This is a genomic window from Mycolicibacterium arcueilense (assembly GCF_058536225.1).
In genome coordinates this window covers 112,920-168,499 of the sequence record NZ_JBZTYL010000025.1, presented here as the reverse complement: position 1 = coordinate 168,499, position 55,580 = coordinate 112,920, and the positions used below count along the sequence as shown (strand labels likewise).

Below are 55,580 nucleotides of genomic sequence, written 5' to 3'. Positions count from 1 at the left end.
TCAGGCCGCCGAGGGGTGCCCCACCCAGTTCAACGGTTGCCCGTCGCGGGCCACCCGCTAACGCTTGCGGTCGGCGAACTGAGCCAGCGCGTCGACGTTGGCCGCCGCCCCCACCAATTCGACGAACAACGCCTTCTCCCGCTCCACAGCCGCCGAGATCTGGTCGCGGATCGGTGCCACCAAGGCCTGCTTGACGGCCATCAGGCTCGAAATAGGCTTGGCCGCCAGGATTTCGGCGTAGTGCCGAGCCTCGGTCAACAGCGTGTCGGGCTCGCAGACCTTCCACACCAGACCCATCTCAAGGGCCTCGGTGGCGCCCACCCACTCCGAGGACATCAGCAGCCACGCGGCATTCTGCCTGCCGAGAAGTCGCGGCATCAGATACGACGAAGCCGCCTCGGGCGCCACACCCAGGCTGGTGAACGGGCACTTCAGCCGCGCCTCCGACGACATGAACGTGAGGTCGGCGAACCCGAGGATGGTGGCGCCGATACCCACGCCGACCCCGTTGACCGCACAGATCAACGGCTTCGGGAAATCCGCGAGCACTTCGAGCATCCCGTAGAACCCGTGTTCGCCCGGGGTCGATTCCGGGTTGGTGATGCGCTCCTGCATCTCGACGAGGTCGTTGCCCGCACTGAATCCCCGGCCGGCGCCCGTCAACAGCACCACTGCGACGTCCGGATCCTCAGCGGCCGCACGCAGCGCGACGGTCGTCGCGTCGTACAGCGCCTCGTTGAACGCATTGAGCGCGTCGGGACGGTTGAGGGTCAGCGTGCGAACCCGGTTGTTGTCCTCGATCAGCAGGGTCATCTCTGTCTCCTCGCGTTCGCGCCGTGGCCGCTGCAGCCTAACTAGAACACGTTCCACTCTTGTCGGCCGGGTCTACCGGCGGACCGATCCGCGCCACGCGCGGGCGGATGTGCCACCGGCAGCCCGCCACGAGTGAGAATGGTGGGGTGCACACGGGTCGACAGGCAGCCGACGCACTCCGGCTCACTACCCCCGACGCCGGTGCGGTGGCCCGAAGCCTGATCGGCGTCCTGGCGGTGACCGCGGTCGCCCTGGCGTGGGGTTCCGGCGCGACAGCGATGTGGACGCTCGGCGGCGGCGTGATCGCGAGTGCGATCGCGCTGCAGCGCAGCCCAGGCGGCCGGGTCCCGCTGGTGGTGACGGGCTCGGTCGAACTGGCCATCGCGGTGCTGCTGGGCACCCTGGCCGGCGGGTACAGCCCCGTCTTCATCGCCGTGGTTGCGCTGTGGTGCTTCGCCGCGGGCATGCAGTGGTCACTGGGAGCCAACGCCGGACTGGTGGCCTCGGCGGCCAGCGCACTGCTGGTGCTGGCGCCGCCGGTCGCACCGACACTGGGTCAGTCGCTGCTGGCACCTCTTCTGGTCATCGTCGCCGGAGTGATCCAGGCCGCGCTCATCGCGATCTGGCCGCCCCGGCGCTGGCGGGCCCAGCGCGACGGACTCACCCGGGCCTACCAGTCGTTGGCCGGCGACGCCCGCAACGTCGCGACCGACTGCACCGCGACCGTCGACGACGCCCCGCTCACGTGGCTGCGGGAGGTGTTCGCCGACAGCCAGGTGAGTCAGCGGCCACGCGCCTACCACGGCGGTTATCAACTCCCGGAGCGCCTCGCCGGCACCCTGGCCTCGTTGCGTTCCACCGCGGACCGCGACACCGCGACCGACGACGAGAAGCCAGGTGACAGCGGACTCCCCCAGTTGCTGACCGCCGCCGCGGTGCTTCTCGACGCGATCGCCGACCACGGTCACACCGCGCGCCGTGACGCCGAGCACGCGCTGGTCCGTGTCCACACCGCGGCCGCCGCCGTCAGCGGACCAGAAGCGGCGCTGGCACAACGCTTCTGCGAACAGCTGCGCGAGGCCGCGGTGCTTAGATTCGGGCAGCTGCACCGGCCCGACCTGATCGGCTCGCTGGCCTCCGCGCCCGCCGTGGTCCGATCACACCTGACCTGGACCTCGCCGATCCTGCGCCACGCCATCCGGCTGTCGGTCACCACCGCGCTGGCGGTGGCGGCGGCCCGCTACGGCGGGCTCGAGCACGGCTACTGGATGCCGCTGACCGCCGTGGTGGTGCTGCGGCCGGAAACGGCGCACACCTACACCCGGTGCGCCGGGCGCATGGCCGGCCTCGGCGTCGGCATCATCGTCGCCTCGATACTCACGTTCGTGTGGCAACCCGGGCCGATCGGTTCGGCAGTGTGCGCGCTGGTGTTCGTCGGACTGGCCTACGGCGTCGCGCAATTCGGCTATCTCGCGGTCGGCGCGGCCGTGGGCGCGATCGTCATGTTCGCGGTCGGGGTGAGCGCGACCGCGCCGTGGTCGGGCAATATGGACCGACTGTTCGCGGTGATGATCGGCGGAGGCCTGGCCGTGATGGCCCACGTGGCCCTGCCCGACCACGCCCTCATCCGGTTACGCCAGCGCGCCGGGGAACTGTTGATGACCGAGATCGACTACGCCGCACTGGTGATCAAGGCATTCGTGCATGAAATCGACCACCCGGCCGAGATCCTGTCGGCAGCCTGGCAACGGGCCTTCCGCGCCCGTGCAGCGTTCGAGGCCGCCTGGGGTGCGACCAGCCTGGAGCCGCCGGTCCTGCGGCGTTGGCTGCGGTCCTACCGCACCGCACTGAATTCGGTGACCAGCGCCTGCACCACGCTGGAGAACAGCCTGCCGACCCACCCGTCGTCCGCCCTGCACGGTGAGTTCATCGCTGCGGTCGACGATTACGTCGAGGCCCTGCGCGGCGCGCCGCCGAGCCCTGCGGTGCCGTGGAGCCTGGACACCGCCGAGCTGTCCACCGCGCTGCGACGGGTACACAACGTGGCATCGACGCTGTCCGCCGACAACGGTGCGGCGCGCATCCTGATCGGAGAACTGACCACGATCACCCGCAGCCTGCAGGAGATCGCCATCGACCGGGTGGAACCGGCGGGTGAGACGCGCTAGCCGCGCGCCCATTTCGGCAGGATGAACACTCCTTCGGCCTCGGCGGTGATTCCGTCAGCATCGGAAACATGGCCGGAGGCAAAGGCTTTGATCCCATCCGTGCGGGTGATCCGCCCCTCGGCGTGCAGATCACCCAGCGGCGTGGCCCGCAGATAACGGATGGTCAGGGTCCCGGTGAACCGCGGGCGATCGGAGTCGCTGGCGGCCACCTCCCCCAGCACATGATCGAGCACCATCGCCACCATGCCGCCGTGGACGTGGCCGGGCGGACCTTCATAGGGCGCGCCGAGGTGAAAGTCGGTTCGCACCCCGCCGTCGGGATCCTTGACCATCACCAGCGGCGGGGCGATCGGGTTGCGGATGCCGATCGCCGGGTTGCCCCACGGCATCCGGTCACCATCGGACGTGAAGCGCACACCGAAGGGACCGTCGATCTGTTTCGCCTGCAGGCGCGCGGTCGCGTCGTCGATCTGGGCCCGTACCGCGGCGACCTCCTGGGCATCCACCTCCGAGCGGATCGAGGCATCGATGAGCGCACGCACCGAGTCGGCCAGCGGTGACCACACCTCCCGCAGACGCTGCACGTCAGCAGAACTGATACCCTCGACATGCGTGTAACCCGGCATCCCAGCACTAGAACATGTTCGACGCGCCGGTGTCGAGCCACCCGGGTAGCGTCGGCACCGTGACGGACCCCGCCCAGACCGAACCGTATTACCGGCTCGGGACCTATCACCGGCCGACGGACACTCCCTCGCCGCCGGCCCAGGTCTGGTTCGACCGCGGCATGGTCTGGTCCTACGCCTTCAACCACGAAGAAGCGATCCGGTGCTTCGAGCGTGCCCTGCAGCTCGACCCCGAGTTCGCCCTCGCCCGATGGGGTATCGCCTACGCCGTCGGCCCCAACTACAACAAGGCCTGGGACGCTTTCGACCCGGCCGACCTGAGCACATCGCTGAGCCGGGCACGCGCCGAACTCGAGCGCGCTGCGACCGGCCGGGCATCGACGCTGGAACTCCAGCTGATCTCCGCGCTGCAGAAGCGATTTCCGACCGCCGACCCAGATGACGCCGAAGCCCTGACAGCGGGGCACGCCGACTACGCCGATGCGATGGCAGCGCTGGCCGTGGCCCATCCCGGCGACATCGATGTGCAGACGCTGGCCGCCGATGCCCTGCTGAACGTGACCGCGTGGGCACTGTGGGACGGCCGCACCGGTGAGCCCGCCCCGGGATCTCGTGTGGTGGAAGCCAAACGGATCCTCGACGCCGCGCTGGCGACTGCAGCCGGACGGCAACACCCAGGGGTGCTGCACCTCTACATCCACGCGATGGAGATGTCGACGACACCGCAGGCCGCGCTGCCCGCCGCCGATCTGTTGCGCGGGTTGGTGCCCGACGCCGGACACCTGCAACACATGGCCAGCCACATCGACGTGCTGTGCGGCGACTACCGCAGTTCGGTGACCGCCAACCTCGCCGCGGTACACGCCGACCGCAAGTTCGTCGAACGCGAGGGCGCGCTCAACTTTTATTCGCTCTACCGTGCGCACGACCTGCATTTCGTGGTGTATTCGGCCATGTTCGAGGGCAGTTCGCAGATCGCTCTGGATGCGGCCGGGGAACTTGCCGCCCAACTGACTCCCGAGGTGCTCTCGGTCGCCTCGCCGCCGATGGCGGACTGGCTGGAGGCGTTCGTCCCGTTGCGGGTGCACGTGCTGGTGCGGTTCGGCCGGTGGGATGATCTGATCGCCGAACCGTTACCCGCCGATCCCGAGCTGTACTGCACCACTACCGCGACGATCCGCTACGGCCGGGGCGTCGCCTACGCAGCGACGGGGCAATTGGAGCAGGCCCGCGCGGAACGCGACAGCTTCATCGCGGCTTACCGGCGCATTCCCGACACGCGCTACCTTTTCAACAACACCAGCCTGGACATCCTGGCCATCGCCGAGCAGATGCTGGACGGTGAAATCGCCTATCGGGCGGGCGATTACGACACGGCCTTCGGCTACCTGCGCCGGGCCATCGAACTCGACGACGCCCTGCCCTATGACGAACCGTGGGGCTGGATGCAACCGACCCGGCACGCCTACGGCGCACTGCTGCTCGAGCAGGGCCACGTGGAGGAGGCCGCTCACGTCTACGCGGCCGACCTGGGCCTGGATCCGACGCTCAGCCGGCCCAGCCACCATCCGAACAACGTGTGGAGCCTGCACGGCTACCACGAGTGCCTCCGACGGCTCGGCCGCGACGCCGAGGCGGCCATCATCGACCAGCAACTGGAGTTGGCGCGGGCCCGGGCCGACGTTGCGGTGCGCGCCTCCTGTGCCTGCCGCCTCGACGTGGCCGATCCCTGCTGTGGCGGCGCCTGACCTGCCCGATGTCGGCACCGGCGTAAACTCGCCTCGTGGCCATCAGCGAGAACGACCTCGGTCAGCTGCGCAAATGTGTCGAGTTGGCCCGTGAGGCACTAGAGGACGGCGACGAGCCCTTCGGCTCGATTTTGGTCGACGAGGCGGGGACGACGGTGTTCACCGACCGTAACCGCGTCAAGGGCGGGGATGCCACCCAGCATCCCGAATTCGCCATCGCCCGTTGGGCGGTCGAGCATCTGCGGCCCGAGGACCGGGCCCGCGCCACGGTGTACACCTCAGGCGAACACTGCCCGATGTGTTCGGCGGCGCACGCCTGGGTCGGTCTGGGCCGCATCGTCTACGCCACATCGTCGGCTCAGCTGAGCGGCTGGCTCGCCGAATGGGGTGTCCCGGCCGCGCCGGTGGCACCGCTGCCCATCACCACCGTGGCTCCCGGGGTAGACGTGGACGGACCGGCCACCGAGCTGGCCGAAACCATGAAAGACCTGTACGCGGCGAAGTTTCGTGCCTGAGCCCGGGTGGATCGCACATGCCATCTGGTGGCAGATCTATCCACTGGGTTTCGTCGGTGCGTTCCCCGCGGACCAGCCGCCGTCGGCCGATGAGCACCGGTTACGCCGGATCGTCAGCTGGCTGGATCACGCCGTGCAACTCGGCGCTTCCGGCATCGCGCTCGGACCCATCTTCTCGTCGCGCACCCACGGCTACGACACCACCGACCATTTCCGCATCGATCCACGCCTGGGTGACGAGCAGGACTTCGACCATCTGGTGGCCGAGGCCCGAGGGCGCGGGCTGCGCATCCTGCTCGACGGGGTGTTCAACCATGTCGGCACCGAATTCGCCCAGTACCGGCAGGCGCTCGACGGCGGCCCCGACCATCCGGCGTCGCGTTGGTTTCGCCGTCGCGGCAAGGCATCTCGATTCGACACGTTCGAAGGTCATGACGAGCTGATCGCACTCAACCACGACGAGCCCGCGGTGGTGGAGCACACCGCCCGGGTGTTGCGGCACTGGTTGGGCCGAGGCGCCGACGGTTGGCGCCTCGACGCGGCGTACGCGGTACCCGACCGGTTCTGGGCGCAGGTGCTGCCCGCGGTGCGCCGCGAGTTCCCCGACGCCTGGTTCGTCGGTGAGGTGATCCACGGTGACTACGCCGCGACCGTCGGTGCCTCCACCTTCGACTCGGTGACCCAGTACGAACTGTGGAAGGCGATCTGGAGCGGCCTGAACGACGGCAACTTCCACGAACTGGACTGGGCACTCAAGCGGCACAACGACTTTCTCGGCACGTTCGTACCGCTGACCTTCGTGGGCAATCATGACGTGACCCGGATCGCCAGCCAGTTGCAGAATGCCGCGCACCTCGAGCTCGCCCTGGTGTTGCTGATGACGGTCGGTGGAACCCCGAGCATCTATGCCGGCGACGAGTCGGCCTACCGCGGCATCAAGGAGGAGCGGCGCGGCGGCGACGATGCCGTGCGCCCGGAATTCACCACTGCACCAGAGGATTCCGATGCGCTGCGCCTGCATCAGTATCTGATCGGACTGCGGCGGCGGCATCCGTGGCTGCACACCGCGACCACGTCACCGTTGCTGCTGACCAACACCCAGTACGTCTACCGGACCGCCGCCGGCCCCGAATCGCTGATCGTCGCGCTCAACATCGGCGATGCACCGCTGCCCCTGTCGCTGCCCGACCTCGGAGTGGCATCGGGCCGGGTGATCGCGGGGTCGGGAGCACCGCCGCAGGACGACCTCAGCAAGACGGAGGCCCCCCCGCACGGCTGGCTGATCATCCAGCCGCACTGAGCGTTTCGAGAGTCCTCGGATCGCCGAGTCCGTCGTAGAACTTGTCGAGCACGGACTGGAAGTCGGCTCGCTCGGCCGGATCGGCAACGGCGGCGAACAGCGTCATGGACGAGCGGACCTTGAGGCAGTCCGGCCAGCCGAAGATCTGCTCGGCTGTCGACCCGTCCACCTGGGCAGCCAGCCGGGCGCATTCCCGTAGCCTCGGGCCCAGAGTCGGGTGGGCCAGGTACGCACGTGCCTCGTGGGCGGAGGCGATGCCGTAATGGTCGGCGGTCTGGCTCCGGCCGAGCCCGCGCAGCTGCGGGAAGATGAACCAGATCCAGTGACTGCGCTTGCGCCCGTCCCGCAACTCGGTGCAAACGTCGGCATAGACGTCGGCCTGGGCGTCGACGAATCTCTGCAAGTCGAACCGATCAGTCATGACGAAGTTTGTCGCGCAGCCTCACGCAATACATGGTGACAAGCTAATCTTCGGGATTCAATGACTACAACAGCCGCCGCCGAGCGCGTCGCTCCCACCAGGACTGTGCGTCGACGCGTCATGTCCCGGATCAGCATTCAATCAAAGCTGCTGGTGATGCTGCTGGTGACCAGCATTCTGTCTGCCGCCGTGGTCGGCGCCATCGGCTACCAGTCCGGTAGGTCATCGCTCCGCCAGTCGGTGTTCGACCGGTTGACCGAGGTCCGGGAATCGCAAACACGTCAGCTGGAGTCGAAGTTCGCCGACCTCGAGGATTCCCTGATCGTCTACACCCGGGGAACGACGACGGTCGAGGCCGTCGAGGCATTCTCCGGCGCATTCGGTCAGCTCGGCAACTCGACGATCAACCCACAGCAATGGCAGTCGATCGTCGACTACTACAACGACCAGTTCAAGCCGGTGGAAGAGAAGCAGACCGGTGACACCGTGGATGTGGCGCGGCTGCTGCCCACCTCCAACGCACAGAAATACCTGCAGGCGAACTACACCGCACCGGTCGTCGACCCGGAGAAATCGATCCGGGTCGACGACGCCCGTGACGGCAGTGCCTGGTCCGCAGCGAATGCCCGCTTCAACGACTACTTCCGTGAGATCGTCGAACGCTTCCAGTTCGAGGATGCGCTGCTTCTCGACACGGCCGGCAACGTGGTCTACACCGCGTACAAGGGCGTCGACCTGGGCACCAACATCGTCACGGGGCCGTACCGGCAGAGCCTGCTGAAGGACGCCTACGAGGAGACCCTGACGTCCAACGCCGTCGACTATGTCGGGGTGACCGACTTCGGTGACTACCAACCGGCCGATGAGCCCACGGCCTGGATGATGGCGCCGGTGGGCCCGCCCGGTCGGGTCGAGGGTGTGCTGGCCCTGCAATTCCCGATTTCCAAGATCAACCGGCTCATGACGGCCGACAAGCAATGGGAAACCGCCGGAATGGGCACCACCGGCGAGACCTTCGTCGTCGGTCCCGACGGTCTGATGCGGTCGGATTCACGTCTGTTCCTGGAGAATCCGCAGAAGTTCGAACGCGACGTCATCGACGCCGGAACACCCCCGGCGGTGGCACAGAAATCACTCAGTCAGCACGGAACCACGCTGGTGCAGCCGGTCGAGACGGAGGCCACCCGATCGGCCCTGCGGGGTCAGAGCGGCACCGTGATCGAGGACGACTATCTGGGCAACGAGACGCTACAGGCTTACGCACCGGTGACACTGCACGGATTGAACTGGTCGATCATCGCCAAGATCGACACGGCGGAAGCCTTCGCGCCCGTGGCGACATTCACCCGCACCCTGGTGTTGTCGACCGTCGTCATCACCTTCATCGTCTGTCTGGCGGCCATGATGCTGGCTCGGTTGTTCGTCCGGCCACTGCGCAGGCTGGAGGCCGGCGCCCAGCAGATCGGCGCGGGCGACTACGACGTGTCGCTTCCTGTGCAATCCAGGGACGAGTTCGGAGATCTGACAACAGCGTTCAACGACATGAGCCGCAACCTGGCGATCAAGGAAGATCTGCTCGCCGAGCAGCGCCGGGAGAACGACCGGCTGCTGCGCACGCTCATGCCGGAGTCGGTGGTGCAGCGGTACCGGGACGGCGAGGAGACCATCGCGCAGGACCATCACAACGTGACGGTCCTGTTCGCCGACACGATCGGGCTGGATGAGCTGACGTCCGAGATGCCATCGGAGGAAGCGCTGGCTATCGTCAACCGCCTGGTGCACCAATTCGATGCCGCCGCAGATGATCTCGGAGTAGAACGGGTGCGCACCCTGCGCAACGGCTACTGGGCCAGCTCCGGGTTGAGCGTGCCGCGGCTCGACAATGTACGGCGGACCGTCGACTTCGCCCTCGAAATGCAGCGCATCATCGAACGGTTCAACACCGAGGCCGGGACCGAGCTGGAACTGCGTGCAGGCATCGATACCGGCGCGGTGAGCAGCGGCCTGGTCGGACGCTCCAACCTGGCCTATGACATGTGGGGTTCGGCGGTCAACCTCGCCTACCGGGTTCAACGGGGCTCACCGCAGCCGGGCGTGTACGTGACCGAGCGGGTGTTCGAGGTGATGGGCGATACCCGCGATCTCGAGCCGGCGGGCACTGTTCAGGTGGACGGGGCCGACGAGCCGATCTGGCAGCTACGGGACCGACGATGAGCGGCGTGCTCGACGCCCCCTGGTTCTACTGGGCCGTCGGTGTCGCGGTCGGATTTCCGGTCTGCCTGGTTCTGCTCACCGAACTGCAGAACGCATTGCGCCGGCGCGGCAGCTTCCTGGCCGGTCCCGTACACCTGGTCCGCACGTACATCCTGCCGCTGGGCGCACTGCTGATCCTGCTGATCCAGGCGATGCAGATCTCCGGAGAAGCCACGCCGGTGCGGATCGTCTCGACGGTGTTCGGGTTCGTCGTCCTGGTTCTGCTGCTGTCCGGACTCAATGCGACCCTGTTCCAGAGTGCACCGGAAGGCAGCTGGCGCAAACGAATTCCGTCGATCTTCCTCGACGTCGCCCGGTTCGCACTGATCGCTATCGGCATCGGATTGATCTTCGCCTACATCTGGGGCGCCAATATCGGTGGGCTTTTCACCGCGCTCGGCGTGTCCTCGATCGTGCTGGGCCTGGCGCTGCAGAACTCGGTCGGCCAGATCATCTCCGGGCTTCTCGTGCTGTTCGAGCAGCCGTTCCAACTCGGCGACTGGGTCGATGCACCGTCGGCGCGCGGACGCGTCGTCGAGGTCAACTGGCGCGCAACACATATCGACACCGGCAGCGGCCTGCAGGTGATCCCGAACTCCGTGCTCGCCGGAGCGTCGTTCACCAACCTGAGCCGCCCACTCGGTGCGCACACCATCACGGTGATCACGGTGTTCGCCGTCGATGACGCTCCCGACGAGGTCTGCCGGGTACTCAACGAGGTGGCCCGCCGACTCCCCCAGCTACGTACCGACGGCACGGTGTCCACGGTTCCGGCCGGCTCACTGCAGTACAAGACCCAGATCCCGCTGCATTCCCCCGCCGACGATTTCTCCGCCAGGTCCACGTTCCTTCGCTGGACCTGGTACGCCTCGCGGCGGGCCGATCTGCACCTGGACGAGGCCGAGGACGAGTTCGCGACCACCGAACGCGTCGAACAGACGCTGCGTCTCATCGCACCGACATTGCGCCTGACCCCGGAGGACCAGGGCGAGTTACTCCCGCACGCCCGGCTCACCCGTTACGGCAGGGACGAGGTCATCCAGGTCGTCGGGCAGGTTCCCAAGCGCATGACTTTCATCGTCGCCGGCACGGTGCAGTTGGCCGTGGCCGGTGCGGACGACCTCTTCGTCCCGGTGCTGGCCCTGGAACAGGGCGACTTTCTCGGGCAGACGGCTCTGACCAGAGAACCGGTCACCACCACGGCATACGCGCTGACCGAGGTCACCGTTGCGCAATTCGACCGCGACTGCATCGAGGATCTTGTCGCGCGAAAGCCGGTGCTGCTTCAGGACATCGGCCGGGCGATCGAGGAGCGCCGGGCCAACGTCAGACAGGCACTCACCACGGCCGCACGCTGAGCCTCCCGGCAAAGGGTCTCGGCGCCGAGTTCCAACCGTTAGTAAACCGCGATCTGCGCGACCGGTGTTGTTACCCGTGTGACTGATGTGGCACATGTTTCACTACCGGGGACAAGCGGCAAACTGCTTGAGATACGTGCAGAAAGGACGGTTGGTTGCCGTTATGAAGTTCCTCAACAAGATTCGCGGAGCGTGGACGCGTCGACTGGCGGCCGGGGCAATGGCCGCCGCCACCCTGCCCGCGCTGATCGGTATCACAGGAGGTTCGGCGACCGCTGGCGCATTCTCCCGTCCGGGGCTGCCGGTCGAATACCTCGACGTGTTCTCGCCGTCGATGAACCGCGACATCCGGGTCCAGTTCCAGGGTGGCGGACCGCATGCGGTCTACCTGCTCGACGGCCTGCGCGCCCAGGACGACTTCAACGGCTGGGACATCAACACCCCGGCGTTCGAGTGGTACAACGACTCCGGCCTGTCGGTGATCATGCCGGTCGGTGGGCAGTCCAGCTTCTACACCGACTGGTACCAGCCCTCGAAGGGCAACGGTCAGGACTACACCTACAAGTGGGAGACCTTCCTGACACAGGAACTCCCCGCCTGGCTGGCCGCCAACCGCGGCGTGTCGCAGACGGGCAACGCCGTCGTCGGCATCTCGATGGCAGGTAGCGCGGCACTGACCTATGCGATCCATCACCCACAGCAGTTCATCTATGCCGGAACGCTTTCGGGCTTCCTGAACCCGTCCGAGGGCTGGTGGCCGATGCTGATCGGCCTCGCGATGAACGACGCCGGCGGATACAACGCCGAGAGCATGTGGGGCCCGTCGACCGACCCGGCCTGGAAGCGCAATGACCCGATGGTCAACATCAACCAGCTGGTCGCCAACAACACCCGCATCTGGATCTACTGCGGCACCGGTACCCCGTCGGACCTCGACGCCGGGACCAACGGCGGCAACCTGATGGCGGCCCAGTTCCTCGAAGGGCTGACACTGCGGACCAACGTCACCTTCCGGGACAACTACATCGCCGCCGGCGGCACCAACGGGGTGTTCAACTTCCCGGCCAACGGAACCCACGCCTGGGGCTACTGGGGACAGCAGCTGCAGCAGATGAAGCCCGATATCCAGCGGGTGCTCGGCGCACAGTCCGCCACCTAGAGATCCACCCACCCGGGGAGCCTGTCGTCACCCCTAACGGCAGGCTCCCTGCTTCATGTTCGGGGTAAGTTGGTGACGATGGCTCCGTCCTCGTCGTCCCCGTCGGATCCCTCGCCGAACGCGCGGATGCTCGGCGGAGTTGCCGCCGCCGCGGTGGCGCTCGGCATCGCCACGCTGGCCGGCATTCCGTTTGGGGCACCGGCCGATCCACGCAACGCGGTCGGTTCGGCCGTCGTCGACCTGACGCCGGGTCCGGTCAAGGAATGGGTGATTCAGACCCTGGGCAGCCTGGACAAGCTGTTCCTCGCCGTCGTCGTGCTGGCGGTCATCGCCACCATCGCGGCCCTCGCCGCGACGTATGAAACCCGGCACCGTCCGATTGGCAGCGCAATCTTCGTCGTCGCCGGACTGTTCGCCTGCGCGGCCGTCCTCTCCCGGCCGGGCGCGACGCTGCCCGACATCGTGCCCACGTTGGTGGGCACCGCCTGTGGGGTGGCGGCGCTGCGCCTGCTCGTGCGACGGGTCTGGGCCGCCCCCGACGACGATGCCGAACACGTCGACACCTCCAGAAGGACGTGGTTGGCCACCGCCGGAGTACTCGGTTTCGGCGCGGCTACCGGACTTCTCGGTTTCGTCGTGACCCGGGTGACGAGTTCGGTCGCGGCCGAACGCGAAATCTCCGTACTGCCCCGGCCCCGCGTGCCGGCTCCCCCGGTTCCGCCCGACGTCCAACCGAAAAACGTTGCCCTGCCGAGTTTCATCACCGACAGCGCCGACTTCTACCGGGTCGACACCGCACTGAGCGTTCCGCAGCTGAGCCGCGACGCGTGGCGGCTACGCATTCACGGCATGGTCGCCCACGAGGTCACCTACAGTTTCGACGACCTTGCCAGGTTCGAAGCCGTCGAGAAGCCCGTCACCCTCACCTGCGTGTCCAATCCGGTTGGTGGAGACCTGATCTCGAACGGGATGTGGACCGGCTACCGACTCGCCGACCTGCTGCGGGCGGCGGGTGTGGACCCGGCGGCGGACATGTTGCTGTCGACCTCGGTGGACGGATTCACCGTGGGCACCCCGGTGGACGCCCTCAATGACGGCCGGGACGCGTTGTTGGCCGTCGGCCTCAACGGGCAGCCGCTACCCGTCGAGCACGGCTACCCGGCCCGGCTGGTGGTCGCCGGACTCTACGGCTACGTGTCGGCCACCAAATGGGTCACCGACCTGGAGTTGACCCGATTCGACCGCGCCGAGGCCTATTGGACCCGGCAGGGCTGGGCGCCGCGCGGCCCGATCAAGACCGAGTCGCGCATCGACGTGCCGAAGCGGGGTCAGCAGCTGCCGACGGGGCCGACGACATTCGGTGGTGTGGCCTGGGCGCAGAACCGCGGCGTACGTGCCGTCGAGGTCCGAATCGACGACGGCCCATGGCAACCCGCTGAACTGGGCGCCGCCTACTCCAACCAGACGTGGCGGTTGTGGAGCCTGCCCTGGCAGGCGAGCGGCCCGGGCGACCACACCGTCACGGTGCGGGCTACCGACAACACCGGGGCGGTTCAGACGTCAGACCAAGCCCCGACCGTGCCCGACGGCGCCACCGGCTGGCATACGGTGTACTTCACCGTGGCGTGACGCTATTTCGACGAGAGTTTGCGCCAGCTGAACGCCGCGATCACGACGCCGATCACCGCGGTGATCGGACCGATCACCGACCAGGTGACGGTATTGCTCATCGGGCTGCCCTGCAGCACACCGAATCCCTGCAGCGCCCAGATGAGGCCGAACAGCGCCACAAGCACACCGACCGCGAACGTCACGACGTATCCCCTGTTCATGGTTGGATGCTACGCGCGATGCGCTGCCGCACACGTCCGCTACGTGGCGACCCCGTGCAAGAACATGTCGACCAGATAATCGCCGAGTTGCGCGGTCGGCACCTGCGCCGATCGGGACCAGCTGATGGTGGCCCACAACGTGTCACGGATGACCCTGGAGACCACGTCCACCGGAATGTCCGAACGCAGTGAGCCGTCCGCCATACCTTCGTCGAGCACCCGCACCCAGTGCGTGCGCAGCACAGGCAGGTCGGGATCCAGCCCGCCGAGCACACCTCGATCCTGCAGGTACTGATAGTCCTGCCGGAACATCCGCGTCTCGTGCGGGTGCTCGTTGATGATCGTCAGCGTCGTGTGCACCATCGTCCGCAGGCGTTGCAGCGGTGGTTCCGGCAGCGCCGCGATGGCGGCGAAGTGATCGCCGAGATTGCTGACGAACGTGCGCAGCAGCTCGACCGCGATGGCCTCCTTGGACGGGAAGTAGTGGTAGAGACTGCCCGAATGCACGCCGGCGGCGGCGCCGATGTCGCGCACCGTGGTGGACGCCACCCCTTTGGCGGCGAACAACTCTGCGGCGACGGCGAGGATGTCCTCGCGGCGGACCCGGTTCCGCGGCCCACGTGCAGGCAGGGCGACGAGAGGTTCCGCCTGGTCCGTCATGCGTGTCAGCCTGCCATCCGGTGCTGAGCGGACAGTGCCTGACCGGTCCGCCGCGCGGCGCGCACCAACAGCGGCGCCAACTGCTGGAACTCGGCCTGCCTGCGGACGGACAGCGAGATCGCACCGACGGTCCCGGTGGGGCCGGTAATCGGTGCCGCGATGGCGGTGATGCCCAACTGACAGTTGACGGCGGAGTGGTAGGCCAAACCGCGACGGTTCCGGGCCTGTTTGATCGCCAGGTATACCTGATCGGCGCTGCAGGCGGGCGCGAGCACGGGTTGCCGGGTGGGGTTCTTCGCCCGGTTGATCGCGGTATCGGCCTGCTCAGGGTCCAGTGACGCCAGCAGGACGTGTCCGCTGACCGTGTCGGTGGCGGGTATGCGCACACCGATCCGCGACGGAACCGACTGCGCCGCAGCGCCTCCCACCTTGTCGAGGTAGTTCACGTCCAGGCCGTCGAGCACAGCGAGATGCGCGACGCCGTCGGTGGCCAGATGCAACTCGGTGAGCGCAGTACTCGCGGCGACCCGCAGGTCTTCACAATCGGTGGCGCGGGAACGGTAGCGGCGAATCCGCGGCCCCAGTCGGTACCCGTGCTCACCGTGTTCCAGCCAACACAGCTCGACGAGCTGGCGCAGAATCCGGAATGTCGTCGAGCGGGGTATTCCCGACAGCAGGCTGATGTCGTCCAGCCCCATCCACTCGGGGCCGTCCAGGAAAGTGTCGAGCACCGCGGTGGCCCGTTCGATGACGCCACTGCGCGCTGCAGCAGCCGTATTCAGCTTGTCGACCAGCATGAACACTCCTTTATCAAGCGCTTGCTCAAGAACTTATCAAGCGCTTGCTCAACTGTCTCCGAGGGTGGCGTGGGGCCTCATCCCCCGTCCGCGGAAGCGGCGCGGTTCCGTTGGGTGAAACAGCGATGGCATCGACGCCGCGCGTGGCTAGTGTGCGAGCCGTGGAGCTTCGTCGTGTTGCGTTGGTGACGGGAGCGAGCCGCGGAATCGGCCGTGAGATCGCGCTGGAATTCGCCAGGGCCGGTTTCGATGTGGCGATCACGGCGCGCACCGTGCATGAGGGCGAGGGACGTGTGCCCTCCCGAGAGTCGGACGGAGACTCCGGACCCGTACAGGTCCCGGGCAGCCTCGACACCACGGTCGCCGAGATTCGCGCGCTGGGCCGGCGGGCCCTGGCGATCCGGATGGACCTGCTCGACCTCGCCGACGTCCACGCCGTCACCCGGCAGGTCCTCGACGCCATGGGCCGGATCGACGTGCTGGTCAACAACGCCATCGCCCAGATCGACGGAGTCATGGACCGCCTGCTGGACATCCGTCTCGGCGACGCCGAGACGATGTACGTCGGGAACTTCCTGCATCAGGTGGCGCTCATCCAGCAGGTGATCCCGTCGATGCTCGACGCGGGCGGGGGCGTCGTCATCAACCTGATCTCCGGATCGGCCGAGACCAACCCACCGGCTCCGGCCGGCGAAGGCGGGTGGGGACTCGCCTATGCCGCGTCGAAGGCGGCATTTGGCCGTATCGCCGGAATCATCAACGCGGAGTTCGCCTCCCGCGGGGTTCGCGCCTTCAACCTCAACCCCGGCTACGTCATCACCGAGGCCGGCCAGGCCCGCGGCGGCGCCTCGAAGATCGAGACGGCGGGTTACCAGGCCATCCCGGCCACCGTCGCGGCCCAGGCTGCCCGGTGGCTGGCGATATCACCCGACGCCGACCGGCTCCTGGGCAAGTCGGTGTGGTCGCAGCGTCTGGTCGATGATCTCGCCCGCCGATCGAACTCGGATACCTAGAAAGGTCCAACGGTGTATCTAGCCGAAACGCCCGAGCAACAACAACTTCGGGCCGAACTGCGCGCATACTTCGCCGAGATGATGGCCGGGGACGGCCGCCTCGGAGTCGGTGAAGAGGGTGTCGGCGGAGAGCGGTTCCGCGAAGTGGTCAGCACCCTGGGCCGCGACGGATGGCTGGGCATCGGCTGGCCGACCGAGTACGGCGGGCAGGGCCGGTCGCTTGAAGACCAGTTCATCTTCTTCGATGAAGTCCAGCGCGCCGCAGTGCCGTTCCCGTTCGTCACGGTCAACACCGTCGGTCCGACCTTGATGAAGTTCGGCACCGATGAACAACGCCGCACCTTCCTGCCGGGCATCCTCGCCGGCGACATCGTGTTCGCCATCGGCTACACCGAACCGGAGGCCGGCACCGACCTGGCCACGCTGCGGACCCGGGCCGTGCGTGACGGCGACGACTGGATCATCGACGGCACCAAGGTGTTCACGTCCGGGGCCAACACCGCCGACTACATCTGGCTGGCCTGCCGTACCGGCGAGGCACCGCGGCACAAAGGCATCTCGATCATCATCGTGCCGACCGAGTCCGAGGGGTTCAGCTGGTCACCGATCCGCACAGTCGGCGGGCTCACCGTCACCGCCACCTACTACAGCGAGGTTCGGGTCCCGGCCGAGAACCTGGTGGGCGACCTTCACGGCGGCTGGCCGCTGATCACCTCTCAGCTCAACCACGAACGGATCGGGTTGGCCGCCATCGGCGGGCACGCCGAGGCGCTCTGGGAGAAGACCGTGAAGTGGGCGAAGTCCACCGGCGCCATCGAAAAGGACTGGGTCCGCACCGATCTGGCCCGCACCCACGCCAAGCTTGAGGCAATGCGGCTGCTCAACTGGAAGATGACCGCCGCCGTGGCGGCCGGGACGCTGCGCGGAGCCGACGCTGCGGCAGCCAAGGTGTACGGCACCGAACTCCACATCGAGGTGTATCGAACCCTGCTGGGCATCCTGGGTCCGCGGGGCCGCATCCGCTGCGACGCGGATGCGATGGACTTCGCCAGCGAGATCGAACAGATGTCACGGCAAAGCGCGGTCAACACGTTCGGCGGCGGAGTCAACGAGGTACTGCGCGACATGATCGCCACCCAGGGCCTGGGCGCCGTGGCCCCACGCCGGACGAACTGAAAGGCAAGTCTGACAATGGACTTCAGCTTTGACGAGGAACAGCAGGAAATTCAGCGGCTGGCCGACGACCTGCTTGGCCGGATTTCCGGGAGCACCGACATCGGTGCCGTAGAGACCGGCGCCGAGGGTTTCGACCGGGCCCTGTGGTACGAACTGGCTGCCAGTGGTCTACTGGGGGCAGCTCTACCCGCCGAACTCGGCGGTGAGGGTCTGGATCTGGCCGCACTGTGCCTGCTGCTGGAGCAGCAGGGCCGGCGCACGCTACCGGCTCCCATCTGGCCCTCGGTCGTGGCCGCGCTTGCCATCGCCCAATTCGATCCGGACGGGCCGGGCGCCGGGCTGGTCGAATCGGTGTGTCGCGGAGAGGGCGTGCTCACCGTCGCGCTGGAAGAGGCACAGACCCCGCTGACGGCCTCCCCCACTGCGGAAGGCTGGGCGCTCACCGGCCGCAAGGTCGCGGTCCCGGTGGTCGCGGTCGCCGACGCCGTGGTGGCCACCGCCGTCACTCCCGAGGGCACGGGCCTGTTCCTGGTGAGCCTCCCCGACTCCACCCTGACTGCACACCCGCATCGCAGCACTACCCATGAGCCCTGCGCTACAGTGGATTTCGACTCCACGCCGGCTGTCATGCTGGGCGCTCCCGACGGAACCGCCGTCACCTGGACGTGCAACCGGGCCCGCCTGGCAGTGTCGGCGCTCGCCCTCGGAGTAGGCACGGGAGCGGTCGAACACGCAGTGCCCTATCTCAACGAGCGCCGGCAGTTCGGCCGCCCCCTGTCGGGATTCCAGGCGGTGGCGCATCAATTGGCGGACTGCTACATCGACCTCGAGGCGATGCGGACGACCCTGTGGCACGCGGTGTGGCGCACCACCAACGACCTGCCCGCCGATACGGCAACCTCGGTGGCGAAGTGGTGGGCCAGTGACGCCGGACAACGCATCGTGCACCGCATCATCCACGTCCACGGCGGCATGGGTGTCGACGAGGATTACCCGGTTCACCGATATCTGTTGTGGGGAAAGCAACTTGCTTCCACTCTCGGTAGTGCCGGCTCCGAACTCGCAACCATCGGCGCTCAACTGTAAGCCGGGCACCTCATGTCGATCTGCTCATCGGGTGGCCGAGCGGAATTCTGCGACCAGTTCGGCGAGCAGGTCGGTCGCCTGGCTCACGTCCTTGGGCAGCGACAAGGTGAACCGCACATCGGTGACCCCGGCGGCGATCAAGGGCACAGCCGAGGCCGCGCTGGCCGCCAGGTCGACGGACCGGTCCTCGCGCTTGACGGTTCTCCCGTGACCGAGCACCTGGAGGCCGGTCGGGTCGCCGCCCAGGTCCGAGATCTTGTCCTTCATCGCCGTGATCGCTCCGGCCGGGTCGGCGATTGCGGCACCCCACGGAATCCAGCCACGGCCGAACCGGGTCAGCCGCCGCGCCACGGCAACGTTGACGGTTCCGCTGACCCAGATCGGAACACCGCCCGCCTGAACGGGTTTGGGCATCTGATGAATGTCGGTGAAGGACAACTCGGGTGACTGATAGGTGCTGCGCTGCTGCGTCCACAGCTGCTGGCACACTTCAAGGGTGTGATCGAGCAGGCGGCCGCGGCGTTCGAACGGCAGGCCGGCCGCCTCGTATTCCTCGCGCTGCCATCCGACGCCGACACCGAGATCGACGCGACCGCCGGACAACACGTCCAGCGTGGAAACCTGCTTGGCCAGCACCGCCGGGCGGCGCAGCGCGGCCAACAGGATCGCGGTGCCGAGCCGGATCCGGGAAGTGTTGGCGGCCAATGCGGTGAGCACGGTGAGCGGATCGAGCCACTGACCGTCCGGGCCGGTGGGCTGGCGGCCGCCGGCGATACCGCCCAACGCCGGATTGGCATAGGCGGCCGGGTTCTCGCCGAATACGACGTGGTCGGAGACCACCACTCGGTCGATCCCGGCGGCATCCATCGCCCGGCCCAGCGCCAGGGTCGAGCTCCAGTCATGGTCGGGATCGTCGGTGAACGTCTTCAGCTGCAGCGAAATCTGCGGGGTAGTCAAGGCCTTACCTCCAGTCCTGGGCCGGGTCTACAGCCGTACCTGGCGCGCCGGCCGGGTTTCGATGGCATCAATGGTCAACTCACGCTTGGCGATACACCAACCGGCGGTGGTGCGGAGGTACTCATCGGCATAGCGCAGGTACCAGACCAGGTCGGTGATCTTTCCGTCCTTGTCGATCCAGTGGTGCGCGACGCCCACGACGGCGCCGGTCGCGGTGTCCGCGGCAGGCCCGGCGGTGTAGACCTCGCCGACGATCGCATGCAGGGTCCGGGTGACACCGCGCAGCGACTCCATGGCGGTCCGCACCCCGGCGTGCCCCTCGTGACGCACGCACGGGCCCAGGTCATCGGGTGGCTTCGGGAGGGTCAACTGTGCTGTGGGCGTGAATAATTCGACGAGATCATCGAAGTTCCGGGCGTCGACGCAGGCAGCATAGCGGTGTGCCAGATCGGACAGTTCCAGCCGGTCGGCCGCTGACAATGGTGCAGTCATACTTCCCATCCCGTCTGTCGGCGTTGGGTGATTCCTACCCAATCGGCCCGGCCTGCGCTCACCCGATCTCGTTCAACGAAACCGCATTGCCGCTGAACGGACTGCGGAAGAGGTACCGGCTGGTCGGGACGGTGTCGATGTTCTCGTGGGCGCCGAACTTCACACAGCTTTCGATCATCCGCGTCATCCGGTCCTGCAGGTCCGCCTCGTCCCGTGCGCCGTAGAAGACGTTGAGATCGGACACCGCGCCGTCAGGGAACAGCTCTTCGACGATGCCGTCGATCTGCGGCGCGTCCGGGGTGAGCGCACGGACCACGACGTTCTGGGTGTAGCCGAACGTCGCCTGGGTGTCGATCGCCACCTGGGTGTGGTTGTTGTGCCAGCGGTCGAGCCAGGTCGCCTGATCCATGCCCGCCGGCCGGCGCAACAAGGCCACATTGGCCAAAGCGGGTGTGCGCAGGCCTTCACCCGGGTCCGGCGGCGGCATCGGTGACGATTCGGTCACCAGGTAGGCGTCGACCGCATGGGCTTCGGCCGCCAAAAGTTCGATGGCAGAGCGAATCTGCGTGCCGTAGTACTGCTGTGTCCACAGGCTGATCACGGCGGCGCCGGGCGGGTCCAGCGTCGTCAGTGTCATCAGCGAATCACGGACCGGCTCGTCGCGGACGTTCACCACGACCCCGGGCAACCCCAGGTCGAGCAGCGCACTCGCCACCGGGCCACGCATCCGCCTGCACCACTGCTCATCGAAATCCGTAGTCCGGACGATGACCACCACTTTTTCCATGCGCCGAACTTATCTCCGAGTCGGGTCAGGGCCTGCCCGCCGGTTCCACTGACTGGAACCGCGTCGGCCGTCACCAACCTGCGCGCTCACCAACACGTCATGGCCGCAGCACCAATTTCCCCCTGGTGTGCCGCTTCTCGAGCTCGGTGAAGGCTGCCCGGACATCGTCGAGGGCGTACACCCCGGCGATCGGCACGTCTAGCTCACCGCGGGCGGCGAGATCGGCCAACTCGGCAACGATCGCGATGTCAGACCCCTCGGCATTGCCTGCGCTCTGAACACCGAACCGCTCGATGGCACCGAAATCGATGATCGTGTCGACTCGCTGAGGATCGACGGCCAGTTCCTCGACTGCCAGCTGCACATAACCGCCACCGAAGAAATCGAGGAAGGCGTCGACGCGACCCGACGGGGATGCGGCACGAAGCCGGGCGGCCAGGTCGTCGCCGTAGTTGACGGGGACCGTGCCGTGCGTCGTCAGCCAGTCGTCGCCACCAGGCCCGGCGACACCGAGGACAGTCGCCCCCGACCGCCCGGCGAGCTGCACCGCAATGGTGCCGACCCCGCCCGTGGCCCCCGCGACCGCGACCACGTCGCCGGGTCGCAGCCGCACAGCCCGAACTGCCGCGTAAGCGGTGGCGCCCGCGACATACAACCCTCCGGCCACCTCCCACGGCAGGCCAGGCGGCTTGGCGGCCAACTGCGAGGCGGGAACCGTCACGTATTCGGCGTGGCTGGACCGTCGATCGGAGAATCCGAGCACCTCGTCACCGATCTGGAATCCGGTGACTCCTGCCCCGAGCTCGGCCACCACACCGGCCAGGTCGCTGCCCTGACCTGATGGGAAGGAGGCGGGGAAACGGTCATGCAGGGCCCCGCGACGGATCATGGCCTCACCCGGATTGATGCCGGCCGACTTTACTTCGACCAGTACCTCCCCCGGGCCCGGAACGGGCCGCGGCACGTCCCGCACCTGCAGGACGTCCACCCCACCGTATTCATCGAACTGCACCGCTTTGCTCATATGCCCTAGGACGTAACCGGCGACCGAAAACATTCCGGGCAACCGCCTCATACGCCCGACTCCGACAGAACACACAGGCGATTCACAGAGTGCGTCCATATCTTCGCCGTGGTGAGCAGAGACAACTCACTACGCCCAGTCATGCGGGGCATCCTGCTCGATGTCGCGCCTCCCCTACTCGCCTACTACGGGCTCCGCGCCGTCGGCGTTTCGGAGTACATCGCTCTGCTCACCGCGACCATCCTGGCCGGGATCAAGGTCTCCTATGACGCGATCAAGGCCCGCCGACTCGATCCGTTCTCGGGCTACCTGATGCTGAATTTCGGCCTGAGCCTGACGGTCGGCCTCGCCACCTCCGATGCCCGGATGCTAATGGCAGGCAACACTCTTGTCGGCGGCATCGGCGCACTGCTGTTCCTGGGCAGTTGCTTCGTCGGCAAGCCACTGACCCAGATCGTGGCCGAGCGGGTGGGTACCACGCCCGAAGGCAACCCGGGTCCCCGCGAAGTGGCGTTCAGACACCGCGTCCACATTTCGCTCTCAGCGATGTGGGGCATCGGCCTTCTGATCGGGATGTTGATCAGCCTGGTGATCATCTTCTCGCTGGCCATCGATGTCGCGAACGGGGTGAACACGGTGGTTTCGCTGGCCTGGACGGCACTGCTCATGGTTGCGACCGTGGTGATGGGCAAACAGGCCAGGGCGAAAGGGGAACGCCTCCGGGAACAAACTCAGGCCCGCCAAGGTTGAGCGCATCAGACTGAACTTTGGAGGTATTGATGCCTGAACAAATCGCAGTGCCCGTCCTGTTCTTGAGTGAGCCGATCGTCCTGCCCGGAATGGTGGTGCCCGTCGAACTCGACGATGCCGCCCGGGCGGCCGTCGATGCCGCCCAGGCCAGCGAATCGGGCAAGCTGCTGATCGCGCCACGCCTGGACGACCGCTACCCGACACACGGGGTGATCGCGTCGATCGTGCAGGTCGGGCGCATGCCCGGAGGAGCAGAAGCCGCCGTCGTCCGCGGTGAACGCCGGGCTCACATCGGCTCCGGAACCACCGGGCCGGGTGCGGCCCTGTGGGTCGAGGTGGACGAAGCCGCCGAACCCGAACCGGTGACCGACGAGACCAAGGCGCTGGCCGCCGAGTACAAGAAGCTGCTGCTGGCCATGCTGCAGCGGCGCGAGGCCTGGCAGATCGTCGACGTGGTCAACAAGATCACCGACCCGTCGGCTCTGGCCGACACCGCCGGCTACGCCTCATACCTGACCGATGTGCAGAAGCGCGAACTGCTGGAGACCGAGGACGTGAGCCGTCGCCTCAGCCTGCTCGTGGAATGGACCGGCGAGCACCTGGCCGAGGTCGAGGTCAACGACAAGATCGCCGAGGATGTCCGGTCCGGCATGGACAAGCAGCAGAAGGAATTCCTGCTGCGCCAGCAGCTGGCCGCGATCCGCAAAGAACTCGGTGAAGGCGAGCCGGAGGGGTCCGACGACTACCGGGCCCGTGTCGAGGCCGCCGACCTGCCCGAGAAGGTGCGCGAAGCCGCACTGCGCGAGGTCGGCAAGCTGGAACGCTCCAGCGACCAGAGCCCCGAGGGTGGATGGATCCGAACCTGGCTGGACACCGTGCTGGACCTGCCGTGGAACGAGCGCACCGAAGATTCGGCCGATCTCAAGGGGGCCCGCGAAATTCTGGACGCCGACCACCACGGGCTGGACGACGTCAAGGACCGCATCGTCGAATACCTGGCCGTCCGGGCCCGTCGCGCCCAGCGCGGCATGGCCGTCGTCGGCGGCCGCGGGTCGGGTGCCGTGATGGTGCTCGCCGGTCCGCCCGGGGTCGGCAAGACCTCGCTGGGTGAGTCCGTGGCCCGCGCACTGGGCCGCAAGTTCGTGCGCGTCGCCCTGGGCGGCGTGCGTGACGAGGCCGAGATCCGTGGCCACCGGCGTACCTACGTCGGCGCCCTGCCCGGCCGTATCGTGCGGGCCATCGGCGAGGCGGGTTCGATGAATCCCGTTGTGCTGCTGGACGAGATCGACAAGGTGGGCTCCGACTACCGCGGCGACCCGTCGGCTGCACTGCTGGAGGTGCTGGACCCGGCGCAGAACCACACGTTCCGCGACCACTACCTGGAGCTGGATCTGGACCTGTCCGATGTGGTGTTCCTGGCGACGGCGAACGTCATCGAGAACATCCCGTCGGCGCTGCTGGACCGCATGGAGCTGATCCAGCTCGACGGCTACACCGAGGACGACAAGGTAGCGATCGCGCGGGACTACCTGCTGCCCCGGCAGGCCGAGCGGGCGGCGCTGACCGACACCGAGGTGGCGGTCACCGACGCGGCGTTGCGCAAGATCGCCGCGGACTACACCCGCGAGCCGGGTGTGCGGCAGTTCGAGCGGTTGCTGGCCAAGGCGTTGCGCAAGGTGACGACGAATCTGGACTCGACAGAATCCCCCATCACGATTGATGAGCCGAATCTGGTTGAGTACCTGGGCCGTCCGCGGTTCACCCCGGAATCCACCGAGCGCACCGCGGTGCCGGGTGTGGCGACCGGACTGGCCGTCACCGGCCTGGGCGGCGACGTCCTCTATATCGAGGCCAACTCGAACGAGGGTGAGCCGGGCCTGAAGCTGACCGGTCAGCTGGGCGACGTCATGAAGGAGTCAGCACAGATCGCACTGTCCTACGTGCGGGCCCACGCCTCGGAACTGGGTGTGGATCCCAAGGCACTGGACCGCCAGATCCACGTCCATGTGCCCGCGGGTGCGGTGCCCAAGGACGGTCCGTCGGCCGGCGTCACCATGGTGACCGCACTGGTGTCGATGGCCACCGGGCGGCAGGTGCGCGGCGATGTCGGCATGACCGGTGAGGTCACGCTGAACGGCCGGGTGCTGCCGATCGGCGGCGTCAAGCAGAAGCTGCTGGCGGCGCAGCGGGCCGGGCTGAAGACCGTGTTCATCCCGGCGCGTAACGAGCCCGACCTGGATGAGGTCCCGGCCGAGGTGCTGGAGGCTTTGGAGGTCAAGCCGATGACCGACGTGGCCGACATCATCGCCCTGGCGCTGGAACCCGCCCGCGAGTCCACGTCGGCCGCCGCGTAAGCAGCCGACGGGCCCCGCCGCCAAAACCGCCGTCCGCCGTTGTGACCCAAAGTCGCAACGGCGGACGGTTTATTTGTTCGGCATTCGGGTCAATCTGGCGGCGATGGACGAAAATGAGCTCGACCAGTGGGATCCCGCCGTCACCCGACAGGTGAAGTCGTTGGCGGGGCCGATTGCGAAGTGGTGGTTCCGCTCTGAGGTCCGTGGCCTGGAGAACATCCCGGGCCACGGCGGTGCTCTGGTGGTCGCGAATCACTCCGGCGGCATGCTGACACCCGACGTCCTGGTCTTCGCGCCGGAGTTCTACCACCACTTCGGCTACGACCGTCCGCTGTACACGCTCGCCCATTACGGAGTACTTCTCGGGCCGACCGGGGATCTGTTCCGGCGGCTCGGGGTGGTCCACGCCAGCCGGGAGAACGCGGCGGCCGCCCTACAGTCCGGCGCGGTGGTGCTGGTGTTTCCCGGCGGCGATTACGACGCCTACCGCCCCACCGCCGAGGCGAACACCATCGACTTCAACGGGCGAACCGGATACGTCCGGACCGCGCTGGCCGCCGGGGTCCCCGTCGTGCCGACCGTCTCGATCGGCGCCCAGGAAAGCCAGCTGTTCCTGACCCGGGGCAACTGGCTGGCCCAGCGGCTCGGGTTGCCTCGCATCCGATTGGACATTCTGCCGGTGAGCATCGGGCTTCCGTTCGGCCTCAGCGTCCTCGTGCCGCCCAACCTCCCCCTGCCGACCAAGATCGTCACCGAAGTCCTGCCACCGATCGACATCACGGCACGCTTCGGCGCCGACCCCGATATCGACGCCGTCGACGCGCACATCCGGGAAATCATGCAGACGGCCCTGAACCGGCTCGCCTCACAGCGCCGGTTCCCGATACTGGGCTAGCCGCCGGGGAAATGCCGGGCTGGCTGCAGCCGTCATCTCCTCGCCTGCAATCCTTCACGGTGTGACGTCAGATACATCCACGGACGAACGGCACCTTTCCCGTCAGCTGTCGAACCGGCACATCCAGCTGATCGCGATCGGCGGAGCGATCGGAACGGGCCTGTTCATGGGCTCCGGCAAGACCATCTCGCTGGCCGGCCCGTCGGTGCTCTTCGTCTACATGGTCATCGGCTTCATGCTGTTCTTCGTCATGCGGGCCATGGGCGAACTGCTGCTGTCCAATCTGCACTACAAGTCGTTCGCCGATTTCGCCGCGGACCTGCTCGGCCCGTGGGCAGGGTTCTTCACCGGCTGGACGTACTGGTTCTGCTGGATCGTCACGGGTGTGGCCGACGTGGTGGTGATCGCCGGCTACGTGGCCTTCTGGTGGCCAGATCTGCCGCTGTGGATACCGGCGCTCGCCACGGTCGTGGTGCTCATCGGACTGAATCTGCCGACCGTGCGGGCCTTCGGTGAGACCGAGTTCTGGTTCGCCCTGATCAAGATCATCGCGATCGTGACGTTGATCGTCATCGGCCTCGTAATGATCTTCACCAGCTTCACCGCCCCCACCGGGGCCCAAGCCTCCTTCGCCAACCTGTGGAACGACGGTGGGTTCTTCCCCACCGGCCCAATGGGATTCGTGGCCGGGTTCCAGATCGCGACCTTCGCGTTCGTCGGGATCGAACTGGTCGGCACCACCGCAGCCGAGGCCAAGGACCCCGAGCGCAATCTGCCCAAGGCGATCAACTCGATCCCCGTGCGCGTCCTGCTCTTCTACGTCGCTGCCCTGACCGTCATCATCGCGGTCACACCGTGGCGCGAGATCGATCCCAAGCTCAGCCCGTTCGTGGCCATGTTCAGCCTCGCGGGCCTGGGAATCGCCGCGTCGGTGGTCAACTTCGTGGTGCTCACCTCGGCGACGTCGTCGGCCAACTCCGGTATCTACTCGACGTCCCGGATGGTCTACGGCCTGGCCAGCGAAGGTGACGCACCCGGCCTGTTCGGCCGGCTCACCTCGCGCCGCGTGCCCGCCAACGCGTTGTTCCTGTCCGGCGTGTTCCTGCTGTCGGGAGTCGTGATGGTGGCCGCCGGCGACTCGATCGTCGCGGCGTTCACGTTGGTCACCACGATCTCGTCGCTGTGCTTCATCTTCGTCTGGACGATCATCCTGGTGAGCTACCTCGTGTACCGCAGGCGCCGGCCGGAACTACACGAGGCATCGAAGTTCAAGATGCCCGGTGGCGTCGTGATGTGTTACGTCGTCCTGGCCTTCTTCGCGTTCCTGCTCTGGGCGTTCACCCAGAAGGAGGACACCCTGCAGGCCGAACTGGTGACACCCGCGTGGTTCCTGGTTCTGGGTATCGCCTGGATGGTGTTGCGGCGCCGCCCAGGACATCTGGTCCGCGAAGCCAAGTTCCACGCCGACCTCGAGTCCACCGAACTTGAGTCGAAGGATTCCGACTGATCCTCGGTAGGGTTGCGCCATGGTGGATCTTCGTGATCTGAAGCGACGCATCGTCCACGGCGCCCAACGCCGCATCGTCAACCCGGTCGGGCGCCAACTGCCTCTGACCATGCTCGAGACCGTCGGCCGCAAATCCGGCCAACCACGGCACACCGCCGTCGGCGGCCGGGTCATCCGGCAGTCTTTCTGGATGGTGTCCGAGCACGGCGACCGATCGCACTACGTGCTCAACATCAAGGCCAATCCAGCGGTACGAGTCCGCATCAACGGGACCTGGCGGACCGGCACCGCGCACCTGCTGCCCGACGACGACCCGGTGGCCCGGCTCAAAGAGCTGCCGACGCTCAACAGCGCGGTAGTCCGCACTGTGGGCAGCGACCTGCTCACCGTCCGCATCGATCTCGACTGACATGGCCTTCGACCCGGACCTGGCCAACCGCATCCGCGAGCTGACGGCATCCGAACGCGGCCTGGACGAGAAGCGCATGTTCGGCGGATTGGCTTTCCTGATCGACGGCAACATGGCGGTGGCCGCGACCAGGGAAGGCGGCCTGATGGTGCGGGTCTCGCGGGACGACGGCGAGAAACTGGTGCAACGCGAGCACGTCGAGCCGATGGTGATGGGCGGCCGGGAGATGCGCGGTTGGCTGCGGATCGCAAGCCCCGGCATGAAGACCAAACGGCAGCTGCAATCGTGGGTCGCCCGGGGTATCGACTACGCCAAGAGCCTGCCGCCCAAGTAGTTTCCGGGACGCCGATCAGAATCGCCATTAACATAGAGCCCGCCTGACAACGACGGGGGCGCACTCACATGTTGACCGCAGTACGCAAGATTCTCGGCTTTCAGATGACCATCGCCGAGTGGATCGGAACCGCCATCATCCTCGCGGTCCCCTATCTGCTCATCGGCCTGATCTGGTCACTCACCCACACCAGCCACCTGGCCGGCATGCACGGGGCCGACGCCGTGGTGTCCTTTCTGGGCTCCATCGTGTCCTGGCCGGTGCTGCTGTTCACCAACGTGTGTATGGCCTGACAGGGAGGGCAGCGCATGACTTCCGCCTCCGCCAACCGGATCTCGATCACCCGCCGCACGTCGCGCTGGTCCGACGACGACGTCACCGTCGCCGAGGCGATGGACCTCTGGGGCTTCGCCGCCGGCGCGGCCAACGTGATCATGCAACTGTCCGCGCCCGGCGTCGGCTACGGCGTCGTGGAAAGCACCGTAGATTCGGGCAATCTGCTCAAACATCCGTGGAAACGGGCCCGCACCACCCTGAGCTACCTGGCGGTGGCCATCCTCGGCAACGCCGAGGACCGCGCCGCGTTCCGCGAGGCCGTCGACACCGCGCACCGACAGGTCCGTTCCGGGCCGGCAAGTCCCGTGCAGTACAACGCCTTCGACCGCGACCTGCAGATGTGGGTGGCGGCCTGTCTGTTCGTCGGCCTCGAGGATGTCTACCAACTGCTGCGTGGCGAGATGACCGAAGCTCAGGCCGAGCAGTTCTACCACTCCGCCGCCACACTGGGCACCACCCTGCAGGTCGACGAGCAACAGTGGCCTCCGACACGGGCCGATTTCGACACCTATTGGGACACTGCCTGCGCGCAGGTGCAGATGGACGACGTGGTCCGGCAATACCTACATGACCTCGTGGACCTGCGGATGATCAACCCGTTGCTGCGCATACCGTTCCGGCCGCTGCTGAAATTCCTGACCACCGGATTCCTGGCGCCGGTGTTCCGGGACGCTGTGGGCTTCGGTTGGGGCCGCGGGCGGCAACGGTTGTTCGAATGGCTGTTTCTGGCCGTGGCGTTCGGCAATCGGTTCCTGCCCGTGTTCATCAGGCAGGGCGGCAGCTATCTGCTGCTCGCCGATGTGCGTCGGCGGGTGGCCGCCGACAAGGCGCTGATCTGATGCACCGGATTCACCGGATCCTGGGTCACAAGCTGAGCGTCGAACAGGTGCTCGAGACCTTGATGTGGCTGGCCCTGCCCTATCTGGTGATCGGGCTGGTCTGGACGTTCTTCCATCCCGAACAGGTGCAGCTGATTGAGTCGAGTCTGCTGACCAAATTCCCGGCCGGCGCCGACCTGGTGGCCTTCGGTCAGGTCACGCTGCTGTGGCCGGTGCTGCTATTGGGCGCCGAGGTGTGCGTCGCGATGTGAGCGCAGCAGGCGCGTGGCCACACCTGCCACATACAGCCACAGCACTGTTCCGACGACCCAGACCGGTACGTAGTTGAACGTCTCGGTCTGCGCCCCGGCATGGGAACCCAGGTAGGCGAGAACCGCCAGGATCGCGACCCCGATCGACGCCGACATCACCGCCCACACCCGATCTCCGATGCCGGCGAAATACCTTGCCAGCACGAAACATCCGCACGTCATGGCCAGGAAGCCCAGCCCGCCGGCCACGCTGTGAATCGTCGCCGACGTACTCATCTCCTCGCCCCCGGGACAGCCCGGCGGGAACCCGGCCCCCGGATCGGTCGGGTTCAGCCCCACCACGACACCGGCCAGCAGTCCGTACAGCCCCACACACACCGCCGCGATACGTCCCGACCGCATGCCGGCGGCCACCCGCCAGATACCGGCCCCGAACGCGATCAGCAACAGGCCACAGACGACGAAGTCGACCGACTGGATCCATCCCCAATCCCCAAGTGCCAACATCGAATTGGCGTGTCGGGTCAGCTCGAACCCAGGACGGGTGAATGCCAGCGTGTAGGAAATCGCGGTGAGCGACAGGCCACCCACCACGCCGGCGGCCAGCAGGGCCGAAGTGACCCGGGCATCTGCCGGGCGCGCGTCGGGAGTCACGGAAAGTCGACGCTACCGTTCCGGCCGCGACAACAGTTGGCTAGGGTCTTGCGTCGTGAAGGCTTGCCTCGTCCGCTGTGCAATCTTTGGCGCCGCCGCCGCGCTCACCGGATGCACGTCGGGAACCGTCGTCAACACCGACGATGCCGCCGCGCCCCCACCGACGAGCACCACGGCACCGGCGCCACAGTTCGGCACCGCAAACCTGGTCAACGCCGCCGAGTACGCCATCGAGGTCGACCGCCGCAAGGGCTATTACTTCAGCACCCCGAGCGGGCGCTGGCAGTGCGCGATCCTGCCCCGCGACCGCGCCGGATGCCAACCGGCCGGTGGCACCTCGACGATGAGCGTGACGGGCGCCCCCGAAACGGTGCCCGATGCCACCGGCGGGACCGCAGCGCCGAATGCCCTGGTTCTCGACCGGGATACCGACGCGCATTTCGCCAACCTCGCCCAGCCGGATTTCGCGCAGTCGGCCGCGGTTGCGCTGCCGTTCGGCAAGGTGCTCGCGGTGGCGGGTTTCCGCTGCAACGTCCAGGAGCAGTCCGGGGTGTCCTGCGTGCGGGAAGTGACGGGCCGAGGTTTCACGTTCTCCGCCGAGGGCTACACCCTGCACTACACAGACGTCCCCTAGCGATGGCAGATGATCAGGATCGGCACCTCGGGTTGGTCGTACGACCACTGGACCGGGGTGCTCTATCCGCGGGGCACTCCGGCGAAGGCGAGACTGGCCCACTACGTCGATGAGTTCGACACCGTGGAACTCAACGGCAGCTTCTACCGCTGGCCCGCGGATACGACGTTCACCGGGTGGCGCGACCAGATGCCCGAAGGTTTCACCATGTCGGTCAAGGCGCAGCGCGGTCTGACGCATTACCGGAGACTGCGGTCGCCCGAGAGCTGGACGCCGCGGTTCGAGAAGTACTGGCAGCTGCTCGAACCGCACAACGAAGCATTGCTGGTCCAGCTTCATCCGGCCGTCGAGCGGGACGACGAGCTGCTCAGCGGTTTCCTCGCCCAACTCCCGCGCCCGATCCAGGTGGCGATGGAGCTGCGGCATCCCTCCTGGCACGAGCCTACGGTGTATGAGCTGTTGGAGAAGTACGGCGCAGCGTATGTCGTGATGAGCGGCCCCGGCTTGACCTGCCGGACCGTGGCCACCAGTGATCTGGTCTATGTCCGCATGCACGGCCCGGCCGACGACGGCCTGTACGCCGGCTGCTACTCCGACGACCAACTGTCGGAGTGGGCACAGCAGATCCGGCAGTGGGACCGCGACAACCACCGCGTCGTCGTGTATTTCAACAACGATCTCGGTGGTCACGCGGTGCGTAACGCCCGAAAGCTGAGGGCGTTGGTCTCGGGCGAGTAGGCTGGATCGACATGACAACGTCGTCCACAATTGCGATCGTCGGCGGTGGCCTGGCCGGAGCCAAGGCCGCTGAAGCACTGCGGGACAACGACTTTGATGGTCATGTTGTGCTGTTCGCCGCCGAGGACCACCTACCCTACGAGCGTCCGCCGCTGTCCAAGGAGTACCTGGCAGGCAAGAAGAAGCTCGACGATTTCACCACCGATCCGGCGGCGTGGTACCGCGACCACAACGTCGAACTACGGCTGGGAACCGAGGTCTCCGCCATCGACGCCGCCGACCACACGCTTGCGCTACCTGACGGCACGACCGTCGGCTACGACAAGCTGCTGCTGGCCACCGGGTCCGCCTCACGACGACCACCGATCCCGGGAGCCGACGCCGCGGGCGTGCACTATCTGCGCACCATCGACGACGCCGCGGCGCTGAGCGAGGCGCTGACCCCGGGGTCGTCCCTGGCGATCGTGGGGGCCGGATGGATCGGACTGGAGGTCGCCGCCGGTGCGCGCGGCCGCGACGTGAAGGTCACGGTGGTCGAGGCCGCACACCTGCCCCTGCTGGCCGCGCTGGGCGCCGAGGTCGGTGAGGTGTTCGCGCAACTGCACCGTGAAAACGGAGTCGACCTACGGCTGGACCAATCGGTGCAGGAGATCACCACGGACAACGGCACCGCCACGGGACTACGGCTCGGGGACGGCTCGACCGTCGCCGCGGACGCGGTCCTGATCGCCGTCGGCGCGGCACCGAACATCGGACTGGCCGAACAGGCGGGGCTGGCCATCGCAGACGGCGGCGTGCTCGTCGACGCGTCGCTGCGCAGCAGCGATCCCGACATCTACGCCGTCGGCGACATCGCGGCCGCGCAACATCCGTTCTTCGGCGTGCGAATCCGCACCGAGCACTGGGCAAACGCACTCAAGCAACCCGCGGTGGCGGTCGCCGGGATGCTGGGCAAATACACCGGGTCCGCCCCGGAATACACAGAGCTGCCCTATTTCTTCACCGATCAGTACGACCTCGGCATGGAATATGTCGGCCATGCACCCGAATATCAGCGCGTCGTTTTCCGCGGCGACGTTGCTGGGCGCGAATTCGTGGCGTTCTGGCTCGACGCCGACAACCGCGTCCTGGCGGGGATGAACGTCAATGTGTGGGATGTCCTTGACGACGTCAAGGCGCTGATCCGATCGGCCGAGCCGGTCGATCCCGACCGCATCGCCGACCCGGCGCAGCCGCTGCCGACCCGGTAGCTGCGGGCACCTCGCCCACTGGGTGGGCGAAAACCCTGCGGCGCAACAAGTTTCTCGCGCGGTCAGGGGTACGCGCTAACGTGCATGGAACACGTGCCCGGCGTCCACCCGTCCGCGTGCAAAAAGCGACGACGGCAGGAAGGTGAGCAACCGGTGAATGTCACGCCCGACGACCTGACCGGCACCGAGCAGGCGGTCCTGCTGGTACTGATGGCCGAGTCCCGTCCGGTGGCCAACGCCGAGCTGGAGCGGCTCGGGCCCAAACTCGACAAATCGAAGCGCGACCGGCTCAACCGGTTGGGCCTGATCGAGTCCACCGGAAGCCGGCCGCTCGTCCATGAACTGACCGACACCGGGTGGGCGCTGTGCCGATCCCTGTTCGGCGCCGACGCGCCGGCCAGGTCCACCGGACAGGGCAAGGCCCTGTACACGCTTCTTGGTGCGCTGCACCGCTACTTCGAACATGCCGACCTCGTTCCCGCCGACGTGTTCCTGCCTGCCGAGGTGCCCGCCACGGCAGCCCCGCCGGCGCCCGGAGCCGGTCCCGAAATCCAGCTGCGTACCGCTTACGCCGGGCTGACCACCCGGCCCGGCGGCTGGGTGAGTCTGCTGCGGCTCCGTGAGGCCGTGCCCGGGCTGCCCCGTCCCACCGTCGACGCCGCGCTGATCAGCCTCTACCAGCAGCCTGGCGTCAGCCTGATCCCCGAGGAGAACCAGAAGGTGCTCACCCCCGCCGACCGCGAAGCCGCGGTGGAGATAGGCAACCAGGACAAGCACCTGATCGCGATCGAGTCCTGATGGAGTTACAGCATCGCGAAGCGCTCAGCGCGCTTCGCCTGACCTGGGCACCGACCGCCGACGATCTGTGGCATTCGCAGGGCGCGCTCCACGTACGCGGGCTGCACGACCGGCCGATGGCCGACGTGATGGCCGCCTTCGGCGATGCCGAACGCGAAACCGACTCCAGCCCGCTGGGTGTGGTGGTGCGGGGCCCGGCCGGATCGGGCAAGACCCACCTGCTCGGCCAGGTGCGCGAACAGGTGCAAACCGGCGGCGGCTACTTCTTCCTGGTCGAGCTGCTCGACGCGGCCAGTTTCTGGCAGTCCGCCCGGGCCGGGATCCTGGAGAGCCTGGGCCGGCCGGGCAGCGAGCGCGAGACCCAACTCAAAGACCTGCTGTGGGAACTGTCCTCGGTGGCCCACATCTCCCGGGCCAGCCGGCGGGCCGTGATCGGCGACGACGACCTGACGCCCGAGATCCTCAACGACTTCGTCAACGCGCTGCACAAGGTCCACCGCCACACCGTCAAACGCGCCCACCACACCCTGCGCGCCCTCGTGCTGCTCGGTGCCGGTGACCTCGAGTTGCAGGACATCGGCGAGGCCTTCCTGACCGGCAACGGCGAACGGGAGGCCTGGGGGCTGCCCGCACCGACGCTCACCGCGCAGGAATCGGTCCGCGACATCTCACGGCTGATCGCCCTGGCCGGGCCGTCGGTTTTGGCGCTCGACCAGATCGACACACTGCTGGCCCAGTCCACCGAACGCACCGACACGGCCGGTGCGGCCCCGAGCAACAACGACCTTGAGCACATCGCACACGGCCTCATGTCGGTCCGGCAGACCATGCGCCGCACCGTCGGTGTGGTGGCCTGCCTGCCCGCCGCGTGGGAAGCCATCCAGGACCGCGCCACCGCCACCGTGCAGGACAGGTTCCGCACCACCGCGCTGTTGCAGGGTCTGCCGACACCAGATGTCGGTCGCGCCATCCTCGAACGCCGGTTCACCGCCAGCTACGCCTCGATCGGGTTCACCGCGCCCTATCCGAGTTGGCCGATCCTGCCGGCAGCGTTCGACGAAGCCACCCAGTACACACCGCGTCAACTGCTCAAACGCGCCGACACCCACGTTCGCCGCTGCCTGGAACACGACATGATCGAGGAGCTCTCCAGCCTCACCGCCGAGGCGGTCGGCCCGCACGAGACCGGCTCGGGCGGCGCTGCCCAGGGCGACACCGGCGAACTGGACCGCCGCTTCGCCGACTACCGGCGCCGCGCCGTGACGGTCGCCGCGCTCGACCCCGACGGCGAGGACACCACCATGCCCGGCCTGCTGTCGGCGGCGCTCGACGCATGGATCACCGAACTAGGTGAGGCCGGGCAGGCGTTCCGTCCCGATCCGCTCCCGGGCCAACGGGTGGTGCTGCACGGGCGGCTTCGCCAGACTCTCGACGCCACCACCGACGACGAGCGGCACTGGGCATTCCGCGCCATCTCGTCCGGCAACGCCGTCGCAGTCCAGAACAGGATCCGAAAAGCCTGGGAAGCAACCGGTTTCAATCCAGACCGGCGCCAGCTTTTCCTGCTGCGCAACACCGCGTGGCCCAAGGGCGCCAAAACGACGGTGATGATCGCCGAGTTCGAGGCGGCCGGTGGCCGGGTGCTGCCCATGAGCGAGGACGACGTGCGCACCATGACCGCGCTGCGCGACCTCATCGACGACAACCACCCCGACCTACCCGATTGGCTGCGCCGCCGCCGCCCGGCCCACGGGATCGGCTGGCTGCGTGCCGCCCTCGGGGACATCGCGGGTGATCCTCCGCCACCGGCCCAGATCGACGTGGATGCCGAGCTCGCGACCGGGCCCATACGTGTGCAGCCGCCGGCGCCGGTCATCGAGCACTCACCGACCGCGGTGACCCTGGGCCTGGACAGCCCCGGCGGGCGCCCGGTGTCGGTCGATCTGGCCGCGCTGCGCAAGCACACCGCCATCTTCGCGGGCTCCGGTTCGGGGAAGACCGTGCTGATCCGGCGACTGGTCGAGGAGTGTGCGCTGCGGGGCGTCTCGTCGATCGTGCTCGACCCCAACAACGACCTGTCCCGGTTGGGTGCCCGCTGGCCCGAGAACCCGCCCGGGTGGACCCCGGCGGACGACGAGCGCGCCGACGTGTATTTCGACAATGCCGAGGTCGTGGTGTGGACTCCGCGCCGCTCGACAGGACGCCCGCTGTCGTTCCAGCCGCTACCGGACTTCGCCAGTGTCATCGACGACGACGACGAGTTCGCCGACGCCGTCGAATCTGCCGTCGCTGCGCTCGAACCCCGCGCCCTGATCGTCGGGACCACGGCCAAGGCCGAGCGGTCCCGCGCGGTGTTGCGCGAGGCGCTGCGGTACTACGGGGCGAGGCCCTCGACCAGCCTGGACGGCTTCATCGATCTGCTCGCCGACCTGCCCACCGAGGTCAGCGCACTGGGTGGGGCGAACAAGCTGGCCGCCGAGTTGGCCCAGAACCTGCGCGCGGCGACGGTCAACGATCCGTTGTTCGGCGGCGCCGGCGCCGCCGCCGACCCCGGAGTGTTGTTGACACCGTCGCCGGGCTACCGGGCTCGGGTGTCGGTGATCAACATGGCCGGCCTGACCAGCGACCAGCAGCGTGAAGGATTCGTCAATCAGTTGCAGATGGCGCTGTTCGCCTGGATCAAACGCAACCCGGCCGGTGACCGGCCGTTGGGCGGATTGCTGGTGATGGACGAGGCGCAGAACTTCGCCCCGTCCAGCCATACAACCGCGTCGACACACAGCACCCTGGCGCTGTCGTCGCAGGCCCGGAAGTACGGGCTCGGGTTGGTGTTCGCCACGCAATCCCCGCGCGGTCTGCACAACCACATCCCGGGCAATGCCACCACGCAGTTCTACGGTCTGCTGAACTCCCCCGCCCAGATCGCGGTGGCCCGGGAGATGGCGCGGGTGAAGGGCGGTCACGTGCCCGACATCAGCAAGCTGCGTTCAGGCCAGTTCTATCTGGCGTTGGAAGGCAATGCCTTTCACAAGATCCAGACTCCCTGGTGCCTGTCCTACCATCCGCCAAGCCCGCCGACCACCGACGAGGTGCTGGCGCTGGCCGCTCAGAGCAGGGTCGCGCTGCCGTCGGCGTGAACCTGCACCTTCGCCCCGGCGATGTCGGAAGACATGGTCGCCGCCGCTTGTGACTCGTCGACGATCCGGGCCAGCGTACGTCCGTCATCGGGGGTACGCACCGCCAGGAAGGCGCGCTCCGCGGTGCCGTCGCGACCGACCGGCGTGGTCCACGATTCCACCGTGCCGGTGCCGGTGAAGTCCACCTGCAGTGCCCGGGTGGGCTCGGCGTCGACCTCGGACTGCACGTCCTGCCAACGGAATTCGTGGGTCGGCGGCTCGGTGCCGTACACGCCGAAGCTGTGCTTGGTGAGGTAACCGCCGTTGGCGGTGATCAGCCCGCGCGTGCCGGGATTCGCCACGAGTTTCTCGGCCATGGTGGCGATCGAATGGGACACGTAGTTGTTCCACGGCCCGCCTGCGAAGGTCAGCCCGCCGGTGACCGTCAACGGCCGGGCCGGATCGGCCAGCGGTAGACCGATTTCGGCGGCGGCCACCTGCACCGCCGACGGGAAGCAGGAGTACACGTCGATGAAATCGACCTCGTCGACGTCCACCCCGGCCAGTTCGAGGACGCGCCGTCCGGCGATCCGGATGGCCGGTGACCGGTAGAGCTCGTCCCGCTCGCCGATCGCGTAGGTGTCGTGCGAATCCGTCCCGGCATACGGGAAAACCCAACGGTCGGTCGGGATCTGGAGATACGTGGCCTTCTCGACGGTGGTCAGGATCAGCACCGCACCCTGGTTGACCATGTTGTTCGAGTTCATCAACTTGGTGTAGGGCCAGCTGATCATCCGGTTGTCCGGGCCCGGCTGCCAGATCTGCTCGGCAGGCACCGACTCCCTGCTCCAGGCGTGCGGGTTGTCGGCCGCCACCGCACTGAACTGAGACCACAGCTCGCCGATCCGCCTGCGGTGCTCATCGCTGGTCTCACCCGCCGCGATCCGCAGCGCCTGCTCGAACATCGGATACACGTAGGCCGGTCGGTCCAGATTGATCCGGAGTTCGGCCTCACCGGCCATCGGCACGCCCTCGTGCGCGCCCGGCGCCTCCGGCACCGATTCGTCCTGACGGGTCCAGTCCGGCTTGGTCCCGAGCTTGCGCAGCCGGCTGCGGGTGCGCCAGGTCTCGGCGCCCGCGATCAGCACCACCTCTGCCCGTCCGCCCTGTAGGTCCAGACAGGCCTCGTTCACCAACGACTGCGGGACGTTGCCGCCCACCCCCGTATAGCGGGTCGCCGCCTTGTCGGCCCGGATGCGTTGCGCCAAGAGCAAACCCGGATCCCGGTAGTGCCAAGACAGCAGGTTCACGATCCGCACCGAGTCGACAACCTCCAGCACCCGCGGATCTGCGGCCTCCCGGGCGGCCGCGACCATCAGATCGACCGGCTCGACATCCGGGTTCTCCTCCCGCTGGTTGACCTGGCCGTAACCGACGAGGACCGGAGTGCGTGGGTCGAGGGCGCTGGGGACGGGCATGCCCTCGAACCTAGCCGACGCGAACGCGACCGCGTCGTCGGTGTACTTCGCGCGGCGTTGGTTGAGCGGTACGAATTCGGGTACCCGGAACGCGCGCACCATTCACCGACAACCGCCACTATGGGGACATGAGCGACGCGACTGGATCACCGGCACTCACCGACACCGACCTCGAGCAGCTCAACGCCTACTGGCGGGCGGCGAACTACCTGTCCGTCGGCCAGATCTATCTCCTGGACAACCCTCTGCTCGACGAGCCGCTGGCCGCCGAACACGTCAAGCCGCGACTGCTGGGCCACTGGGGCACCACCCCGGGGCTGAACCTGCTGTACGCCCATCTCAACCGGATCATCCGGGAACGCGACGCGAACATCATCTACGTCACCGGGCCCGGTCACGGCGGCCCGGGGCTGGTGGCCAACGCCTACCTGGAAGGCACCTACAGCGAGGTCTACTCCGCAATCGGGCAGGACACCGACGGCCTGCGGAAACTGTTCCGCCAGTTCTCGTTTCCCGGTGGGATACCCAGTCACGTGGCCGCGGAGACACCCGGCTCGATCCACGAGGGTGGCGAGCTCGGCTACGCCCTGGTCCACGCCTACGGGGCCGCGTTCGACAATCCCGACCTGGTGGTGGCGTGCGTGGTCGGCGACGGCGAAGCCGAAACCGGACCGCTGGCCGCCAGCTGGCATTCGAACAAGTTCCTCAACCCGGTCGTCGACGGCGCGGTGTTGCCGATCCTGCATCTCAACGGCTACAAGATCGCCAATCCCACAGTGCTGTCCCGGATTCCGCAAGAAGAACTCGAATCACTGTTGTACGGCTACGGATATCGGCCCATCACCGTCGCCGGGGACGACCCGGCCAACGTGCACCAGCAGTTGGCCGCGGCCATGGACGAGGCGTTCGACCAGATCGCCGCGATCCAACGCGCGGCCCGCCTCGACGGGGAGGCAGGCCGCCCACTGTGGCCGATGATCATCCTGCGCACCCCCAAGGGCTGGACGGGCCCGCATGAGGTGGACGGCAAACTGGTCGAGGGCACCTGGCGCTCGCATCAGGTGCCGCTGTCGGAAACCCGGACCAACCCGTCGCACATGGCACAGCTCGAGACCTGGCTGCGCAGCTACCGGCCCGACGAACTGTTCGATGCCGACGGCGCGCTGCGGCCCGATCTCCGGGCCCTCGCCCCCTCGGGCACCCGGCGGATGAGCGCCAACCCGCACGCCAACGGCGGGCTGCTGCTGCGTGACCTCGACCTGCCCGACTTCACCGACTACGCGGTCACCGTGGACAGCCCCGCCACGGGCACCGCGGAGGCCACCCGGGTACTCGGCACATTCCTGCGTGATGTCATCGCAGGCAATCCGGACCGCTTCCGGCTGATGGGTCCCGACGAGACCGCCTCCAACCGGCTGGCCGCGGTGTTCGAGAAGACCGACAAGGCATGGCAGGCCGAGACACTGCCCGTGGACGAGAACCTGGCCCCCGACGGCCGGGTGATGGAGGTGCTGTCCGAACACCTCTGCCAGGGCTGGCTGGAGGGCTACCTCCTCACCGGGCGGCACGGGCTGTTCAACTGCTACGAGGCCTTCGTCCACATCGTCGACTCGATGCTCAACCAGCACGCCAAGTGGCTGTTCAACAGTTCGCATCTACCGTGGCGCCGACCGATCGCATCCCTGAACTATCTGCTGACGTCCCATGTGTGGCGCCAGGACCACAACGGGGCGTCGCACCAGGATCCGGGTTTCATCGACCATGTCGCCAACAAACGTCCCGAGGTCGTACGCGTCTACCTGCCGCCGGACGCCAACACCCTGCTCTCGGTGGCCGACCATTGCCTGCGCAGCCGCCAGTACGTGAACGTCATCGTGGCGGGCAAGCAACCGGCCCTGACCTACCTGACGATGGACGAGGCCGTCGCGCACTGCACCCGCGGTCTGGGGATCTGGGAGTGGGCGAGCAACACGACAGGAGAACCGGATGTGGTGCTGGCCTGCGCCGGCGACATCCCGACCCTGGAGACCCTGGCCGCCGCCGACATCCTGCGCCGCCGCCTCCCCGAGGTGAAGGTCCGGGTGGTCAACGTCGTCGACATCATGCGGCTGCAACCCGAGTCCGAACATCCCCACGGCCTGTCCGATCGCGAGTTCGATTCGATCTTCACCACGGACAAACCGATCATCTTCGCCTATCACGGCTACCCGTGGCTGATCCACCGGTTGGCCTACCGCCACACCAACCACGACCAGCTCCATGTCCGCGGGTTCAAGGAGCGGGGCACCACCACGACGCCGTTCGACATGGTGATGCTGAACGACCTCGACCGGTTCCACCTGGTCATGGACGTGATCGACCGGGTCGGGGGCCTGGCGGTCAAGGCGGCCGGGTTGCGCCAGGAAATGGTCGACGCCCGACTGGCCGCCCGCAGCTACACCCGCGAGCACGGCGAGGACGACCCGGCGATCTCGAACTGGACCTGGACCGCGGACTGATCAACCCGGTGTGACCTGGGTAATTGCGCCGCGCCGGTACGATTGCCACGTTATGTCTGATCAGAGCGCCGTGGCCGCGCACCCACATCCGCTGGTGGCCCAGCTCTCTGCGTTACATCACTTCCGCATCTATGCCGACATCGGCATCGTCGTCGTCATCCTCACGGTGACCAACCTGATCGCGCACTTCACCACCCCGTGGGCCAGTATCGCGACGGTCCCGGCCGCTGCGGTGGTCCTGTTGATCCTGGTGCGGGCCCGTGGACTGGGCTGGACCGAGCTGGGCCTGGGCCGCGAGCACTGGCGCGCGGGCGTCGGGTACGCGCTGGGCGCCGTCGCGCTCGTGGTGTCGGTGATCGCCATCGGGGCGGCGCTGCCGTGGACCCGGCCGATGTTCATGAACGACAACTACGCCACCGTCTCCGGCGCGCTTCTGGCGTCGATGGTGATCATCCCGCTGCAGACCGTGATCCCCGAGGAACTGGCGTTTCGCGGTGTGCTGCACGGAGCCCTCAACCGGGCCTGGGGTTTTCGTGGCGTGGCCGCGGGCGGTTCGCTGTTGTTCGGTCTGTGGCACATCGCCAGTTCGCTGGGGCTGACGAGCGAGAACGTCGGCTTCACCCGACTGTTCGGCGGCGGTGTGTTCGGCATGATCGCCGGTGTCGTGCTCGCCGTGATCGCCACCGGCGTCGCCGGCTTCGTGTTCACCTGGCTGCGCCGACGCAGCGGCAGCCTGATCGCGCCGATCGCCCTGCACTGGTCGCTCAACGGTGTCGGCGCACTGGCCGCCGCGCTCGTGTGGCACCTGTCGACCTAACTGCCGGCGCGTCTCCGCGCCCTGAACTCCCGGTTCTTCAGCATGTTCCCGCAGCTGGACATGTCACACCAGGTACCGCCGTGATTGCGGGACCGGTCATAGAACGCCCACGTGCATTCGTCGTTCCCACATGCCTTCAGGCGGGCCCAGGTACCGTCCCGCTGCGCGTCACGCATCACCAGCAGCAGCTCTAGCAGCCGCTCGCCCACATTCTCGCCTGCGGCTGACAACTGCACCTGCCCGTCGGGGGCCAGGTCGACCTTCGCGGTCGAGGCGTCGGTGAGTGCGTTCAGTACCGCGAGGTGACCGGCCGGCGGGGCCGGGCCGCCGCTGTGCTGGATCAGCAGTGCACGCAACGCCTCGCGCACCGCGCGTACCAGGTCGAGCTCGGCTTCCGTCGGGCTGGCTCCGGCAGCGAGCAACCCGTTGGCGGCCAGCCACGGCGCTGCGTCGTCGGGATGGGCGAGGCGATCTGTTCCGGCGGGCAGTTCGATCGTGTTGACCAAGGCCTGGATCCGGGCCAGCGGCCCGGGCGCGGGTTTGGTCTCGGTGTCGCCGGCCCACCTCGTCGTCATGACACCAGCGTACCGCCGTGACCGCTAAATTGGTTTGACTAGTCATTCATGACCGGCGTACGGTCCTAGGTAGTCATGATCAACGGACTCGGGCACCACGGAAACTACGAGGTATCGCCATGAACGACAACCGAATTTCTGCGACACCGGCGCTCACACCCCGTCATGCACCCATCCCCCGCCGCCCGTCCTTCCGGGCCCGCCTGACCGCACGGATTCGATCCGGCCGCCTCGACGCCATGCTGGCAGTCGGCACCCCGACACCCCCGGGCAGCGCCATCGCGGCCCGCGCCGCACGACTCACGTCGATCACCGAGCGTGTTGCCATCGCCCGGGTGTTGCGCCGCTGCGTACACGAGAGCGCCAACGACACCGTCGTCTGGTCGTCACGAATACCGTTGCACCGAAAGAACATTGCTGCAGCCGAGATGACGATCGATGCCATCACGCTTCGGCTGCATTCGCCGCTGCCGGTCAATGCGCGCGGGATGGCCCGCCTCAACAGGGTGATCAACGACGGGCTCGGCCCCCTGTACGCCTACGGCCACGGCGATCTCGACGGCCGACTGGGCGCCGCACTCGCCGCGCTCTGACTGCCCCGACTACCCGCGGAGCACCGCCGCGCCCGCGATGCGGCCGGCACTCAGATCGGCCAGCGCCTCGTCGGCGCGGTCCAGGGCGTACTCGGGTGTGCTGACCGCCATCCGGTGCGCGCCGGCGAACGCCAGGAAATCGCGGGCATCGGCGCGGGTATTGGCGGTCACCGAGCGGATCTCCCGTTCCTGGAACAGGTGCCGTTGATAGTTCAAGGCCGGGATGTCGCTGAGGTGGATTCCCGCGATCGCCAGGACGCCGCCACGGTCCAGGGCCGCCAGCGCAGGCAACACCAGTTCCCCCACCGGGGCGAAGAGAATGGCGGCATCCAACGGCTCGGGCGGCATGTCGGTGCTGCCCTGCACCGACGACGCTCCCAGCGCCAGGGCGAGTTCGCGGGCCCGCTCGCCGCGGGTCATCACATGTACCCGGGCTCCCTGGGCCAACGCCACCTGCGCCGTCAGATGCGCACTGCCGCCAAAACCGTAGAGTCCCAGCCGCCCGCCCGGCGGCAGGTCGGTGCGCAGCAGGGCGCGATAGCCGATGATGCCGGCACACAGCAGAGGCGCGAGCTCGACGTCGGAGTATCCGGTCGGTAACCGCAACGCGAATGCCGCGGGGACCGTGGTGAATTCCGCATAGCCGCCGTCGGCATCCCAGCCGGTGTAGAGCGAGTACGGACAGAGATTCTCCCGCCCGCGCAGGCAGTAGACACATTGCCCGCAGGTGTGCCGCAGCCACGCCACACCAACCCGATCTCCGACCGCGAACCCGCCACCCGTATCGGCACCGACCGCGACGACTTCACCGACGACCTCATGCCCGGGGATCACCCGTGGCCGGTGTACGGCCAAATCCCCTTCGGCCACATGCAGATCGGTACGACACACCCCGCACGCCAGCACCTTGACGAGCAGTTCGTCAGGCCCGGGCTGCGGGGTGGACACGGTAACCCGTTGCAGCGGATGCGAACTCACCGGACCGGGAGTGACGACCTGCCAGGCCGTCATGGTCCCCGCGTCCATCATCGACGCCGAATCAGCTGCCCTTGCGCACGAGTCCGACGAGCCAGAGCAGAATCACCGATCCGAGGATGGCGGTGAAGAGGGTGAACCACCAGCCGCCGCCTCCGGTGTTGAGGAAGAAGCTGAGCAGGAATCCACCGATGAGCGCACCGACCACGCCGATGACGATGTTCATCAGAATGCCGGAGCCACCGCCCTTGACGATCTTGCCGGCGATCCAACCGGCGATCGCACCGATGATGATGTAGCCGATCCAGCCGACGCTGGTCAGCGTGGAGGAGCGAGCCAGGATTTCGGTTGCCGCCATTACATCCATTACAGGTCTCCTACCTGTCACTGGCTATGCCCAGCGGGCTCGCTGAGCCACACCCCAGATGTACCTCCCGAACGTAACAATTCGGTTGGCCAAATGGGAACGATCGGTGCTCGCCTGCTGGATTCCGGCGTTCCGCGTGCTCCGGGTCAGGCCGGGGGCTGCATCTCCGGCGGAGCGTTGGTGACCGGAACCGGCACGCCGACACCCGGATGCGCCGGGTCGGCCGGCGGTGGCGGCGCGTTGGGGTCAGGAGCGGCCGACGCCGGCGGCGTCCACGGCCGGATCGAGTTGGCCAGGGTCGCAGCGGCCGCCTTGTCCACCGGATGGCTCGCCGAGCCCAGCCAGACCACGAACCAGCGTTCCGGAGCCCGCTGCCCGCGGGGGGTGCCAGGGGCCGGCGGCGCGCCGACCACACCGGCCCAGATCTGGCCGTTGGGCTTGTTGGTGTCGGTGAATTTCACCTCGTAGTACGAGGCGACGCCGGTGAGCCCGTTGGCGTCGAGCGGCACGGTCTCCTGATTCACCCGGGTGCCGGGGAACGGCATGAAGAACTCACCCATATCGGAGGCCAACCGGACAGCCGCCTTCGCATTGTCGGCCTCGGCGCCCGCGAACAGCTTCAGGTCCAGACGGCCCAGCAGCACGCTGGTGTCGTTCGGCGGCTCAGGTGTGCCCTCCGGCGGAAGCTTGGTCAACAGCGCCTGCCCGTACGACAACTGGGTCGAGTCGGACACCTTCCATCCGCCGGGCACGACGTAGCTGAAGCCGCCGGCGGCGTTGTCCACCCGGCCGGGTTCCGGCGCGGGGGCCGGGGCGGGAGCGTTCGGGTCGGCCGGAGCGGGCGCCGGAGCGTTCGGATCCGCGGGGGCAGGCGCGGGAGCGGCCGGGGGCGGAACGGGTGCGTTGGGATCGACGGGAGCAGCCGGAGCCGGAGCCGGAGCTCCGGGCACAGCCGGGGCGGGCGCCCCCGGGGCGGGGGCCGGCGCGGGAGCAACCGGTGCCGGCGCGGGAGCACCGGGCACAGCCGGGGCAGGAGCCGGGGCCGGGGGCACCGGCTCGGGATCCGCATACGCCACCGCCGGCAGCGCAACGGCTGCGGCGGTCGCGCCGGTCATCGCAACCAGCGCCAGCTTCTTCGACAGACCTCTGCGCCGATGTGACATCGCATCCGACTCGTCCATGGGGAAGAAACTACCGTGTTACGGCCGTGACGCAAGTGTGAGTTGCTCTTAGAGTGCTCAAAATCGAGATTGCTGTTCACAGCGAATAACCAGGTAGACACCAACATAGTTGATTGCTGACGCGCGGGTGTGTCGGGCGCCACGCCGGAGCTGGCAACCCGCCCCCGACACTGCGCGCGCCGGACCCTCAACAGGTGATTCGGACCTGCGCATGCCCGCGTTACGCGGGCGAACAGCGAGTCACTTCCGGTGCCCCGCCGGGTGAACGGCGACCTCCTGCGCCTTCACCGAGAAATACACCGTGTCGCCGGGTGCCAGCCGTAGCTCGGCCGCCGACTCCGGGGTGATGTCGGCGGCCAGGCCGGGTGCCCCGTCAGGCTGCTCATCGGCCCGCACCCGGATGCCAGGCCCCCGGCTGTCGAGTTCGGCAACCGTCACCTCAACGGTGTTGCGCGGACTTCCGTGCGGTTCGTCGCGGTACACCGAGACCGACGCCGGCGAGAACAGGGCGACGGCCGGCGCGCCGGGTTGCACATCCGTTGCCGGCGACCCGTACCAGTTCGCCTGCCATGCGGTGGTCAGCACGCCGTCGCCGGCAGCCGTGCCGCCGATCAGGTTGACGCCGGCGAACCTCGCCGCAAAATGACTCTTCGGTGTAGCCAATACCTCTGCGACAGAACCGCTTTCAACGATGCGCCCATCCTCCACCACGAGCACCCGGTCGGCCAGCGTCAGGACATCGAGCAGGTCGTGGGTGATCAGCACCGCGCACCTGCCGCCAATGGCCAGCACACGACGCAGCACCTTGCGCATCGATGCCGCCACCGCCACGTCCAGACCCGCCAGCGGTTCGTCGAGCAGCAGAACCTCGGGGTCGGCGGCCAGTGCCCGGGCCAGTGCCACCCGCTGCGCCTGACCGCCCGACAGCCTGCGGGGTCGCCGGTCGGCCAGATCGACAGCGTCGACCTCGGACAACCACCGGCGGGCGCTGTCGGCGGCGGCACGGCGACCGGCCCGGTGCCCACTGCGCGCACCGAATGCCACGTTGGCCAGCACGCTCAGGTGTGGAAACAGCAGTGAGTCCTGCAGCAACAAGCCGACCCGGCGGGCGTGCGTCGGTATCTGCATGCCGGCCGAGGTATCGGTCAGTACCCGGTCCCCCACCCGCACGCTCCCGGCGTCGAGGCCGACCAGTCCGGCAATCGCGTGCAGTGTCGTCGACTTTCCCGCGCCGTTGGGGCCGAGTATCGCGAGCACCTCCCCTGCCGCCACGTCGAATTCCACGTCCAGCCCACGGTTTTCGACGACAGCACGCACGTGAAGCGTCATGTCCATCCGCCTGCCCGCAGCCGGCGACTGCCCAGCCCGACGACCACCACCGCGGCCACCGCCACCAACAGCACCGACAACGCCACGGCGGCGTCAGCGTCGCTCTCGCGCTGCAGATAGATCTCCAGCGGCAAGGTGCGGGTCACCCCCTGGCGAGACCCCGCGAACGTCAACGTGGCACCGAACTCGCCCAGGGAACGGGCGAACGCCAGGACAGCCCCGGAGACCAGGCCCGGCCCCAGCAGCGGCAGCGTCACCCTCCACCACACGGTCCCCGGCGACGCGCCCAGCGTCGCCGCCACGACCTCGAAATCGGCGCCGGCGGTGCGCGCGGCGCCTTCCAGTGAGATGACCAGGAACGGCAGCGAGACGAAGGTCTGCGCAAGCACCACTGCCACCGTCGTGAAAGCGATGTGCACCCCGGCAGCCTCCAGGTATCGGCCCACCAGCCCGAGCCGCCCGAACGCGTACAGCAGCGCGATGCCGCCGACCACCGGCGGCAGCACCAGCGGCAGCAGGATCAACGGTCGTACGATGCGGGTGACGGAACCTCCGCTGCGGGCCAGCACCAACGCCAACGGGACCCCGAACAGCACACACAACACCGTGCTGGCCAGCGACGTCTTCAGGCTGAGCGTCAACGCCGCCGTGGACGACGGACTGGAGATCAGCGACCCGAACTGCGGCCAGTCCACCTTTGCCACCATCGCCACCAGGGGCAGCACGACAAAGATCGCGCCCACCGCGGCAGGCACATAAATCCAGCGCGGAAGACGTGGTGAATTCGTCACGACACGGCCCTACCGACCACGTCGACACAGGTCGCAGCCCTGGGTCGGATCATCTCGGCAACCTTATGCGAGCCGTCCGTGGGCGCGCCGAGTTTCCTCACCTAGCTACTGTCCAGTAACATTGGCCGATGGTCGCCCCCGTCCGGTGCGGTGACCCCCAGGTACACGGAGGTACATCATGGCGGAGGTGCTGGTCACCGGCGGCGACACCGAACTCGGCCGGGCGATTGCGGCAGGTTTCCTCGATGCCGGCCACAACGTGATCATCGCCGGCGCCCGCCGCGAGGATCTGGAGTTGACGGCCAAGCAGCTCGACATCGCCTCGATCGTGTTCGACAACACCGATCCCGCCAGCGTCGAGACCGTCCGCGCACAGTTCCCCCACCACCTCGACACCCTGGTCAACGTCCCGGCCCCGCAGTTCGAGGCCAAGGATCCCCGCACCTTCACGCTGGCCGATCAGGCCACCGCCTGGCGCCACGCGCTGGATGCCACCGTGATCTCCGCCGTGCTGACCGTGCAGATCGTGGGCGACCAGTTGCGCTCGGGCGGTTCGATCGTCAACGTCGTGCCCGCCAGCCCGCGCGAAGGCAGCATCGAGGCCGCCGTCAAGGCCGCCCTCGGCGACTGGACCGCCGGTCAGGCCGCTTACTTCGGCACCCGCGGCATCACCGTCAACGCCATCGCTCCCGGCCTCTCGGCCGAGCCCGGCTACGACGGCCTCGGCGCCACGCCACCTTCGGTCGCCGACGAGTTCGCCCGTCTCGCAGTATTTTTGAGCACGCCGGCAGCTCGCCACATCACCGGGCAGACGATGCACGTCAGCCGCGGTTCGATGGCAACCCTGGGATAGCGCGCTAGGGTCGGAGAAGTGACAATCCGACTCGGACTCCAGATCCCCAACTTCTCCTACGGCACCGGCGTTTCCGAACTCTTCCCGACCGTCATCGCCCAGGCGCAGGAAGGCGAGGCCGCCGGCTTCGACTCCGTCTTCGTGATGGACCACTTCTACCAGCTCCCCGGCCTGGGCACCCCCGACCAGCCGATGTTGGAGGCCTACACCACGCTGGGCGCGCTGGCGACCGCGACGCAGAAGGTGCAGCTCGGCACCCTGGTCACCGGCAACACGTACCGCAACCCGACGCTACTGGCCAAGAACATCACCACCCTCGACGTGATCAGCCAGGGCCGCGCGATCCTCGGCATCGGGACCGGCTGGTTCGAGCTCGAACACGACAGTCTGGGCTTCGAATTCGGCACGTTCACCGAGCGGTTCAAGAAGCTCGACGAGGCCCTGCAAATCATCGTGCCGATGCTCGAGGGCAAGCGCGCGACCTTCAGCGGCACCTACTACCGGACCGAGGAGGCATTCGCCGAACCTCGCTTCCGCGACCACATTCCGCTGATGATCGGCGGCAGCGGCGAGAAGAAGACCATCCCGTTGGCGGCCCGGCACTTCGACCACCTCAACATCATCGCGAACTTCGACGAACTGCCCCGCAAGCTCGATGTGATCCGCCAGCAGTGCGAGCAGATCGACCGGGACCCGGCAACGCTGGAGACCAGCATGCTGGTGATTGCGTTGATCGGCGAGCACTTCACCGCCGATGCCATCCCACCCGACTTCCAGCAACGCGCCGTGTTCGGCAGCGCCGAGCAGATTGCCGAACAGCTGAAGACCAAGCTCTTCGACACGGGGGTGGACGGAGTCATCCTCAGTCCGGTGACCATGGGCGGCTACGTGCCCGGCGGCATCACCGAGGTCGCCGACGCATTGAAACCCCTGATATCCGGGTAAACATTCGGTTCGGTTGCCCATCTCACCGCACAGGTCGGAATGGCGCCGACTAACCTAACGGTTATTACGAGTGGCAAACACGTTCGCGAGGAGCAGCAATGAGCCATCCCGGAGCTACGGCATCGGATCGGCATAAGGTAGTCATCATCGGATCGGGTTTCGGCGGTCTGACCGCCGCCAAGACCCTCAAACGTGCCGACGTCGACGTCAAGCTGATCGCCCGCACCACGCACCACCTGTTCCAGCCGCTGCTGTACCAGGTGGCCACCGGCATCATCTCCGAGGGCGAGATCGCCCCCGCCACCCGCGTGATCCTGCGTAAGCAGAAGAACGCCCAGGTGCTGTTGGGCGACGTGACCCACATCGATCTGGAGAACCAGACGGTCGATTCAGTGCTGTTGGGGCACACGTATTCCACCCCCTACGACAGCCTCATCATCGCCGCAGGCGCCGGACAGTCCTACTTCGGCAACGACCACTTCGCCGAGTTCGCTCCCGGCATGAAGTCGATCGACGATGCGCTGGAGCTGCGCGGCCGCATTCTCGGTGCGTTCGAGCAGGCCGAGCGCTCCAGCGACCCGGTTCGCCGGGCCAAGCTACTTACCTTCACGGTGGTGGGCGCGGGCCCGACGGGCGTGGAGATGGCCGGGCAGATCGCCGAATTGGCTGATCAGACCCTGCGAGGCAGCTTCCGCCACATCGATCCGACCGAGGCCCGGGTGATCCTGCTCGACGCCGCACCGGCGGTGCTGCCGCCGATGGGCCCGAAGCTCGGCAAGCGGGCCCAGGAACGGCTCGAGAAGATGGGCGTCGAGGTTCAGCTCGGTGCCATGGTGACCGACGTCGACCGCAACGGACTGACGGTCAAGGACTCTGACGGAACCCTGCGACGTATCGAATCGGCCTGCAAGGTGTGGTCGGCTGGTGTGTCGGCCAGCCCGCTCGGTAAGGACCTGGCCGAACAGTCCGGGGTTGAGCTGGATCGGGCCGGCCGGGTCAAGGTGGAGCCGGATCTGACGCTTCCTGGCCATCCCAATGTCTTCGTGGTCGGCGACATGGCCGCGATGGAGGGTGTGCCCGGCGTCGCCCAGGGCGCGATCCAGGGCGGCCGTTACGCCGCCAAGCTGATCAAGCGCGAGGTCGCGGGCACCAGCCCGAAGATCCGGGCCCCGTTCGAGTACTTCGACAAGGGCTCGATGGCGACGGTGTCGCGATTCTCGGCAGTGGCCAAGGTCGGCCCGGTCGAGTTCTCCGGGTTCTTCGCCTGGGTGTGCTGGCTGGTACTGCACCTGGTGTACATCGTCGGGTTCAAGAGCCGTCTGGTGACGGTGCTGTCGTGGGGTGTGACCTTCCTGAGCACCAAGCGCGGGCAACTCACCATCACCGAACAGCAGGCGTACGCCCGCACCAGGATCGAGGAACTCGAAGAGATCGCCGCCTCGGTCCAGGAGACCGAGAAGGCCGCGTCTTAGGGCCCTGGCACCTCAGGGGGCAGCCGGTCACCTTGCCAGGTGGCCAGGCTGCCACCGGCGGCCAGCGCCAGCAAGGTGCCGTGCGCCTCGAACACGGGTTCCGGATAACGCAATTCGCTGATGCACGCCCGAGGGGCGGCCAGCACGTCATCACCCACCGCGCCGCAACCGAGTTCGATCCGATGCCGCAGTAGCGGCACGGAGCCGACGTCGACATGCATCGCCGACGACCAGTTACCTTCCCGCTCACCGGATCTGCCGATCTGGACCCGTTCGCGAATCCGCACCTGGGCCGCATCGTCCAGCCGTAGTCGCGTAGTGGTGCGATGCGCCGAACCTCCCGCAACGACGGTCGGCTGCGGATCGAGATCCAACTGCCCGGCGACCTCGAGTTCCCAGTGCGCAGCCGACCGCAACGTGGCGGCACCGGGCAGCACCATGGTTGCCGCCGCGGTGCGAATCCGCAGCCGCGCACCGGGTTCCACCACCACCCGCACCGTGACGGTATCGCCTCCGAGTGGGGTGGCGGCCGTAGATACCAGGTGCACCGTGTCCGCTTCGGTGCACCGGCCGGCCAGCCCGCCACTGGCCTCGATCCGCGGCAACCGCCCCGGCGAGGCCGTGATGGCAACTTCGGAGTGCATCACGACGACGGAGCCTGCGCGACCTTCAACTGTTCACGCACCCAAGCCAGCACCGGGCCCGCGGATGGATCCTCGGTCAGTGAGATGAGCGCCGTCGGGCGGTCTGCTCGCACCTTGGCCGCATCGCGGCGCATCACGTCCAGATCAGCACCCACCATCGGGGCCAGGTCGGTCTTGTTGACCACCAACAGGTCCGAGAACGTCACGCCGGGGCCGCCCTTCCGCGGCACCTTGTCTCCCCCGGCCACGTCGATCACGAAGATCTGCACGTCCACCAGTCCTGACGAGAACGTCGCGGTGAGGTTGTCGCCACCGGATTCGACGAGGATGAGATCCAGCGCGGAGTTGGCCTCGATCAGATCGTCGATCGCATCCAGATTGGCGGTGATGTCATCGCGGATCGCGGTGTGCGGACATCCCCCGGTCTGCACCGCGGCGATCCGCTCGTCGGGCAGCACCGCATGCCGGCGCAAGAAGTCGGCGTCCTCGGTGGTGTAGATGTCGTTGGTCAACACCGCGAGCGACAGCTCGTCGCGCAACTGCCGGCACAACGCCGCCACCAGAGCGGTCTTTCCCGATCCCACCGGGCCGCCGACACCGATGCGCAACGGCTCACCGGGTTGGCGGACCCGCTTGGGCCGGTCTACGTGCGCGTGGGGTTCGCCGTCGAGGAAATGCGGTGGCATGGTGGACCTTTCGAGATGACATAACAGAATTACGAGACGAACAGCGGCCGGTCGCGTTCGGTGTGGCGTTGGGCCAGCACGTCGAGCAACGGGTCGGAAAGATCGGCCAAACCGGTGGCCGCCTCGGCCGCCACCTCGTCGCACAACCCGGACAGCTCGAAGGTCAGGGCCGCGACATCGGCGGGATCCAAGGCGAGCAACCGCTGCGCGGCGGTCGCCGAACCGGTCATCGTGGTGTACACCACCGACAGGGCGGTCTGGTCCGGATCCAGTGCTGCCGCCGCCCCGACCGCACCGGCGGCCACCGGCAGATGTGGCCGGGTTCCGAGTGTGTCCCACGGCTGCTGCGGCCAGACCCGCCGAGCCAGCCGGACCAGTCCGCGCCCCTGGGCGCGGGAGGCCTCCCGCGCCGCCGGAGCCGGGGTACGGGCGTCGGTTTCGGCGTCGGCGGCCCCGGCGTCCAGAGCACCGGTGTGCACCGCCACCGCCAGCGAGGCTGCGACCACCCCGTTGGTGCGGATGCGCCGGACCAGGTAGGCGCGCAACGTTGGGACGTCGGTGAGCAGACCGCTGGTGACCGCCTCCTCGACGCCGCCGGAATGCACGTGGCCACCGGTCGGCAAGCGTGAATCGGCCAGGGTCAGAAGCGTTGCCAGGCTGCTCATCTATCGGCCACTCATCTAGAACAGGAAATATCGTTGAGCCATGGGCAGTTCGACCGCGGGCTGCTCCTGCCACACCTGCCCGTCGATCCGCACGGTGAAGGTGTCCGGATCGACCTCGATGCGGGGCATCGCATCGTTGAGGGGTAGGTCTGCCTTGCCCCGACCCCGGACGTTCCTTACCGGAACCAGCCTGCGCCGCAGACCGAGTCGGGCGGCAAGGTCGTCTTCGATGGCCGTAGGCGACACGAAATGCACAGCCAATCCGGCCGCGACGGTGGGATGGGCGCCGAACATGGGCCGCGGCAGCACCGGTTGCGGGGTGGGAATAGAGGCGTTGGCATCGCCCATCGCCGCCCAGGCGATCATGCCGCCCTTGAGCACCGCGTGCGGCCGCACTCCGAAGAACGCGGGTTCCCACAACACCAGGTCGGCGAGCTTGCCGACCTCGATAGACCCGAGTTCGTGGTCTATGCCGTGCGTAATAGCCGGGCAAATAGTGTATTTCGCGACGTACCGGCGTACCCGGTAGTTGTCGTTGCCTTTGGCGCCGGCGGTGTCGCCTTCAAGCGCACCGCGCCGCTTCTTCATTACATGGGCGGTCTGCCAGGTCCGCATCACCACCTCACCGATACGACCCATGGCCTGGCTGTCGCTGCCGATCATCGAGATGGCCCCGATGTCGTGCAGCAGGTCTTCCGCGGCGATGGTCGACGGCCGAATCCGGCTCTCGGCGAACGCCAAATCCTCAGGGACGGCTGAATTGAGGTGATGACACACCATCAACATGTCGAGGTGCTCATCGAGGGTGTTGACGGTGTGCGGCCGCGTCGGGTTGGTGGAGCTGGGCATGACGTTCGGATGGCTGGCCACCGTGATGATGTCGGGCGCGTGACCGCCGCCGGCTCCCTCGGTGTGGTATGCGTGGATGGCCCGGCCATTGATGGCCGCCAAAGTGTCCTCCACGAAACCCATTTCGTTGAGGGTGTCCGAGTGCAGAGCCACCTGCACGTCCGCCTCCTCGGCCACCCGCAAACACGCGTCGATGGCGGCCGGGGTGGTGCCCCAGTCCTCATGCAACTTGAATCCAGCTGCACCACCGCGCAATTGCTCCCACATGGAGGCCGGGTTGATGGTGTTTCCCTTGCCCAGCAACAGGATGTTCATCGGCCAGCCGTCGAGTGCCTGCAGCATGCGCCCCAGGTGCCAGGCGCCGGGCGTCACGGTGGTGGCTTTACTACCCTCCGCCGGCCCGGTGCCACCGCCGATCAGGGTGGTGATACCGCCGCCGATCGCCTCCTCCATCAGCTGTGGACAGATGAAGTGGACGTGACAGTCGATGCCACCGGCCGTCACGATCCGGCCGTTGCCAGCGATGATCTCGGTGGAAGGCCCGACCACCAGATCGGGATGTACACCGGACATGATGTCGGGGTTGCCGGCCTTACCGATCCCCACGATGCGTCCGTCGCGGATGCCGATGTCGGCCTTGATGATTCCCCAGTGGTCGATGATCACCGCACCGGTGATGACGGTGTCGGGTGCGCCGTCGGCGCGGGTCGCCCTCGACTGTCCCATCGACTCGCGCAGCACCTTGCCGCCGCCGAACACCGCCTCGTCGCCGGCGCGTTCGGGTCCGCCACTGCGGTCCTCGGTGATCTCGACGAACAGGTCGGTGTCGGCCAGCCGGATCCGGTCACCGGCGGTGGGGCCGAACAGAGCGGCGTACCGCGTCCGGGACAACGACGTCACGATGCATCCAACTTTCCGGGTGGGGTCAGTGACAGTCCGTACACCTCGCGGGTGCCGCCCAGCGGCACCAATGAAACCCGCTGGGCCACACCGGGTTCGAAGCGAACCGCAGTCCCGGCCGGGATGTCGAGACGGTGCCCGCGGGCGGCGGACCGGTCGAAGTCCAACGCGCCGTTGGCCTGCGGCAGGTGGACATGGCTGCCGACCTGCACCGGACGGTCACCGGTGTTGACCACGTCGAGGATCAGCCGCGGCGCACCGGCATTGAGCGCGATGTCGCCGTCGCCGAACACGATCTCCCCTGGCACGATCGATGCACGATCCGCCTTCGGCTTCTCGCTGGCCATCGATCAGGCGATCGGATGATGGACGGTGACCAGCTTGGTGCCGTCGGGGAAAGTGGCCTCCACCTGGACGTCGTCCAGCATCTCGGGCACACCCTCCATGACCTCCCCGCGGGTGAGTACTTCGCGTCCGCTCACCATCAACTCGGCGACCGTGCGGCCGTCACGCGCGCCTTCCAGCAGATGATCGGTGATCACCGCGACGGCCTCGGGATGGTTGAGCAGCAGGCCGCGAGCCTGTCTGCGCCGCGCCAGGTCTGCGGCATACGAGATGAGCAGGCGGTCCTGCTCATGCGGGGTCAAACGCATAGTGCGCGATATTGCCATGGCGAGCGGGTTTCGGCAGCGCTCGCTCGGCCTGCACGACCGGCGCCGGAAGCGCTACTCCGCGATGTTCTGCAGTCGCACCTGCCCGCGCGCCACGAGCTTGTCGTTGTCGTCGGTGATCGTGATCAGCCAGAGCTGCTGTCGGCGGCCTCGGTGGATCGGGGTGGAAACCGCTGTGACGGTGCCGGATCCGATGGCGCGCAGGAAATCGGTGTTGTTGTTGACCCCGACCACGGTGCCG

General features: G+C 67.4%; 57 protein-coding genes (2 of these 57 cut by a window edge). 32 read left to right on the top strand and 25 right to left on the bottom strand.

Features of this window, described 5'->3' with window-relative positions; all coding sequences use genetic code 11:
- Positions 1–61 carry the 3' portion of a (2Fe-2S)-binding protein gene (locus AC4LGL_RS23880; RefSeq protein WP_055114440.1) on the top strand. The gene continues 155 nt to the left of window position 1, outside the view, so only the last 61 of its 216 coding nucleotides appear in the window; its start codon lies off the left edge, out of view; its stop codon occupies positions 59–61.
- Here the strand turns inward: AC4LGL_RS23880 and AC4LGL_RS23875 are convergent.
- Entirely contained in the window at positions 58–813 is a 756-nt protein-coding gene (locus tag AC4LGL_RS23875) for an enoyl-CoA hydratase/isomerase family protein (RefSeq protein WP_491840930.1), read from the bottom strand. The two genes, AC4LGL_RS23880 and AC4LGL_RS23875, sit on opposite strands and share 4 nt — an antisense overlap.
- Positions 814–959: 146 nt before the next feature.
- Between AC4LGL_RS23875 and AC4LGL_RS23870 the strand changes: the two genes are divergently transcribed.
- Positions 960–2,981 (top strand): FUSC family protein, encoded by a 2,022-nt coding sequence (locus tag AC4LGL_RS23870; RefSeq protein WP_491840929.1) that lies wholly within the window; start codon positions 960–962, stop codon positions 2,979–2,981.
- Here the strand turns inward: AC4LGL_RS23870 and AC4LGL_RS23865 are convergent.
- Complete coding sequence (locus AC4LGL_RS23865; RefSeq protein ID WP_491840928.1) at positions 2,978–3,607, bottom strand: PaaI family thioesterase; 630 nt, start codon at positions 3,605–3,607, stop codon at positions 2,978–2,980. The genes AC4LGL_RS23870 and AC4LGL_RS23865 overlap by 4 nt on opposite strands.
- 14 nt (positions 3,608–3,621) lie before the next feature.
- On the opposite strand from AC4LGL_RS23865, the gene AC4LGL_RS23860 reads away from it, so the two are divergent.
- Genes AC4LGL_RS23860 through AC4LGL_RS23850 form a run of 3 tightly spaced genes read left to right on the top strand, consistent with a single transcriptional unit; the run spans position 3,622 to position 7,170 of the window.
- Entirely contained in the window at positions 3,622–5,355 is a 1,734-nt protein-coding gene (locus AC4LGL_RS23860; protein WP_491840927.1) for a tetratricopeptide repeat protein, read from the top strand.
- Positions 5,356–5,390: 35 nt separating this feature from the next.
- On the top strand, positions 5,391–5,870 hold the full coding sequence (locus AC4LGL_RS23855; protein ID WP_491840926.1) for a nucleoside deaminase: 480 nt from the start codon (positions 5,391–5,393) through the stop codon (positions 5,868–5,870).
- Positions 5,863–7,170: an alpha-amylase family protein gene (locus tag AC4LGL_RS23850; RefSeq protein ID WP_491840925.1), complete on the top strand. Its 1,308-nt coding sequence runs from the start codon at positions 5,863–5,865 to the stop codon at positions 7,168–7,170. The genes AC4LGL_RS23855 and AC4LGL_RS23850 overlap by 8 nt, the downstream gene beginning before the upstream one ends.
- Here AC4LGL_RS23850 and AC4LGL_RS23845 read toward each other — a convergent pair.
- The gene (locus tag AC4LGL_RS23845; RefSeq protein WP_491840924.1) at positions 7,154–7,591 is read right to left on the bottom strand and encodes a DUF1810 domain-containing protein; all 438 of its coding nucleotides are present in this window, start codon (positions 7,589–7,591) and stop codon (positions 7,154–7,156) included. The genes AC4LGL_RS23850 and AC4LGL_RS23845 overlap by 17 nt on opposite strands.
- Before the next feature lie 60 nt (positions 7,592–7,651).
- On the opposite strand from AC4LGL_RS23845, the gene AC4LGL_RS23840 reads away from it, so the two are divergent.
- From AC4LGL_RS23840 to AC4LGL_RS23825, 4 genes are all read left to right on the top strand, one after another.
- Positions 7,652–9,805, top strand: a complete 2,154-nt coding sequence (locus AC4LGL_RS23840; RefSeq protein ID WP_491840923.1) for an adenylate/guanylate cyclase domain-containing protein — start codon at positions 7,652–7,654, stop codon at positions 9,803–9,805.
- Positions 9,802–11,202, top strand: coding sequence for a mechanosensitive ion channel family protein (locus AC4LGL_RS23835; RefSeq protein WP_491840922.1), 1,401 nt, complete (start codon positions 9,802–9,804; stop codon positions 11,200–11,202). Before AC4LGL_RS23840 ends, AC4LGL_RS23835 begins: the two co-directional genes overlap by 4 nt.
- A 163-nt stretch (positions 11,203–11,365) precedes the next feature.
- Positions 11,366–12,361, top strand: coding sequence for an esterase family protein (locus tag AC4LGL_RS23830; protein WP_491840921.1), 996 nt, complete (start codon positions 11,366–11,368; stop codon positions 12,359–12,361).
- Positions 12,362–12,439: 78 nt separating this feature from the next.
- On the top strand, positions 12,440–13,990 hold the full coding sequence (locus tag AC4LGL_RS23825; RefSeq protein ID WP_491840920.1) for a molybdopterin-dependent oxidoreductase: 1,551 nt from the start codon (positions 12,440–12,442) through the stop codon (positions 13,988–13,990).
- A 2-nt stretch (positions 13,991–13,992) separates the two neighbouring features.
- Here AC4LGL_RS23825 and AC4LGL_RS23820 read toward each other — a convergent pair whose 3' ends face one another.
- The 3 genes from AC4LGL_RS23820 to AC4LGL_RS23810 are packed head-to-tail and all read right to left on the bottom strand — an operon-like array spanning position 13,993 to position 15,650.
- Positions 13,993–14,193 carry a hypothetical protein gene (locus AC4LGL_RS23820; RefSeq protein ID WP_491840919.1) on the bottom strand — a complete coding sequence of 67 codons (201 nt, stop codon included), beginning with the start codon at positions 14,191–14,193 and terminating at the stop codon, positions 13,993–13,995.
- A 39-nt stretch (positions 14,194–14,232) separates the two neighbouring features.
- A complete protein-coding gene (locus AC4LGL_RS23815; protein WP_491840918.1) occupies positions 14,233–14,853 on the bottom strand; it encodes a TetR/AcrR family transcriptional regulator in 621 nt (206 codons plus the stop codon).
- 5 nt (positions 14,854–14,858) lie between these two features.
- The gene (locus tag AC4LGL_RS23810) at positions 14,859–15,650 is read right to left on the bottom strand and encodes an IclR family transcriptional regulator (RefSeq protein ID WP_491840917.1); all 792 of its coding nucleotides are present in this window, start codon (positions 15,648–15,650) and stop codon (positions 14,859–14,861) included.
- Positions 15,651–15,775: 125 nt separating this feature from the next.
- On the opposite strand from AC4LGL_RS23810, the gene AC4LGL_RS23805 reads away from it, so the two are divergent.
- From AC4LGL_RS23805 to AC4LGL_RS23795, 3 genes are read left to right on the top strand one after another with little or no spacing between them, the layout of a single operon-like run.
- Positions 15,776–16,663, top strand: coding sequence for an SDR family NAD(P)-dependent oxidoreductase (locus AC4LGL_RS23805; protein WP_491840916.1), 888 nt, complete (start codon positions 15,776–15,778; stop codon positions 16,661–16,663).
- A 12-nt stretch (positions 16,664–16,675) separates the two neighbouring features.
- Positions 16,676–17,839 (top strand): acyl-CoA dehydrogenase family protein, encoded by a 1,164-nt coding sequence (locus AC4LGL_RS23800; protein ID WP_491840915.1) that lies wholly within the window; start codon positions 16,676–16,678, stop codon positions 17,837–17,839.
- Between the two features lie 15 nt (positions 17,840–17,854).
- Positions 17,855–18,925: an acyl-CoA dehydrogenase family protein gene (locus tag AC4LGL_RS23795; protein ID WP_491840914.1), complete on the top strand. Its 1,071-nt coding sequence runs from the start codon at positions 17,855–17,857 to the stop codon at positions 18,923–18,925.
- Between the two features lie 24 nt (positions 18,926–18,949).
- Here AC4LGL_RS23795 and AC4LGL_RS23790 read toward each other — a convergent pair whose 3' ends face one another.
- The 4 genes from AC4LGL_RS23790 to AC4LGL_RS23775 form a co-directional block, all read right to left on the bottom strand.
- Positions 18,950–19,882, bottom strand: coding sequence for a TIGR03619 family F420-dependent LLM class oxidoreductase (locus AC4LGL_RS23790; RefSeq protein WP_491840913.1), 933 nt, complete (start codon positions 19,880–19,882; stop codon positions 18,950–18,952).
- A 27-nt stretch (positions 19,883–19,909) separates the two neighbouring features.
- A complete protein-coding gene (locus AC4LGL_RS23785; protein WP_491840912.1) occupies positions 19,910–20,374 on the bottom strand; it encodes a nuclear transport factor 2 family protein in 465 nt (154 codons plus the stop codon).
- A 58-nt stretch (positions 20,375–20,432) separates the two neighbouring features.
- Positions 20,433–21,161, bottom strand: a complete 729-nt coding sequence (locus AC4LGL_RS23780) for an EthD domain-containing protein (RefSeq protein WP_491840911.1) — start codon at positions 21,159–21,161, stop codon at positions 20,433–20,435.
- Between the two features lie 97 nt (positions 21,162–21,258).
- Positions 21,259–22,185 carry an NADP-dependent oxidoreductase gene (locus AC4LGL_RS23775; protein WP_491840910.1) on the bottom strand — a complete coding sequence of 309 codons (927 nt, stop codon included), beginning with the start codon at positions 22,183–22,185 and terminating at the stop codon, positions 21,259–21,261.
- A 111-nt stretch (positions 22,186–22,296) separates the two neighbouring features.
- Between AC4LGL_RS23775 and AC4LGL_RS23770 the strand changes: the two genes are divergently transcribed.
- The 9 genes from AC4LGL_RS23770 (at position 22,297) to AC4LGL_RS23730 (ending at position 29,860) form a co-directional block, all read left to right on the top strand.
- Entirely contained in the window at positions 22,297–22,935 is a 639-nt protein-coding gene (locus AC4LGL_RS23770) for a VC0807 family protein (protein WP_491840909.1), read from the top strand.
- Between the two features lie 29 nt (positions 22,936–22,964).
- Positions 22,965–25,289 carry an endopeptidase La gene (gene lon / locus AC4LGL_RS23765; protein WP_491840908.1) on the top strand — a complete coding sequence of 775 codons (2,325 nt, stop codon included), beginning with the start codon at positions 22,965–22,967 and terminating at the stop codon, positions 25,287–25,289.
- 103 nt (positions 25,290–25,392) lie between these two features.
- The gene (locus tag AC4LGL_RS23760) at positions 25,393–26,184 is read left to right on the top strand and encodes a lysophospholipid acyltransferase family protein (RefSeq protein ID WP_491840907.1); all 792 of its coding nucleotides are present in this window, start codon (positions 25,393–25,395) and stop codon (positions 26,182–26,184) included.
- Positions 26,185–26,245: 61 nt separating this feature from the next.
- The gene (cycA, locus tag AC4LGL_RS23755) at positions 26,246–27,691 is read left to right on the top strand and encodes a D-serine/D-alanine/glycine transporter (protein ID WP_491840906.1); all 1,446 of its coding nucleotides are present in this window, start codon (positions 26,246–26,248) and stop codon (positions 27,689–27,691) included.
- Positions 27,692–27,710: 19 nt separating this feature from the next.
- On the top strand, positions 27,711–28,100 hold the full coding sequence (locus AC4LGL_RS23750) for a nitroreductase/quinone reductase family protein (protein WP_491840905.1): 390 nt from the start codon (positions 27,711–27,713) through the stop codon (positions 28,098–28,100).
- A 1-nt stretch (position 28,101) separates the two neighbouring features.
- Complete coding sequence (locus AC4LGL_RS23745; protein ID WP_491840904.1) at positions 28,102–28,434, top strand: TfoX/Sxy family protein; 333 nt, start codon at positions 28,102–28,104, stop codon at positions 28,432–28,434.
- A gap of 68 nt (positions 28,435–28,502) precedes the next feature.
- On the top strand, positions 28,503–28,727 hold the full coding sequence (locus AC4LGL_RS23740; protein WP_003881986.1) for a hypothetical protein: 225 nt from the start codon (positions 28,503–28,505) through the stop codon (positions 28,725–28,727).
- 15 nt (positions 28,728–28,742) lie between these two features.
- Positions 28,743–29,609 carry an oxygenase MpaB family protein gene (locus AC4LGL_RS23735; RefSeq protein WP_491840903.1) on the top strand — a complete coding sequence of 289 codons (867 nt, stop codon included), beginning with the start codon at positions 28,743–28,745 and terminating at the stop codon, positions 29,607–29,609.
- Positions 29,609–29,860: a hypothetical protein gene (locus AC4LGL_RS23730; RefSeq protein ID WP_491840902.1), complete on the top strand. Its 252-nt coding sequence runs from the start codon at positions 29,609–29,611 to the stop codon at positions 29,858–29,860. Before AC4LGL_RS23735 ends, AC4LGL_RS23730 begins: the two co-directional genes overlap by 1 nt.
- On the opposite strand, the gene AC4LGL_RS23725 is transcribed toward AC4LGL_RS23730, so the two are convergent.
- Positions 29,828–30,514 carry a DUF998 domain-containing protein gene (locus AC4LGL_RS23725; protein ID WP_491840901.1) on the bottom strand — a complete coding sequence of 229 codons (687 nt, stop codon included), beginning with the start codon at positions 30,512–30,514 and terminating at the stop codon, positions 29,828–29,830. The genes AC4LGL_RS23730 and AC4LGL_RS23725 overlap by 33 nt on opposite strands.
- Before the next feature lie 55 nt (positions 30,515–30,569).
- Between AC4LGL_RS23725 and AC4LGL_RS23720 the strand changes: the two genes are divergently transcribed.
- The 5 genes from AC4LGL_RS23720 (at position 30,570) to AC4LGL_RS23700 (ending at position 37,071) form a co-directional block, all read left to right on the top strand.
- Positions 30,570–31,148 (top strand): hypothetical protein, encoded by a 579-nt coding sequence (locus AC4LGL_RS23720; RefSeq protein WP_491840900.1) that lies wholly within the window; start codon positions 30,570–30,572, stop codon positions 31,146–31,148.
- Positions 31,149–31,157: 9 nt separating this feature from the next.
- Entirely contained in the window at positions 31,158–31,886 is a 729-nt protein-coding gene (locus AC4LGL_RS23715; protein WP_491840899.1) for a DUF72 domain-containing protein, read from the top strand.
- Positions 31,887–31,897: 11 nt separating this feature from the next.
- Complete coding sequence (locus tag AC4LGL_RS23710) at positions 31,898–33,136, top strand: NAD(P)/FAD-dependent oxidoreductase (protein ID WP_491840898.1); 1,239 nt, start codon at positions 31,898–31,900, stop codon at positions 33,134–33,136.
- A gap of 153 nt (positions 33,137–33,289) precedes the next feature.
- Positions 33,290–33,934, top strand: coding sequence for a hypothetical protein (locus AC4LGL_RS23705; protein ID WP_491840897.1), 645 nt, complete (start codon positions 33,290–33,292; stop codon positions 33,932–33,934).
- Positions 33,934–37,071, top strand: coding sequence for a helicase HerA domain-containing protein (locus AC4LGL_RS23700; protein WP_491840896.1), 3,138 nt, complete (start codon positions 33,934–33,936; stop codon positions 37,069–37,071). The genes AC4LGL_RS23705 and AC4LGL_RS23700 overlap by 1 nt, the downstream gene beginning before the upstream one ends.
- Here AC4LGL_RS23700 and AC4LGL_RS23695 read toward each other — a convergent pair.
- Positions 37,041–38,528 (bottom strand): acetyl-CoA acetyltransferase, encoded by a 1,488-nt coding sequence (locus tag AC4LGL_RS23695; protein WP_491840983.1) that lies wholly within the window; start codon positions 38,526–38,528, stop codon positions 37,041–37,043. The two genes, AC4LGL_RS23700 and AC4LGL_RS23695, sit on opposite strands and share 31 nt — an antisense overlap.
- Before the next feature lie 128 nt (positions 38,529–38,656).
- Here AC4LGL_RS23695 and AC4LGL_RS23690 point away from each other — a divergent pair, with 128 nt between their 5' ends.
- Positions 38,657–41,026 (top strand): phosphoketolase family protein, encoded by a 2,370-nt coding sequence (locus AC4LGL_RS23690; RefSeq protein WP_491840895.1) that lies wholly within the window; start codon positions 38,657–38,659, stop codon positions 41,024–41,026.
- Positions 41,027–41,078: 52 nt separating this feature from the next.
- Positions 41,079–41,843 (top strand): CPBP family intramembrane glutamic endopeptidase, encoded by a 765-nt coding sequence (locus AC4LGL_RS23685; RefSeq protein WP_491840894.1) that lies wholly within the window; start codon positions 41,079–41,081, stop codon positions 41,841–41,843.
- Here the strand turns inward: AC4LGL_RS23685 and AC4LGL_RS23680 are convergent.
- On the bottom strand, positions 41,840–42,418 hold the full coding sequence (locus AC4LGL_RS23680; protein WP_491840893.1) for a CGNR zinc finger domain-containing protein: 579 nt from the start codon (positions 42,416–42,418) through the stop codon (positions 41,840–41,842). The genes AC4LGL_RS23685 and AC4LGL_RS23680 overlap by 4 nt on opposite strands.
- Before the next feature lie 119 nt (positions 42,419–42,537).
- Here AC4LGL_RS23680 and AC4LGL_RS23675 point away from each other — a divergent pair, with 119 nt between their 5' ends.
- Positions 42,538–43,011 (top strand): hypothetical protein, encoded by a 474-nt coding sequence (locus AC4LGL_RS23675; RefSeq protein WP_491840892.1) that lies wholly within the window; start codon positions 42,538–42,540, stop codon positions 43,009–43,011.
- A 9-nt stretch (positions 43,012–43,020) separates the two neighbouring features.
- Here the strand turns inward: AC4LGL_RS23675 and AC4LGL_RS23670 are convergent, their stop codons facing one another.
- From AC4LGL_RS23670 to AC4LGL_RS23650, 5 genes are all read right to left on the bottom strand, one after another.
- Positions 43,021–44,022: a zinc-binding alcohol dehydrogenase family protein gene (locus tag AC4LGL_RS23670; RefSeq protein WP_491840891.1), complete on the bottom strand. Its 1,002-nt coding sequence runs from the start codon at positions 44,020–44,022 to the stop codon at positions 43,021–43,023.
- A 28-nt stretch (positions 44,023–44,050) separates the two neighbouring features.
- Positions 44,051–44,353, bottom strand: a complete 303-nt coding sequence (locus AC4LGL_RS23665) for a GlsB/YeaQ/YmgE family stress response membrane protein (RefSeq protein WP_358028167.1) — start codon at positions 44,351–44,353, stop codon at positions 44,051–44,053.
- Positions 44,354–44,499: 146 nt separating this feature from the next.
- A complete protein-coding gene (locus tag AC4LGL_RS23660) occupies positions 44,500–45,534 on the bottom strand; it encodes an alanine and proline-rich secreted protein Apa (RefSeq protein WP_491840890.1) in 1,035 nt (344 codons plus the stop codon).
- 240 nt (positions 45,535–45,774) lie between these two features.
- Positions 45,775–46,869 (bottom strand): sulfate/molybdate ABC transporter ATP-binding protein, encoded by a 1,095-nt coding sequence (locus AC4LGL_RS23655; RefSeq protein WP_491840889.1) that lies wholly within the window; start codon positions 46,867–46,869, stop codon positions 45,775–45,777.
- On the bottom strand, positions 46,860–47,654 hold the full coding sequence (locus AC4LGL_RS23650) for an ABC transporter permease (protein ID WP_491840888.1): 795 nt from the start codon (positions 47,652–47,654) through the stop codon (positions 46,860–46,862). The genes AC4LGL_RS23655 and AC4LGL_RS23650 overlap by 10 nt, the downstream gene beginning before the upstream one ends.
- 178 nt (positions 47,655–47,832) lie before the next feature.
- Here AC4LGL_RS23650 and AC4LGL_RS23645 point away from each other — a divergent pair, with 178 nt between their 5' ends.
- The 3 genes from AC4LGL_RS23645 to AC4LGL_RS23635 all read left to right on the top strand — a co-directional run bounded on the left by AC4LGL_RS23645 (position 47,833) and on the right by AC4LGL_RS23635 (position 50,924).
- A complete protein-coding gene (locus AC4LGL_RS23645) occupies positions 47,833–48,507 on the top strand; it encodes an SDR family oxidoreductase (RefSeq protein ID WP_491840887.1) in 675 nt (224 codons plus the stop codon).
- Between the two features lie 18 nt (positions 48,508–48,525).
- A complete protein-coding gene (locus tag AC4LGL_RS23640) occupies positions 48,526–49,452 on the top strand; it encodes an LLM class F420-dependent oxidoreductase (protein WP_491840886.1) in 927 nt (308 codons plus the stop codon).
- 98 nt (positions 49,453–49,550) lie between these two features.
- The gene (locus tag AC4LGL_RS23635; protein WP_491840885.1) at positions 49,551–50,924 is read left to right on the top strand and encodes a type II NADH:quinone oxidoreductase Ndh; all 1,374 of its coding nucleotides are present in this window, start codon (positions 49,551–49,553) and stop codon (positions 50,922–50,924) included.
- Here the strand turns inward: AC4LGL_RS23635 and AC4LGL_RS23630 are convergent.
- From AC4LGL_RS23630 to AC4LGL_RS23600, 7 genes are all read right to left on the bottom strand, one after another.
- Complete coding sequence (locus AC4LGL_RS23630) at positions 50,921–51,568, bottom strand: urease accessory protein UreD (RefSeq protein ID WP_491840884.1); 648 nt, start codon at positions 51,566–51,568, stop codon at positions 50,921–50,923. The two genes, AC4LGL_RS23635 and AC4LGL_RS23630, sit on opposite strands and share 4 nt — an antisense overlap.
- A complete protein-coding gene (gene ureG / locus AC4LGL_RS23625; protein ID WP_491840883.1) occupies positions 51,568–52,254 on the bottom strand; it encodes an urease accessory protein UreG in 687 nt (228 codons plus the stop codon). Before ureG ends, AC4LGL_RS23630 begins: the two co-directional genes overlap by 1 nt.
- A 29-nt stretch (positions 52,255–52,283) precedes the next feature.
- Complete coding sequence (locus AC4LGL_RS23620; RefSeq protein WP_491840882.1) at positions 52,284–52,919, bottom strand: urease accessory protein UreF; 636 nt, start codon at positions 52,917–52,919, stop codon at positions 52,284–52,286.
- 15 nt (positions 52,920–52,934) lie between these two features.
- Complete coding sequence (locus AC4LGL_RS23615; RefSeq protein WP_491840881.1) at positions 52,935–54,668, bottom strand: urease subunit alpha; 1,734 nt, start codon at positions 54,666–54,668, stop codon at positions 52,935–52,937.
- Positions 54,665–54,979 (bottom strand): urease subunit beta, encoded by a 315-nt coding sequence (locus AC4LGL_RS23610; protein WP_491840982.1) that lies wholly within the window; start codon positions 54,977–54,979, stop codon positions 54,665–54,667. The genes AC4LGL_RS23615 and AC4LGL_RS23610 overlap by 4 nt, the downstream gene beginning before the upstream one ends.
- Positions 54,980–55,018: 39 nt before the next feature.
- Positions 55,019–55,321: an urease subunit gamma gene (locus AC4LGL_RS23605; protein WP_491840880.1), complete on the bottom strand. Its 303-nt coding sequence runs from the start codon at positions 55,319–55,321 to the stop codon at positions 55,019–55,021.
- A 72-nt stretch (positions 55,322–55,393) separates the two neighbouring features.
- Positions 55,394–55,580, bottom strand: partial view of a PaaI family thioesterase gene (locus AC4LGL_RS23600; protein ID WP_491840879.1) — the end only. Its footprint extends 215 nt past the window's final position; only the last 187 of its 402 coding nucleotides appear in the window; its start codon lies beyond the right edge, outside the window; its stop codon occupies positions 55,394–55,396.

What these genes read in the sequence shown, in the direction of transcription:
- AC4LGL_RS23875 (WP_491840930.1), bottom strand. Translation starts at nt 813, where the DNA reads ATGACCCTGCTGATCGAGGACAACAACCGGGTTCGCACGCTGACCCTC.
- AC4LGL_RS23865 (WP_491840928.1), bottom strand. Translation starts at nt 3,607, where the DNA reads ATGCCGGGTTACACGCATGTCGAGGGTATCAGTTCTGCTGACGTGCAG.
- AC4LGL_RS23860 (WP_491840927.1), top strand. Translation starts at nt 3,622, where the DNA reads ATGTTCGACGCGCCGGTGTCGAGCCACCCGGGTAGCGTCGGCACCGTG.
- AC4LGL_RS23845 (WP_491840924.1), bottom strand. Translation starts at nt 7,591, where the DNA reads ATGACTGATCGGTTCGACTTGCAGAGATTCGTCGACGCCCAGGCCGAC.
- AC4LGL_RS23840 (WP_491840923.1), top strand. Translation starts at nt 7,652, where the DNA reads ATGACTACAACAGCCGCCGCCGAGCGCGTCGCTCCCACCAGGACTGTG.
- AC4LGL_RS23835 (WP_491840922.1), top strand. Translation starts at nt 9,802, where the DNA reads ATGAGCGGCGTGCTCGACGCCCCCTGGTTCTACTGGGCCGTCGGTGTC.
- AC4LGL_RS23830 (WP_491840921.1), top strand. Translation starts at nt 11,366, where the DNA reads ATGAAGTTCCTCAACAAGATTCGCGGAGCGTGGACGCGTCGACTGGCG.
- AC4LGL_RS23825 (WP_491840920.1), top strand. Translation starts at nt 12,440, where the DNA reads ATGGCTCCGTCCTCGTCGTCCCCGTCGGATCCCTCGCCGAACGCGCGG.
- AC4LGL_RS23820 (WP_491840919.1), bottom strand. Translation starts at nt 14,193, where the DNA reads ATGAACAGGGGATACGTCGTGACGTTCGCGGTCGGTGTGCTTGTGGCG.
- AC4LGL_RS23815 (WP_491840918.1), bottom strand. Translation starts at nt 14,853, where the DNA reads ATGACGGACCAGGCGGAACCTCTCGTCGCCCTGCCTGCACGTGGGCCG.
- AC4LGL_RS23810 (WP_491840917.1), bottom strand. Translation starts at nt 15,650, where the DNA reads ATGCTGGTCGACAAGCTGAATACGGCTGCTGCAGCGCGCAGTGGCGTC.
- AC4LGL_RS23805 (WP_491840916.1), top strand. Translation starts at nt 15,776, where the DNA reads ATGGCATCGACGCCGCGCGTGGCTAGTGTGCGAGCCGTGGAGCTTCGT.
- AC4LGL_RS23795 (WP_491840914.1), top strand. Translation starts at nt 17,855, where the DNA reads ATGGACTTCAGCTTTGACGAGGAACAGCAGGAAATTCAGCGGCTGGCC.
- AC4LGL_RS23785 (WP_491840912.1), bottom strand. Translation starts at nt 20,374, where the DNA reads ATGACTGCACCATTGTCAGCGGCCGACCGGCTGGAACTGTCCGATCTG.
- AC4LGL_RS23780 (WP_491840911.1), bottom strand. Translation starts at nt 21,161, where the DNA reads ATGGAAAAAGTGGTGGTCATCGTCCGGACTACGGATTTCGATGAGCAG.
- AC4LGL_RS23775 (WP_491840910.1), bottom strand. Translation starts at nt 22,185, where the DNA reads ATGAGCAAAGCGGTGCAGTTCGATGAATACGGTGGGGTGGACGTCCTG.
- lon (WP_491840908.1), top strand. Translation starts at nt 22,965, where the DNA reads ATGCCTGAACAAATCGCAGTGCCCGTCCTGTTCTTGAGTGAGCCGATC.
- AC4LGL_RS23760 (WP_491840907.1), top strand. Translation starts at nt 25,393, where the DNA reads ATGGACGAAAATGAGCTCGACCAGTGGGATCCCGCCGTCACCCGACAG.
- AC4LGL_RS23750 (WP_491840905.1), top strand. Translation starts at nt 27,711, where the DNA reads ATGGTGGATCTTCGTGATCTGAAGCGACGCATCGTCCACGGCGCCCAA.
- AC4LGL_RS23745 (WP_491840904.1), top strand. Translation starts at nt 28,102, where the DNA reads ATGGCCTTCGACCCGGACCTGGCCAACCGCATCCGCGAGCTGACGGCA.
- AC4LGL_RS23740 (WP_003881986.1), top strand. Translation starts at nt 28,503, where the DNA reads ATGTTGACCGCAGTACGCAAGATTCTCGGCTTTCAGATGACCATCGCC.
- AC4LGL_RS23735 (WP_491840903.1), top strand. Translation starts at nt 28,743, where the DNA reads ATGACTTCCGCCTCCGCCAACCGGATCTCGATCACCCGCCGCACGTCG.
- AC4LGL_RS23730 (WP_491840902.1), top strand. Translation starts at nt 29,609, where the DNA reads ATGCACCGGATTCACCGGATCCTGGGTCACAAGCTGAGCGTCGAACAG.
- AC4LGL_RS23715 (WP_491840899.1), top strand. Translation starts at nt 31,158, where the DNA reads ATGATCAGGATCGGCACCTCGGGTTGGTCGTACGACCACTGGACCGGG.
- AC4LGL_RS23710 (WP_491840898.1), top strand. Translation starts at nt 31,898, where the DNA reads ATGACAACGTCGTCCACAATTGCGATCGTCGGCGGTGGCCTGGCCGGA.
- AC4LGL_RS23700 (WP_491840896.1), top strand. Translation starts at nt 33,934, where the DNA reads ATGGAGTTACAGCATCGCGAAGCGCTCAGCGCGCTTCGCCTGACCTGG.
- AC4LGL_RS23695 (WP_491840983.1), bottom strand. Translation starts at nt 38,528, where the DNA reads ATGCCCGTCCCCAGCGCCCTCGACCCACGCACTCCGGTCCTCGTCGGT.
- AC4LGL_RS23690 (WP_491840895.1), top strand. Translation starts at nt 38,657, where the DNA reads ATGAGCGACGCGACTGGATCACCGGCACTCACCGACACCGACCTCGAG.
- AC4LGL_RS23685 (WP_491840894.1), top strand. Translation starts at nt 41,079, where the DNA reads ATGTCTGATCAGAGCGCCGTGGCCGCGCACCCACATCCGCTGGTGGCC.
- AC4LGL_RS23680 (WP_491840893.1), bottom strand. Translation starts at nt 42,418, where the DNA reads ATGACGACGAGGTGGGCCGGCGACACCGAGACCAAACCCGCGCCCGGG.
- AC4LGL_RS23675 (WP_491840892.1), top strand. Translation starts at nt 42,538, where the DNA reads ATGAACGACAACCGAATTTCTGCGACACCGGCGCTCACACCCCGTCAT.
- AC4LGL_RS23670 (WP_491840891.1), bottom strand. Translation starts at nt 44,022, where the DNA reads ATGACGGCCTGGCAGGTCGTCACTCCCGGTCCGGTGAGTTCGCATCCG.
- AC4LGL_RS23665 (WP_358028167.1), bottom strand. Translation starts at nt 44,353, where the DNA reads ATGGATGTAATGGCGGCAACCGAAATCCTGGCTCGCTCCTCCACGCTG.
- AC4LGL_RS23660 (WP_491840890.1), bottom strand. Translation starts at nt 45,534, where the DNA reads ATGGACGAGTCGGATGCGATGTCACATCGGCGCAGAGGTCTGTCGAAG.
- AC4LGL_RS23655 (WP_491840889.1), bottom strand. Translation starts at nt 46,869, where the DNA reads ATGGACATGACGCTTCACGTGCGTGCTGTCGTCGAAAACCGTGGGCTG.
- AC4LGL_RS23645 (WP_491840887.1), top strand. Translation starts at nt 47,833, where the DNA reads ATGGCGGAGGTGCTGGTCACCGGCGGCGACACCGAACTCGGCCGGGCG.
- AC4LGL_RS23635 (WP_491840885.1), top strand. Translation starts at nt 49,551, where the DNA reads ATGAGCCATCCCGGAGCTACGGCATCGGATCGGCATAAGGTAGTCATC.
- AC4LGL_RS23630 (WP_491840884.1), bottom strand. Translation starts at nt 51,568, where the DNA reads ATGCACTCCGAAGTTGCCATCACGGCCTCGCCGGGGCGGTTGCCGCGG.
- ureG (WP_491840883.1), bottom strand. Translation starts at nt 52,254, where the DNA reads ATGCCACCGCATTTCCTCGACGGCGAACCCCACGCGCACGTAGACCGG.
- AC4LGL_RS23620 (WP_491840882.1), bottom strand. Translation starts at nt 52,919, where the DNA reads ATGAGCAGCCTGGCAACGCTTCTGACCCTGGCCGATTCACGCTTGCCG.
- AC4LGL_RS23605 (WP_491840880.1), bottom strand. Translation starts at nt 55,321, where the DNA reads ATGCGTTTGACCCCGCATGAGCAGGACCGCCTGCTCATCTCGTATGCC.